A 57,671-nucleotide genomic window follows, 5' to 3' on the forward strand; every position below is an offset into this window, starting at 1 on the left:
CTTCTGCGCCGATCACGCCGCGCGCCAAGTCGCGATCCACTTCTTTCAACTGATCGCGATAAACCCGCAGATCGAAAGCTGCTGGAGGCTCGCCTCCGGTACGGCCGCGCAACAGCGCCCAAGCCAGAATACCCGAAACGGCTAGCGCGATCGCGGCGATGATAATCCAAAACAGCATGTGGCCTCCTGCAAGTCGCCAAACATGTATATCCGACGGGCGTTTGGAAAAAGGGCAAACTGACGCATTGGTCCGTCATGTCGCAACTAGACGCAATTGTGACGCATAGAAACGGGGCGGATTCGCCTTCACGGTCCAGTAAGGAACAGGAAAATCGCAGACCGGATTCGGGGCATCAGAGACGCACATGAGACGCTATTCCGCCTTCGCCATCGCCCGGGAAGCCGCACGTTATCATTCTGGATGGGAACGCGCCTGGGCTTCACCGCAGCCGAAGAAGAAATACGACGTGATCATCGTCGGTGCCGGTGGACACGGTTTGGCCACCGCCTATTACCTGGGTAAAAATTTCGGCATCACCAATGTGGCGGTGTTGGAAAAGGGTTGGCTGGGCGGCGGAAATACCGGGCGCAACACTACGATTATCCGCTCGAACTACCTGCAGGATGCCTCGGCCGCGATATATGAAAAGGCCCGCTCATTGTACGAAACGATGAGCCAGGACCTGAATTACAACGTCATGTTCAGCCCCCGCGGCGTGATCATGCTGGCGCAGACTGAACATGAGGTGCGCGGCTATCAACGCACCGCGCATGCCAATGCGTTGCAGGGCGTGAAGACAGAATTCATCACTCCGCAAAAGGTCAAGGAGCTGGTGCCGATCATCAACATCGCGGGCCCCCGCTACCCGGTTCTGGGTGGGCTGTGGCAGGAACGCGGCGGTACCGCCCGGCATGATGCGGTGGCCTGGGGCTATGCCCGCGCCTGTTCCGATATGGGCATGGACATCATCCAGCAATGCGAAGTCACCGGGGTGCGCCGCGACGGCGGTAAGGTTGTGGGCGTCGACACCACCAAGGGCGTGATCGATTGCGACAAGCTCGGGCTGGTGGTGGCGGGCCATTCCGGCGTTCTGGCCGACATGGCCGGGTTCCGGCTGCCGATTGAATCGCTGGCTTTGCAGGCGCTGGTTTCCGAGCCGATCAAGCCCTGCATGGACGTGGTGGTGATGGCAAACACCGTGCACGGCTACATGTCGCAATCCGACAAGGGCGAAATGGTGATCGGCGGCGGCACCGACGGGTATAACAACTACACCCAGCGGGGCAGCTTTCACCATATCGAGGAAACCGTGCGGGCGCTGGTGGAAACCTTCCCGATGATTTCCCGGCTGAAGATGTTGCGGCAATGGGGCGGCATCGTCGACATGACCGGCGACCGGTCCCCGATCCTGTCGAAAACCCCGGTCGAAGGCGTGTTCGTCAATTGCGGCTGGGGCACCGGCGGGTTCAAGGCGATCCCCGGTTCCGGCTGGGCGATGGCGGAACTGATGGCCAAGGGGCATTCGCCGCTGACCGAGGAGTTCGGGTTGAACCGCTTCGCCGAGGGCCGGTTCATTGATGAGAGCGTGGCAGCGGGGGTGGCGCATTGATGACTGAAAAATCCATGCAATCGACGCTGTCGACCCTTCATATAGAGTTGCTTCAGTCCGAAAGGACGCCATTCACCGCTGTGAAAAAAGCATTGGAAACAGGGCGTCGTGAAGGGACCGACACCAGCTATCAAAGCAATACGCTGGGTTTCGAATATCACGCCGATGAAGATGCCGTTTCGGTTTATGCGACTTTCAGCGACGGCGCTGACGAAGTCACTTTGTCCTTTGAAGATTTCATTTCGGAACTCGGAAAATACCGGATGGGAGGTCTGCAATGCTGATCCTTCACTGCCCCTATTGCGGCGTCGATGCCGAGGAAACCGAACTGCATGCAGGTGGCGAGGCGCATCTGAAACGTTTCGGCCCCGGCTCCTCGGACGCCGAATTTGAAACCTATCTCTTCGCCCGCGAAAACCCCAAGGGGGTGCATTTCGAACGCTGGCGCCACGCCAATGGCTGCGGCAAGTGGTTCCACGCCGCCCGCTGCACCATGACGCTCGAGGTCTTCGGCACCTACAGCGCGCAGGTTTCCGAACCGCCGCAGGAAATCCGCGACGCGATCACCGCCAAACGCCCCGGCTGGAAGTGGAGAGACATCCAATGACGTTTCTTCTTGGCAAAAATACTCAAAATCCTACCCCCAACACGGCCAAGGAGGTCTGACAGATGAGCACCCGTCTGGCCACGCAAGGCCGCCTCACGAACACCGCCAAGCAGATTCGCTTCACCTTCAACGGCAAGCAGATGACCGGCTATGAGGGCGACACGCTCGCCTCTGCGCTGCTGGCCAATGGCCAGATGATGGTGGGGCGGTCGTTCAAATATCACCGTCCGCGTGGGGTCATCGCCAGCGGAGCGGAGGAACCCAATGCTCTGGTCGGTCTGGGGACCGGTGCACGGTTCGAACCGAACCAGCGCGCCACCACGACGGAACTGTTCGATGGGCTGAGCGCCACGTCGCAGAACCATTGGCCCAGCCTGGAATTCGACGTTGGCGCGGTGAACAACAGGTTGGCGCGGTTTTTACCGGCGGGGTTCTATTACAAGACCTTCATGGCGCCGCGCGCGGCGTGGAAATCCGTGTTCGAACCCATCGTCCGGCAATCGGCAGGTTTGGGCAAAGTTCCCAAGGACCGCGATTCTGACCGCTATGAACATTTCTATGCCTTCGTGGACGTGGTCGTTGTGGGCGGCGGCGTCGCCGGATTGCAGGCCGCTAAGGCGGCGGCGTCTTCCGGTGCGAAAGTGCTGTTGCTGGAACAAACCGCCCATTGGGGCGGCCGTGCGCCGGTCGATGGTGGGGTGGTGGACGGCCAGCCTGTGGATAAGTTCGTGGAGCAATTGGTGTCCGAGTTGGAAACCATGCCCAACGTCACCCTGCGGCTGCGCAGCATGGCGGCAGGCGTTTACGATCACGGTTACCTGCTGGGCTATGAACGGCTTACTGACCATGCGCCAGAAGCTGCGGGCCCGCGTCACCGGTTGTGGCGTATCCGTGCCAAACAGATCATCACGGCCACCGGGGCCATCGAACGACCGCTCAGCTTTGCCGGCAACGATGTGCCGGGTGTGATGCTGGCCTCTGCGATGCGCGATTACGCGGTGGATTACGGCGTGTCAGTTGGCGACCGTACCGTCGTTGTGACCAATAACGACGATGCGTACCGCACTGCAATCGCTTTGAAAAATCTTGGTCTCGAGGTGCCTGCGGTGATCGACGCGCGGGCCTCGGGCGGTGGCGCGCTGGCCGAAGACGCCCAGGCGCTTGGCATCCGGGTTGAGACCGGCAAGGGCATCGCCAAGGTGCTGGGCGGCAAGCACGTCAGCGGTGTCGCGCTTTGCTCTCAGGCGGGTGAAGGTGCTGTGATCGAGGAAATCCCCTGCGACGCCGTGGCGATGTCTGGCGGCTGGTCGCCGGTGGTGCACCTGTGGTCCCATTGCGGCGGTAAATTGATCTGGGATGACGCATTGGCAATGTTCCGCCCGGATGTGGACAAAGCGCCGACAGGTGCTGATGGGCAAAGCTTTGTTATCGCTGCTGGCAGCGCTAACGGCGTGCTGCAACTGCAAAATATCCTGACCGACGCACAGGCCGCTGGCGAGGCGGCGGCGATTGCGGTGGGGGGCAAGCCGAAACGCGCTACGGTGCCTGAGGCGGAGGCAAGCGATGAGGCTTTGATAGAGCCCGTGTGGCTGATGCCGCAGGGGGCGGGGCCGAAGCTGCGAATGAAGGCGTGGCTCGATTTCCAGAACGATGTGAAGGTGTCCGACGTGATGCTGGCGGCGCAGGAAGGCTATGAGAGCGTCGAACATACCAAGCGCTACACCACGCTGGGCATGGCGACCGATCAGGGCAAGCTCAGCAATATCAACGGGCTGGCGACGCTGGCGCGGTCGCTTAATGCCGACATTCCGGCGGTGGGTACCACCACCTTCAGGCCGCCCTATACGCCGATTTCCATGGGCGCCATCGCGGGCGAGGCGCGCGGCGATATTTTCCAGCCTCTGCGCAAGACCCCGATGCAGGACTGGCACGAAGAAAACGGCGCACACTGGGAACCAGTCGGCCATTGGCGGCGGCCCTATTGCTATCCGCGTCAGGGCGAAAGTCATCGCGACGCGGTGGCGCGCGAAATCAACCAGACGCGCAACTCAGTGGGGGTGCTCGACGCCTCGACTCTGGGTAAGATCATCGTCAAGGGGCCGGATGCGGGGAAATTCCTCGACATGCTCTACACCAATATGATGAGCACGCTGAAGCCGGGAAAATGCCGCTACGGTCTGATATGCAGCGAAAACGGGTTCCTGATCGACGATGGCGTGGTGGCACGGATCGACGACGACACCTTCCTGTGCCACACCACCACCGGCGGCGCCGACCGCATTCACGGGCATATGGAAGAGTGGCTGCAGACCGAATGGTGGGACTGGCAGGTCTATACCGCCAACGTGACCGAGCAATATGCGCAAATCGCGGTCGTCGGCCCCAATGCCCGCGCGGTACTGGAAAAGCTCGGCGGAATGGATGTTAGCAAAGACGCGCTCGCTTTCATGGAATGGAAAGACGGTGAATTGGCAGACATCCAGGCGCGGATTTACCGGATTTCCTTCTCGGGTGAACTTTCCTACGAAATCGCGGTGCCGGCCAGCCAGGGGCAGGCATTGTGGGACAAAATCATCGAAGCAGGGGCCGAGTTCGGCGTCATGCCCTACGGCACCGAGGCGCTGCACGTGATGCGGGCCGAAAAGGGGTTCATCATGATCGGCGACGAAAGCGACGGCACGGTGATCCCGCAGGACCTTGGCCTCAATTGGGCGATTTCCAAGAAGAAAGAGGACTATCTGGGCAAGCGGGCGCAGGCGCGCAGCCACATGACCGATCCGAAACGTTGGAAACTGGTAGGGTTGGAAACACTGGACGGTAGCGTATTGCCCGATGGGGCCTATGCTGTGGCGGCCGGTGTAAACGCCAACGGCCAGCGCAACATGCAGGGCCGGGTGACCTCGACTTACCATTCGCCGACCTTGGGTAAAGGGATTGCCATGGGGTTGGTTCTGAATGGACCTGATCGGATGGGCGAGGTGATCGAAATCCCGGGCACCGATGATACAGTCTACAAGGCGCGGATCTGCGATCCGGTCTTCTATGACAAGGACGGGGAGAAGCAGAATGTCTGAAGCCGTCAGCGCGTTGAACGGAGCGATCTTTCAAGGCTTCGTCACTGTCGAAGAGGTCGGATTGCAGGGGATGATTACCCTGCGCGGCGATTTTGGATCTGCCAGACTGTCGAGCGCGGTAAAGGCGGCGACGGGTCTGTTGCCCCCCTCTCAACGCAAGATTAACGCGCAGGACGATAAGGCCGTCGCCTGGATGTCGCCTGACGAATTGTTGATCCTGTCGCCTTATGATGAAGCAGGGTCAATTGCCGCGAAGCTGGCGCAGGCGCTGAGCGCGGAGCATTGCTTGGTGCAGAACGTTTCGGATGCGCGGGCCATGTTTCGCCTGACCGGCGCGCCCGGGACCGTGCGCGAAGTACTCGCCAAGATGGCCCCGGTGGATCTGTCGCCTCAAGCCTTTGTTCCGGGTGAGTTTCGCCGCACCCGTCTGGCTCAGGTGGCCGGGGCGATATGGTTCGAAGATACGACCACTGCACAGGTTATCTGTTTCCGCTCGGTGGCTGAATACGTTTTCAAACTGCTTTGCGCCTCCGCAGAAGAAGGCGGCGAGGTCGGTTTTTTCACCTGATCAACAGACCGTCCTTTGATCATGTTTTACAGAAGAGCGTTCCTGAGGGGCGCTCTTTCCAATTTTGTGACAATTGTGACTCTTTGTTGTGATGTGCATTTAGGGTTGATATTCACGTTTTCGTAAACAACCTAGGTAATTTGATCATGAATAAACTGTTTGCCGTTGCGACGGCGCTTGTCCTGTCCGCGCATTCCGCTTCTGCTTTCATTTACGACTGCGATATCACCCGCCCATCACCGGATGGCTGGATGGGAGACCGAATAGTATTCAGCGTCGACGAAGAGGTAGAAACCGTTGCCGTGGTTGATGCGATGATCATGGCGATCCAAAAAGCTCCGATCCTCACCAAGCTTGAAACCCAATATGGTCGGCACGTGATACGTTGGAAACTGAAGGGAGTAAAAGCGACCGTTGATGGTGGCCCACCCTCAAACATCGGTACCGCGGATTATAAAGCGTCAGTTTTTCCTAACAACAAACTGGTGCTGACTGTGCATTTAACAGGCTTCGACAACGTCCCGCGCGGCGAAGGTGTCTGCACAAAGAAGAAAAAACAATAGTGGACAGGGCAGGGCGCGGCTGCCCTGCGCCCTTTGCTTTTTATCTGGTTGCTCATACTGTTCTGATGCGACGCGGCTGTCCGAATTATTGCCTGATCCGGCATCGGTGGACGCGGACCGACAAATATTGGCGACAGGGCTTGACCTTCCTGCCTAAACCCTACCATTTTCCGCAGGAAAGAAACGCCCGAACCTGAGAGGATTTCACAATGGCTTTTGAACTTCCCGATCTTCCCTATGCCCATGACGCGCTGGCCGGCCTTGGCATGTCGAAGGAAACGCTGGAATACCACCATGATCTGCACCACAAAGCCTATGTCGATAACGGTAACAAGCTGATCGCCGGGACCGAATGGGAAAACAAGTCGCTCGAAGAGATCATCACCGGCACCTACCAAGCCGGTTCGGTCGCGCAGAATGGTATTTTTAACAATGCATCACAGCACTGGAACCACGCGCAGTTCTGGGAAATGATGGGCCCGGGTGAAACCGCGATGCCGGGCGAGCTGGAGAAGGCACTGGTTGAAAGCTTTGGTTCGGTTGATGAATTTAAATCTCAGTTTGCCGCCGCCGGTGCCGGGCAGTTTGGGTCTGGCTGGGCTTGGCTGGTCAAGGATGCCGATGGCAGCCTGAAGGTCACCAAGACCGAAAACGGGGTTAACCCGCTTTGCTTCGGTCAAACCGCGCTGCTGGGCTGCGACGTGTGGGAACATTCCTATTACATCGATTTCCGCAACAAGCGTCCGGTTTACTTAAGCAACTTCCTCGACAAGCTGGTGAACTGGGAAAACGTCGCATCGCGGATGTGATCGTTCCAAAAAAAGAAACGGATGGCCGCCCTTTGGGGCGGCTTTCTTGTTTTTACCGTTCGATACATTGCGCCGGCAGGCGCTTCATTGAACCGCGAAAGATGTGGGTAGGGACGGGGATCTAGGATTGCGATCCTGTCCTGTCGCAAGACCGTGCCGCAGCACATCTGATGCGATCCTGTTTCGTTAGTGACGGGGGAGCCTGTCAATAATGCCAGTTTGCGATACATTTTTTGCTTAGAATTTGATCAGAACTCACCTAGTCTTGTCGTTGATACAGGTGACGGCCAGACAGTTCTTGGTCGAGGTGATGATCTGACTGCGATGAATTCGCCTTATTTGTAAGGACAAAGTTGCGTATATGAAGCATTCGACCAAGGTCAATACTGTCATTGGCAGATCGTGGGTTTGGATCATGGCTTGCGTGTTTACTAGTAGTTTGGCGGTTGCTACGGCCCTCTTGGCGATACAAGCATTGAACGGTTCAACGGCCACTTGGGGTCAAATCGGATTGGTTTCCCTCATTGCCGGGCTGCTGATCGCGACTTTGGGGGCGGCAGCGCAGATGGCGCGCCGAAATCGAAGAGATTTAGTGCAACAGTTGGCGGCCCAAGACCATCTGATTACCGATCTGCGTGAAAAGGAAGAGCGCTTCAGCCTAGCGCTGAAAGGGGCCAATGACGGGTTGTGGGAATGGAACATCGTCACCAATCACCTTGTTTATTCCGACCGCTGGGCGGAAATTTTGGGCTATAGAGTCGACGAATTGGAACCCACGGCGCGGTCCTGGACCAGGATGTTACGTTCTGAGGACAAAAGGAAAGTCCGTAGCGATATGGACGCCCAGTTCGCCCAGCAGAAAGAAATTGTCGAAGGCGAATATGATATGCAGCGCAAAGATGGGCGCTGGATTAGGGTGCTCAGCCGGGGGTTTGTTGTCTATCGCGACGGTAAACCGGTGCGTATGGTGGGTACGCTTCTTGATATTTCGGGGCGGTTGGCGTTGTTGCGGCAAAAGGAAGAGGCGGTAGCGCAAAGCAAAGCAAAATCCGTATTTCTGGCCCATATGAGCCATGAAATCCGAACCCCAATGAACGGGGTTGTCGGCATGGTCGATCTGCTGACGCGCACGGATCTGGACGAAAACCAGCGACAGATGCTTGAGACGATTCAGAATTCATCAATTTCGCTGTTGCGGATTATTGATGATATCCTCGACTTTTCCAAGATCGAGGCAGGCAAGATGTCTGTGACTATGGAACGGGCGGACCTGCTTAATGTGGTCGAAAATGTAGTGGAAACCCTGGGTGCGACGGCGCAGCAAAGCGGTGTACGGTTAATCCTGAACGTCGATTGTGGCCTGCCACGGTTTGTTGCCACCGATGCTGGCCGGTTGCGGCAAGTGCTATTGAACCTGCTTGGCAATGCGGTGAAATTCAGCGCTCAGAAAAAAGGTGGTGAACCGCCTCTGGTGGAACTGTCGGCCCAACCGATACCGGGCGGCAAAGTCAAATTTCAAGTCATTGACAATGGTATGGGCATTCCAGCCGAGACGCAGGCCTTGTTGTTCCAACCTTTCTATCAAGCCTATGAGACGGATTCCCACCAGATTGGCGGAACAGGCCTTGGCCTCGCCATCAGCTATGACCTGATCAGGATCATGGGTGGACAGATAGATGTGCAAAGCGCTCCGGGGGAAGGCGCCACGTTTTCGGTTGTCCTGCCGCTGTCGGACGGTTTCGATACCGACCGGACCTGTGTCGATAAGATCGAAGGACTTGATCGTTATGCGTTGGTTTCATTTGTCGAGGATGACTTGTGCCGTGAACGGTTCCGACATTTCACTGACTATTGGAACCGACCGCTGACCGATTTCAATGCTGAAACGCCGATGCGGGATTGGGCGCAAAGCCAAAAACAAACGCCTATGTTCCTGGTGTCGCTCAACGATAGTAATCGTGCTTTGGAATTTGTGGAAAAGATGCACGACATCATCCCAAAGGCGAAATTTTTGATGTTAACCAGCGACCCGAGCGCCCGGCTTGGCCGACATAACCACCATCTCTATCTGGTGCGCCGATCGCCTGTGTTACCGTCGCGGATGATTGCAGGTATTACTGCGCTGATTGAGGAACAGAAGGACTGCGATGCCGAAAACTACGTTGAGCAGGCCCCGGTGAGCCAAGGCAGCATTTTGCTGGTCGAAGACAATCGGATCAATCTGGATGTGTTGATGCGGCAATTGGCATTGCTGGGATATGGGGCGGAGGTCGCCGAGAACGGCAAAGAGGGGCTGGAGCTTTGGCGCAATGGGGCGGCGGGGTTCGGTTTGATCCTGACAGATTGCCAGATGCCGGTCATGGACGGGTTGGAAATGGTTCAGAATATCCGACTGGTCGAACGCACGAACAATTTGGAACCTATCCCGATCGTTGGTATTTCCGCCAATGCGCTGAAAGGCGAAAAGGAACGCTGCATCGCCGCGGGTATGAATGATTTCCTCACCAAACCAGCCAAATTGGATGAGTTGCGAGATGTCCTTGGAGAATGGTTTTCCAAGGATGCCGATTAACCGAGATCGGGCTGAACGCGGCAGTTAGAGTGGACTGCTCCAATATCTAAACAAGTTTTTTTCGGTGACATTGACCCGTGTCATGTTGTGCGCGTCCTTTTTTTGTTTCGCTCGTTACACCAAGGAATAGGAGAATAGTCATGATCAAGATGCCAAAAGGCCTGTGGGTTGTCGTCGCGGACGGTGCCAAGGCGCTGTTTGTGCAGAATGTCAGCAATGCCATTGAACCGGATTTGCGGGTCATGCGGGTTGACGAAATCGACAACCCACAGACTGCGGACCAAGGGACCTCTCGGCCCGGACGCCGGGATGGGCCGATGGGCGCGGGACGATCCGCCATTGAGCCGACGGATTGGCATCAGATGGCCAAAGAAGAATTCGCCACTACGGTTGCGGCACTTCTGAACAAATGGGCGCAGGCGGGCGGGATTGATGATCTTGTCATCGTTGCCCCGCCACAGACCTTGGGCGAATTGCGAGCGGCTCTCAATCCAAAGGTGATCGGGATTATCCGTGCCGAAATGGCAAAGGATCTGACCAACCACCCATTGCCCGATATTGCCAAGCTGGTGATGCAGGAATTGGCCGACCTCTGATTGCGTCGGGCGGTGCCTTAGTTGCCCGCGCGCATAGTCACGCGGTCCCTATGGCCGGGACCGCGTGGTGATATCGGACTAACGCGGGTTCTCAGGGGATTTCTAACTCAGCGCCGACCGCAACGCCGCGCCCAGTTCGACTGCTGTGGCCACCGGCCGGATCAGTTCGCGCAAGGATTTGTCCGCGAAACCCTGATCGATCACATGATCGATCAGGGACAGCAGCGGGTCCCAGAACCCGGACGTGTTTAACAGGAATATCGGTTTCTGGTGCAGCAGCAGCTGGCGCCAGGTCAGTACTTCGAAAAATTCGTCCAAAGATCCCGCGCCGCCGGGAAGAACCACGATGGCATCGGAATTCATGAACATTACCTTTTTCCGTTCATGCATGTTTTCGGTGACCACGAAAGTCGACAAATCTGTTTTGCCCACTTCGGCACGCATCAAATGGGTTGGGATGACTCCGAAGGTTTCGCCGCCCGCATCCTGCGTGGCCCGCGCCACTATTCCCATCAACCCGACATCACCAGCGCCATAGACAAGCCGCCACTTATTGTCTGCCAACAACTTGCCCAGACTTTCCGCTTCGGAGCTATAGATCGGGTCATTGCCGGGCCGCGACCCGCAAAAGACGCAGACAGAGCGGGTAATCATCTTGATTTTCCTCGATCAAAAGTGCTTTTGACCCCTGATACCCTTGTTGCTATTGTCGCTCAACCGCCAAAGGGGATGTGGGCGGGTTGAAAGGAATGACATGACGAAAGAAACCGGACTGGCGTCCAGCCAGACCCTGATTGTGGGCGCAGCAGTTGCCGTTTTGGCCGCATTGGCCGCCGCCTATGGGCTAGGGGTGTTCGAAAAAAGCAGTCAGACCGAACCGGTGCAGGCCGTTATGTCTCAACCAGCCCCTGCCGCAGCCCCCAAGGCCGACGCGGAACCAACGCCTGAGGTTAAGCAGGAGCTTGTCACTGAATCAGAGACCGCGCCGGCTGAAACGTCATCGAAACCCACAGAACCGGAAACAGAGATCGCTGCAGTTGCAAAACCGGAAAACGTTTCTGAAGATGCGACAGCGGGTAAGCCAGTCGCCGAACCTGTGGTACAGCCGCTGACCGGTACACAGGCAGAAGCCACACTGGATGATACCTCCCACCCAGCTGCGGGGCTGCCCACACCGCCCAGCTTTGACGTGGTGCGGGTCGAAAGCGATGGGACTGCGTTGGTCGCCGGTATTGCCTTGGACGGCGATCAGGTCGAGGTTCTTGTCGATCGCGTTGCCATTGCCAAGGTGGAACCCGGTTCGGACGGCAAATTCGTGGCGTTCCTGACGCTGCCACCTTCGGACAAGCCGCGAATGATGACGCTGCTGATGCGGGCCGGTGATGCGCAAATTCCCTCCGAGGATCAGGTGATCATTGCGCCAGTGAAAGCCGTCGTTTCGGATAGCCCCGCCGACGAAACCAACACCGTTGTTGCGGCGGATACTGCACAGGCGGAAGAAACTGGTATTACAGCCGAAGCAGGCAAAGAGACGGTCGAACCACAGGTCGCGGCATCCGAACCTGCTGGCGCGCAATCGAGCGCCCCTGAATCGGTTCAAAACGAAACGGTCGAAACGGGGCAGAAAGTTGGAGAAACAGAAACCGGAATAGCGGCCAGCTCAATGCAGCCTGATACCGCCGAGCCGGGGAGGAGCGAAAGCCAGGACACTAAACTGGCAATGGCAGACCCAGCCCCTGCCGAAGTGCAATCCGCACCGACACCGACATCGGCCCCATCCGCCGCGCCCGCGGTTCTTATTGCAGGCAAGGATGGAGTCAGCGTTGTTCAACCGGCACAACCCGGAACCAACTTGACCGATCTGGTGCTGGACGCGATCAGCTATAGCGATACCGGCGCGGTCGATTTGACTGGACGCGGCGCTGCGTCGATGGGCGTCCGCGCCTATCTGAACAACACGGCACAAGCCAGCGCCGAGATTGGGTCGGACAGTGCTTGGAAAATTCGCCTCAGCGACGTCGCTCCGGGTGTGTACACCCTGCGCATTGATCAGGTGGATGCTTCGGGCAAGGTTACGTCGCGGGTGGAAACCCCCTTCAAACGCGAGGCGGAAGAAAAGATTGCCGCAGCTTCGGCCAATGCTGCCCGGCAACAGGCCAATACCGCCGATCCCGAAGCGGCCCGGACAGCCCCGCCGATCCGCGTTATCACGGTGCAACCCGGCCATACGCTTTGGGCAATCGCCAAGGATAATTACGGCGAGGGCACGCTTTATGTCCGCCTGTTCGAAGCCAACCGTAATCTGATCCGCGACCCGGATCTGATCTATCCCGGTCAGGTTTTCGACATTCCGCGTGACTGATCCCCGCTCAAAGGGACGGAACGTTACAAATTTTACCCCTGCCCGTGGCGACGCGGGCAGGGGTATTCTGTTTCCCGGGAACCGGAGGAAATACGGATATGGTGCAAAACGTACTGGTCGATCAGACCAAGATCACCGAAGCGGAGCTGGCTGATGCCGCGCCGATGAAACTGCGGGACGGGCAAGTCCGGCTGAAGCTGGAAAGTTTTGCCATCACCACCAACAATGTGACTTATGCCGCTATAGGCTTTGTCATCGGTTACTGGAAATTTTTTCCCAGCGGGGTTGAAGGCAAAGGGATCGTGCCGGTTTGGGGCGTGGCCCGCGTAGCAGAAAGCCGGTGTGAGGATTTGCCCAAGGGCACGCGGCTTTATGGGTTTTATCCGATGGGCGAAGAGTTGATCCTTGCCCCGGAACAAAGTGCCCCCGGCGTTTTTGTCGATTCCAGTGCGCATCGTTCCGATCTTGCGCTGGTCTACAACACTTATGTCTGTGTGCGTGACGGCGCTGTGGAAGAAGATTACAAGCGCGCCTTGCTACAGCCTTTGCTGGCGACCTCTTATTTGCTGTTCGATTGGTTATCGGACAATGACTGGTTCGGGGCCGAACAGATCATCATCGGCAGTGCGTCGTCGAAAACCGGTTTGGGCCTGTGCAAATTCCTCGCCGAACCCGAAACGCGACCCTATCGGATCGTCGGGCTGACTTCGGAGATCAACAGAGGTTTTGTTGAAAGCTCGGGCGCCTGCGATCAGGTGCTGAGCTATGACGAGATCGAAAAACTGGCGTTGGTGCCCTCGGTCTATGTCGATATGGCGGGGAATGCGGCGGTGAAAATGCGACTGCATACGCATCTGGCCAGCGAATTGCGCCACAGTGCTGCCGTGGGAACCAGCCACTGGGATAAATTCGCTCAGCCGGGATCTGACCTGCCGGGGCCGAAGCCACGATTTTTCTTTGCCCCCGAACAGATACGCAAACGGCGCGAAGACTGGGGCCCGGGTGTGATAGAGGCGCAGATCACCGCCGGATGGAAACGTATCGCGGCCGATGCCGGAGAATGGATGGACGTGGTGGTGCATGATGGGCTGGAAAGCGCGCCCGAGGTTTATCGGGCGATTGCAGAAGGCCGCGCCAACCCGCGTGAAGGTCATGTGATCAGGCTTTGACGTGAAGCCGTGAATAATCCGCTTTGGCGCTGGCATTCCATGGGGTTGCAACTTATCTCTAGGGGCCAAAGCTGATAAAGGATCCTGTCATGCGGCGCGCTGGCCCTTATACCGACGCCAATCTTAAGAATGAACGGTTGTCAGGTTGGCGCACGATCCGCCGTGTCATGCCTTATCTCTGGCCCGCCGACCCGGATCAGGCTTGGGTCAAGCGCCGGGTGGTTTTCGCCATGCTGGCGTTGCTGACGGCCAAACTTGTCGCGGTCTCGACGCCGCTTTTGTATAAGCAGGCGGTCGATACGTTGGCAGGCGATGGCGTGTCGCCCTTGGCGCTTGGCGCGGTGGGGCTGACGGTGGCTTATGGGCTGGCGCGGCTGATGTCGAACGGGTTTCAGCAGCTGCGCGATGCGATTTTCGCTGCGGTGGGGCAACGGGCGTTGCGGATGCTGGCGCTGGAAACCTTTACCCATATCCATCGTTTGTCGATGCGCTATCACATCACCCGTAAAACCGGCGGACTGTCCCGGGTCATAGAACGCGGGGTCAAGGGCGTTGAATTCCTGCTGCGGTTCTTGCTGTTTTCCATTGGGCCGCTGGTTCTGGAACTGCTTCTGATCGCCGGGGTTTTGTTTTTCCTGTTCGATGTTTGGTACCTGGCCGTGGTGGCGCTGACCATTGCGCTATATGTCTGGTTCACCTTCACGGTGACCGAATGGCGGGTAAAGCTGCGCAAGGAAATGAACGATCAGGATACCGATGCCAACCAGAAGGCGATCGACAGCCTGCTGAATTTCGAAACGGTGAAATATTTCGGAGCCGAAGCCCGCGAGGCAAAGCGCTATGATCGCGCGATGGAGCTTTATGCCCGCGCTGCGCTGAAAACGTCATATTCGTTGGCCTTTCTGAATTTTGGGCAGTCCTTTCTGATCACTGGCGGGCTGGCTGCGGTGATGGTGATGGCGGCAATGGGGGTGCAGCGTGGCGACCTGACGGTGGGCGATTTCGTCATGGTTAACGCTTACATGATCCAGATCACCATGCCGCTGAATTTCCTTGGCACCGTTTATCGTGAAATCCGTCAGGCGCTGGTCGATATGGGCGAGATGTTTGACCTGTTGGAACAACCCGCCGAAGTGACCGACAAACCCGGGGCGGCCGCGCTGAAGGTGTCAGGCGGTCAGGTGGAACTGGACGAGGTCGTGTTTGGATATGATGCTGCCCGCCCGATTTTGCAGGGGGTCAGCCTGACGGTGGAACCGGGTAAAACGGTAGCGATCGTGGGATCGTCGGGATCGGGTAAATCGACCATCGGCCGATTGTTGTTCCGGTTCTACGACGTTGTGGGCGGGTCGGTCAAAATTGATGGTCAGGATGTGCGCGACGTGACGCAGGTCAGTTTGCACGACATGATCGGCGTGGTGCCGCAGGATACCGTTCTGTTCAACGATAGTATCCGCTATAACATCGCCTATGGCCGCGATGGGGCGACCCAGGAAGACATCGAAGCGGCCGCCAAGGCCGCCCAGATCCACGATTTCATTGAGTCTCTGCCGCAGGGCTATGACACCACGGTAGGCGAACGCGGCCTGAAACTGTCAGGCGGCGAAAAGCAGCGGGTGGGCATCGCGCGCACGCTGTTGAAGAACCCGCCGATCCTGCTGCTGGACGAAGCAACATCGGCTTTGGACACTGAAACCGAACAGGAAATCCAGGGCGCGCTGGCGCGGGCCGGGCAGGGACGTACGGTGATCACCATCGCGCACCGGTTATCCACCATCGCCGATGCCGACCGCATCGTGGTGCTGGAAAAAGGCGTGATCGTGGAAACCGGCACCCATGCCGAACTGTTGGAGCGGCAAGGCCGCTATGCCCAGCTGTGGCAGCGGCAGGCAAGCGAGCAGGACGAGGCGGCGTGATAACCGTTAGAACCGATATACTCTGAAATCTATCGTCCAGATATCATCGTTACTATCTTCTCTGTCTGTGGTAATTTCGCCGTCAAAGATATCCCACAAGACAAGGTCGCCAATGAGTGGAAGCAATGCCAATAAAAGCACGAAATGTCCCCATAAGTCTTCGGAGACAATACATTGAAACAATGTGAAAAATTCGAGCAAAATTGTAGTGTGTGCGGGTTTGTAGCGTTAGTGGCGACTGCGCTTCTCTAAAAACAACTTTGTTTCAAATTCTGAGACAATCAACGGGCAGGGGGCGTATACTGGCGCATTCGGTCAGTAGAAGAGCGTAATGCCTAACCCTCGATCACCCGTACCGTCAGGTTCTGCGGCGTCATCTGGTCAAAGCTGACCCCTTGCAGGTGCAGGAAATCAATCCCCTCAGCCGTAAGAACGATGCCGCCGTCGGGGGCCTCCACCGCAGTGATTTCGTCGAAGCCGAATTCCAATCCGCCGATCAGGGTAATGCGCACGCTCTCGGTGTCGGGGTCGAAATCGGTGATGGTGACGGTTTTGGCATCGCTGCTGTCCTGCACGATGCGCGGGTCCTGGTTGACGCAGATGCAGAAGCGGTCTGTGCCGTCGCCACCGGTCACGATATCGCCGTCATCGGCGCGGATGAAATCGTCGCCCGCCCCGCCGTTGAGCGTGTCGGGGGCGTCGGGCAGGGGATTGCGGTCGTCATCGAATTGCAGGTCGCGTGCAACGATCCGGTCGTCGCCTTCGCCGCCATTCACCTGATCCCTGCCCTGGTAGGAGGTCAGTAAATCATGCTCTGCCCCACCTGACACCGTATCATTGTCGGTCGCGGCCAGATCGTGGTCTAACAGGTTGTCCAGCCATCGGTCTTCACCATCGCCCAGATCAATCAGATCATTGCCGCCGCCAGATGTGACGGTATCTGAACCGCCATCGGTCGAAATCGTATCATTGCCATCCCCTGATTTGATGCGGTCATCTCCCGGTCCGCTGTCGATGAAATTGTCCCCGCCTGTGGCCTGCAGCAGATCGTTTCCGGCGTCGCCGCTGAGGGTGTCATTGCCATAATAGGAATTGATGTCGTCATTTCCTGCGCCGCCGTCGATGACATCGTCACCGGACCCGGTATCCACGGAATCGTTGCCTGCTGCAGCCAATATTGAATTGTTGCCATCGCCGGTGCGGACAATGTCATCGCCCGCATTTGTGTGAATGACAAGATTGTTGTCATTTGACAGCTCAATGAAACGGTCATCGTCTTCCGTGCCTGTGAAGCTTTCGGTGTCGTGGCTGTCGTCGGACGCCCCGCCAAGGTCCAGACCTTCCACCAACAGAACCCCAATCATCAGGGGCATCAAAATCAGGGTTAACATAATGAAGCACTCTCTTATTCCAATAATTAGATGTAAAACCGGGAATAAAGAGACTTTCTTAAAAGCGTGTAAATTTAGAACAAAAAGGGAATCTTTGCCAGTGCAGCGCTATTTCCTGCATCCTGCGCAGAAAGCGCGGGGCGAAGTGATCCGAGCTGCAAGACAGGTATCCTGTACCGTTGATCGTAAATGATCCAGCGAATGCAAAGGCCAGGTTGTCCCCGGCCTTTGTGCTTATTCTGCGGCTTTCAGTTTTTGCGCCTTGGCAGGGCTGCCGCCCTCGGGCAGATCGAATAAGTCCGGGGTTTCGTCTTCCCAGATGATCTCTGGTGCTTTCAGCTTGCGTGCCGCGCGTTGCAGCGCCAGATCGCGGGCGGCGCGGCTGGCACGGCCCAATGAAAGGGCGGCCAGCGCTCGCGCGATCCAGCGCAGATAGGTGGTGAACCAGATACGTATCGCCAGCATTGCGGGGGTAAAGATCAGCGTCAGAACCGTCGCGATCCCCAGACCGAATACCACCGCCGTGGCCAGTTGCTTCCACCACAGCGCGGTCGGGCTGTCGATGCTATAGCCGCCCTGGATGAAATCCAGCGACAGGCCGAACATCATCGGGGCCAGACCCGCCATCGTGGTCACGGTGGTCAAAAGCACCGGGCGGATACGATCCTCCGCGGTTCTGATGATCGCTTCGATCCGCGGCATATAGGCAGAATATTCCTGATAGGTGTCGATCAGAACGATGTTGTTGTTCACCACGATCCCGGCAAGGGCCACAATGCCGGTGCCGGTCATGATGACCGAAAAACTCTGGTCCATCACCAGCATGCCGATCAGAACCCCGGTTGTGGACAGCACCACCGCCAACAGAACCAGCGCCGAATTGTAGAAGCTGTTGAACTGTGCCAGCAGGATGATGAACATCAAGGCCAGCGCCGCGCCAAAGGCCTGCCCGAGGAAGGCCTGACTTTCTGCCTGATCGTCCTGATCGCCGGTCCATTCCCATTCAACGCCTGCGGGCAGGGGGGTGGTCTGAAGCCATTTGGTCAGCTCTTCGATCCGTTCATTCGCCGTGATCGGGGTGACGATCTCTTTGCCATCCTCTTGCAGGATTGTTTTGGTCTGGCCACTGGTGATACCGGCTTTGACGTCGAAATAACGTTTCTGATCGACCCGGCTGATGGTGGCCAGTTTCGGCACCGGCTGGCGGGAAATGAAATTGGCCAGCGGCACCAATCCATCCGCCGTGCGTACCTTCAGTGTATCCAGTGTGGACAGCACGCGGTCGCTTTCGGGCAGCCGGACGCGGATTTCAATTTCCTCATCGGAACTATCGACCCGCATCGTATCGAGCAAGATACCCCGGGTCACCAGTTGAACCATTGCGCCCACTGTTGCCACGTTGGCGCCATAGCGGCCCGCCTTTTCCACATCGACGTTGATCTGCCAGTCAATGCCGGGCAAAGGCAGGGTGTCTTCGATCAGTTCCAGCCCTTCGGTGGCCTCGAATTTGGTGCGGGCGATGTTGGTCGCGGCGATCAGATCGTCCCAGTTGTCGCCCATCAACCGCAGATGCACAGGCTTGGCCGAGGCGGGACCGCGCGCCTGCGCCAAAATTTCCACCTTTATGCCGGGGATCTGTTCCAGCTGTTTGGTCAGTTCGGCCAGAACGATATCGCCATCCAGGTCCGGACGATCGGAACGGTCTTCCCATGGAATGGTTTCAAGCTGGATCTGCCCGATCGTGTCCACCGGCGGTCGAGCCCCGCCGGTATTACTGTTCAGGCCACCTTCTCCGGCAAAGCTGAAGGCGTTCAAAACACCGGGGTGGGCCAAAACGATCTCTTCGGCCTGCTGCACCAGATGGTCTTTTTCAGTCACCGACAGGTTGCCGCGGGCCCGAACATAGACGATGGCCTGTTCGGGTTCGGAGTCGACGAAAAATTCGGTCCCCTTGTTGTGTTCGCCGAAATAGCTGAACACCGACATCACAAGGAACCCCACGACGGCGACCGCAATCAGAGGCATGACAGGGTTGCCGACGATGGCCTTGATGGCCCAGCCAAACAGCGTACGGCGACGGCCCGCTTTGACCTTGCGTCGGCGCCACTGGATTTCAGCAGCTTGCAAAGTGACCGAGGCGGCGAAGGCCCCGAGGATGAAAATCGCACCGCCAACGGCCAGCGACGTGCGCCCTGCATCACCAAGTTGGAACAGGTAATTGGGGTTCAGAACCTGCATCGCGCCGACAAACATCATCAACATCGAGGGCGGTACCAAAGCGGCCCGCGCGATCCACCAGGGCAGAAGACGCTTGAGAAACTCCGATATGTTGTGGAATTGACGGCTGAGCCGCCCCGACACGCCGCCCATCACCGGCAGGTAAATCAGCGCCACAACCAGCGAAGCGCTGAGAACGAAAATGAGGGTCACCGGCAACATGCCCATGAATTCGCCCGGTACACCGGGCCAGAACAGCATCGGCAGGAAGGCGCACAGCGTGGTTGCGGTGGAACTGACCACCGGCCAGAACATCCGTTTGGCAGCCTCGACATAGGCGTGCATGGGACCGACGCCTTCGTTGATCCGCTTATCGGCATATTCCACGACGACGATGGCACCATCGACAAGCATCCCGACAGCGAGGATCAGGCCGAACATCACGATATTGGAAATCGTCACGCCCATCGCTGCCAGCAATAGGAAACACAATAGGAAAGATGTCGGGATCGCAAAGCCCACCAGCAGCGCCGCGCGGCTACCCAACGAGGCCAGAACCACGATCATCACCAGTGCGATCGCGGTCAAAACAGACCCTTCCAGTTGGCTGACCATAGAACCGACAACGCGCCCCTGGTCGTTCGAGGTGCCAAGCCGTACTGCCGACTTCAGGTCATCGGGCCAGTTTTCGCGCGCCGTGTCCAATTCGTCCTTCACCGCCTCGATGGTGTCCAGAAGGTTGAAGCCTTTGCGTTTCACGATCTGCAGCGCGACGGTGGGCACACCATTGAATTGTGCAGTGCCTTTACGGTCTTCGAATGTCAGACGGATCTCGGCCAGATCGCCCAGCGTAACGACCCGCTGACCATTGATCTTGACCGGTAGCGAATAAATATCGCGGGGTTCATCAAAGGAAGACGGAATCTTGACCGAAAACGTCCCCTGATCGGTTTCCACCTCACCGGCGGCGACCAGCATGTTGTTGTTGGTCACCACGCTGATCAGTTCCTGAGCGGTGACATTGTAGGATTCCAACCGCAACGGATCGATAACGACTTCGACCATTTCATCGCGATTTCCTGCGATTCCCGCTTCCAGCACCGCATCGAGCGATTCCAGTTGATCCTGCAGCTCTTTGGCGACGCGGTACATCGTGCGTTCAGGCACGTCGCCGGTCAGGTTCACGATCAGGATCGGAAATTCCGAAAAATTGATTTCGTTGACCGAATAGCTGTCGAAACCGCTGGGAAACTGGCCTTCGGCGGTCGACATCGCATCGCGCACGTCGGCCATGACCTTAGTTTTGTCCCAGCCGAATTCAAACTCCAGCGCAACCCCGGCATAGCCTTCCGATGCGGTCGAGGACATCGTTTTCAAACCATCCAGCCCGGCCAGTTCGGTTTCCATCGGTTTGACCAGCAGGGTTTCCGAATCCTCGGCCGAAATGCCGGGGAAGGGGACGGAAACGAAAAGAGCCGGAATTTCGATATCCGGCTCGCCCTCTTTCGGCAGGCTGAAATAGGCAAATCCACCTGCCAGCAACGACAAGAGGATGAACGCCATCACCATGCGGGCGCGCTGTGCGGCCCAATCGACGATACCTGTCATTGCGACACCTCGCGGTAAGTGGGCAGGACTTTGACACCATCAACCACGTATTCCTGGCCGACGACGATCACATCCACGGTTTCCGGCAATCCGGTGATCCAGACGCCTTCGGCGGTATCGCGGACCAGAGTGATCGGTTTGAAGGCAACGGTATCGCCATTCTCCACGATCCGCACCCCGAGACGGCCGCCGTCATCAAGTGTCAGTGCCGATTGCGGCAACAAGTGGGCCCGGGTTCCGGACGATGCGATCAGGATCTCAGCGGTTTGGCCGTCGCGGATACCCATATCTTCGTTGGCCACCTCGATATCGACGCGGAAGGTTCGGGTTTGCGGATCGGCCGAGCGTGACAGGAAGGTTACCCGCCCGCGTACTTCGCGCCCGTCGCTTAACCGGGCCCCTGCCAGGCTGCCCAATGACACCCGGTTCACCTGAGTTTCAGGCACATAGCCGACGACTTTGATCGGGTCGAGCTGGATCACCGTGGCACAGACGCCGCCTGCCGCCAGCAAACTGCCCAGCTCTGCAGTGTCGCTTTCCAGCAGTCCGGCGAATGGGGCGGTGATGGTCAGCCGCTGGATTTCCGTTTCCGCGACTTCGACATTTGCTTCGGCAGACCGGATCCCGGCCTGCGCGGTTTCCACCCCGGACCGTGCCGATTCAATCGCTGCTTCTGCCGATTTTACACCCGCTTGCGTCGAGGCCACGCGGGTATTGGACGCATAGCCATCTTTTGACAGTTCCGACGCAACGGTGTCGTTGATCTGGGCCTCTTCAAGCCGCGCCAGCGCTTCTTTCACACGGGATTCGGCCTGCGGAACCTGTGCGATGGCATTGGCCAGTTGTGCTTTGGCATTAGCCAGAGCGGCCGGCCGCGTTCCTGGATCGAGTTCACACAATACCTGGCCCTCTTGCACAAAACTGCCTTTGCGCAGCGGCTCGGAAATCGTCCGCGCGGTGGTTTCCGAACGCACCTTAACCTGCCGCGCTGCTTCGGTTTCGCCGCGCAGGATCACCGCGCTGTCGATTTCACGGCTTTGCGATGTCTGAACCACCACTCGCATAACCGAGGCCTGTTTGCCGCCGGGTGCGGTGGGTTGTTCTGCCTCGACTTCAGGCGTTTCCTGAGCCGATCCGACAGCAAAGGCGATCAGAGCCTCGCGTTGCATCACCAGAATGAACAGAGCGGCAGTCACCAGCACGGCGGTGATGATCGGAACAATACGCATTTGGGGTCCTAATTTTATTCGGCGTTCTTGGGGCAGTAATTGGCTTCAAAATACAAAAAAACAAGCCTGTGAACCAATAACTGAACAGATCGGTTCAAAATACGCTGCGACTATACCATGCGCAAGCAGTTAGGGCTGGCAAAATATGCACATGTGGCTGTGTGGTCGCGCATACCCTTGGCAGCCTCGGTGCTTCGCGTTAAGAGGGGGCAAATCATGGGGGCACGGGTTGTGAGCGACAGCGACAGTTTCATTGAAGAAGTCACCGAAGAAGTGCGCCGCGACCGGCTGTTTGCGATGATCCGTCGCTATGGCTGGATTGCCGTTTTGGCGGTTCTGACATTGGTCGGCGGGGCCGCGTGGAATGAATGGCGCAAAGCGCAGGATGTTGCTGCAGCACAGACGCTTGGCGACGGAATCGTCGCCGCGCTGGAAGCCGACGCAGCACAGGATCGCGCCGACGCTCTGGCGCGCGTCACGTCAGAAACCGAACAGGGCGATTTGGTCGTCAGCCTGTTGCGGGCGGCGCAACTGGAAGAGGCGGGCGATACTGACGGCGCGCTTCAGTTGCTTGATACGCTGGCCGCCGATGGCGATGCGCCTGCGATCTATCGGCAGATTGCCGGTTTCAAATCGCTGCTGTTGCAGGCTGACACGCTGCCTGCCGACCAGCGCCGTCTGCGGCTGGACGGTTTGATTCAGACCGGATCGACTTTGCGGCTTCTGGCCGAGGAACAGCTGGCGCTGATAGATATTTCTGAAGATAAGCCGCAGGCCGCGATCGAACGGCTGCAGAGGATCATAGCGGATGCAGAGGCCACGACAGGCTTGCGTCGCCGCGCATCTCAGTTGATTGTGGCCCTCGGCGGCGCTCCCGTCGCAGAGACGAATACGAACTGAGACCCTCGTGACCGATGGTTTCAGCGCAATAAGACAGAGGGCAGGATTGGTGAAACGCAGTTCCTTCGTTCTTGGCCTGCTGGCGGTTTCGCTGCTGGCAGCCTGCACCGAAAAAGAAGTCATCCTGCCGGGTAAGCGCGAAGATATTCGTTCTATCCTGAGTGAACAGGATGTTGTCGCGGCATCGCCAAACGCGGCGAGCAGAAAACTGATACTGCCCAAGGTCAGTACCAATTCCAGCTGGACGCATCGCATCGGGACGCCAAAGTACCGACCCACTCATCCTGCGCTCAGTGCAGCGCCCTCGCTGGTGTGGAGCGCCGATATCGGCGCGGGAGACAGCAAACGCAACCGCATCACCGCCGATCCGGTGGTGGATCAGGGCCGCATTTTCACTCTGGATTCCGAAGCGCTGGTTACCGCCACCTCGACGGCTGGGGCAACGCTGTGGCAAACCGACCTGACGCCGGCCCGCGATCGCCAGGACGAAGCCACCGGTGGCGGTCTCGCGCTCGGCGCGGGTAAGCTGTTCATCGCCTCGGGATTCGGAACGCTGACCGCGGTCGATCCGGCAACGGGCGATATCGTCTGGCAGCAAGATCTGGAAACGACCGGATCGGGCACCCCCACGGTTTACGGCGATTTGGTCTATCTGGTCAGCGGCGACAACACCGCCTGGGCGCTTGAAGTCGATACCGGCCGCGTGCGTTGGCAACTTTCGCAGGCATCGGATGTCGGCAATGTTCTTGGCGCGTCAGCGCCAGCAGTGAACGACAAATTCGTGGTGTTCGCCTATGGTGATGGCGGCCTGCACGGTGCATTCCGCCAAGGCGGGCTGCGGCTGTGGTCCAGCCATGTTTCGGGGCAGCGCCGGTTCAAATCTATGGCCAAGGTCAGCGATATCACCGGTGATCCGGTGATTGATGGAGAAACGGTATATGTCGGGTCCCATTCTGGGCGTCTGGTGGCTCTCGACATCAATACCGGCGACCGGAAATGGACCGCGACCGAAGGCGCGATCAGTCCGGTATGGCCTGCCGGTGGGTCGATCTTTGCTTTGACCGATCAAAACGAACTGGTGCGGCTCAGCGCCAATGATGGCAGCCGCATCTGGGGCACCAAATTACCCAACTTCGTCAAATATCACCCGCGCAAGGCGGCCGAGGTCTATGCCCATTACGGCCCCGTCCTTGCAGGTGGTCAGCTGGTTGTGGCATCGAATGATGGCCTATTGCGCTTTTTCAATCCCGAAACCGGCGCATTGACCCACACGGTCGAAGTTCCGGGCGGCGCGACCACTGCGCCCGTGATTGCGGGTGGCACACTTTATGTTGTCGGCACCAAAGGCCAATTGTACGCTTTCCGTTGATCGCAACTTGGTGTAACAGAGCGGCTTGATCCGTTTCGGAGCGTTAGGTTCATGAGCTTTACCCTCGCCATTGTGGGGCGTCCCAATGTGGGAAAATCCACCCTGTTCAACCGCCTTGTCGGTAAACGTCTGGCTTTGGTCGATGACCAGCCTGGTGTTACCCGCGACCTGCGCGAAGGCGAAGCCAAGCTGGGCGATTTGCGCTTCACGGTGATCGATACAGCCGGCTTGGAAGACGCCACCGATGACAGCCTGCAGGGCCGGATGCGGCGGCTGACCGAACGGGCGGTGGACATGGCCGATATCTGCCTTTTCATGATCGACGCGCGGGTCGGTGTTACGCCAATTGATGAAATGTTTGCCGAAATCCTCCGCAAACGGTCCAAGCATGTGATCCTGGCCGCCAATAAGGGCGAAGGTAAAGCCGCCGATGCAGGGGTCTTGGAAGCCTTCGCATTGGGCTTGGGGGAACCATTGCGTTTGTCGGCTGAACATGGCGAAGGCATGGGCGAGCTGATGCATGTTCTGATGCCGCTGGCTGACGAATTTGCCGATGCCGCCGCAGAACACGTGCCTGAAACCGATGTCGCACTGGATGAGGATGCAGACGAGGAAGGGTTTCGCAAACCGACGTTCGAAAAACCGTTACAAGTCGCCGTCATTGGCCGGCCAAATGCGGGAAAATCGACCCTGATCAACAAGATCCTTGGCGAAGACCGGTTGCTGACCGGCCCCGAGGCCGGGATTACCCGCGATGCGATTTCACTGACCATCGACTGGGGGGGATTGCCGGTACGAATCTGGGACACTGCCGGGATGCGCAAACGCGCCAAGGTGCAGGACAAGGTGGAAAAGCTGTCGGTCTCCGATGGGCTTCGGGCGGTGAAATTCGCCGAAGTGGTGATCCTGCTTCTGGATGCAGAAATCCCCTTTGAACAGCAGGATCTGCGTATCGCCGATCTGGCCGAACGCGAAGGTCGTGCCGTGGTAGTGGCGGTCAATAAATGGGACATCGAAGAGCATAAGCAGGAAAAACTGCGTGAAATGCGCGAAGCTTTTGAGCGTCTGTTGCCACAGTTGCGCGGCGCGCCGCTGGTGACCGTCTCGGCCAAGACCGGGCGGGGGCTGGACCGACTGCAGGCGGCGGTAGAAAAAGCCTATGACGTCTGGAATCGCCGGGTGTCGACGGCGAAGCTGAACCGCTGGCTGATCGCGATGCTGGAACAGCATCCGCCGCCCGCGCCCGGCGGACGCAGGATCAAGCTGCGCTACATGACCCAAGCCAAGACACGGCCCCCTGGATTCGTGGTTATGTGTTCCCAGCCCGACAAAATTCCCAGCAGCTATTCCCGCTATCTCGTCAATGGTTTGCGAGAAGATTTCGACATGCCCGGCACGCCGATCCGGCTGACCATGCGGGGGCAGGGGGACAAGAACCCTTATAAGTCCAAGCGGGAAAAGAAACCGGGAGCCTTGGGCAAACACCTGACCAAAAAACGCGGTCATCCGCGCGGCTAAGTCCTGCTTTGACCGGACTGATTGGGTGACATGTCGCACATGCAGCAGCGTGGGGCGAGGTCGCAGCCATTTTACTACCCCAAGGGCTTGCGAAAAACTGTGCTCTGATTATTTTCTAAGGGAACCGGCGCGTTGGGCGCGGGAATTTTTTGCTATCATGACCGTGAATTTGGTCAATAAACTGTTTCTTGTGTGACTTAGAAAGACGCCTATGTGGCCGCCTTGCGCGAAAACCTACCGGATCGAATGAATTAGCTAGGGGGAATAATGTCTGTCAGGGATTATACCAAAGCTTACACGGATAAAGACAATCGCATCGCGGCGGTCAGTTATTTCGGGACCTTCTTTGTTTATTTCGCGACGCTTAGCGTGGCAATCATCTGGGCTTCAACGTGGTGGGTCGTCATTCCAATGGTGGTCGCCAATGCCTTTTCCGGGGTGCGGCTCTATGTATTACAACACGATTGCGGGCACGCGTCTTTGTTCGTAACCCGGCGGCAAAACGATCTGGCGGGGTACGGTTTATCGGTTTTCACCCTGACTCCCTATTGGGTAATGCGGCATAATCACAACTTGCATCACGCCCATATCGGTAATCTCGATCACCGCGAAGACGGCGAGATTTACACCATGACCCTTGCGGAATGGAACGAAGCGGGATTCTTGCGGCGGCTCTACTACCGGTTTTACCGAAATCCGGTCGTGTTGATGCTGGTCGGTGGCGTTTTCGTCTATTTCCTGCGCTATCGCTGGCCCAAGAACACGGTGCGGGCAGGAATCGCCGGGGTGCTGGCACATAACCTGGCGCTCGCGGCCTGGATTGGCGCGATTTGGGCACTGGCGGGCTGGGCCGGATTGGCGGTCTGGGCGGCGACGGCGATCGTCGCAGGCGCGATCGGGGTCTTCCTGGTCTATCTGCAGCATAATTTCGAAGACACCTATTGGGACCGTCGGCCCGACCTGGATCCCTCCATCGCGGCGCTGAAAGGGTCTTCGGCTCTTGATCTCGGTTGGTGGTGGGATCTGGGGACCGGAAATATCGCCTACCATGATATTCACCATTACGATCCGCGGATCCCATCTTATCGTCTTCGGAAATGTCATCGTGAAATCAGTCCGGTACTGGCGCCACAGACCAATATCGTGAAATGGCCACAAGCGATTGCTTCGTTTCGGCTGAAGCTCTGGGACGAAGAAAAAGGCAAACTGGTGCCATTCCCGTCCGCCCGTCTCGAACATCTCGCTCCGGCATGATCAGAAGGAACGCCCTTCCAGGCCGCGCAATACTAGATTTGCCCTAGGGCAAAGCGGAATGGGGGCTGTGCCCCCAAACCCGTGGGACACTTCTGAAAAGAAGAAGGATTTGAGGCGACAGGTGTTTCTTCTTGGTACAAATACTCTGGGGGATGAATTGGCCGCAGGCCAAGAAGGGGGCAAGGCCCCCCTTGTCGCCCGGCACGGGCTGATACGGACAGCGCGTCAGCGCTGACATCTAGATCAGTTTACCATCCGCACCAAGAATGGTCTTGCCGCCGAGATAGGGATGCAGCGCTTGTGGCAGGGCGACCGACCCGTCTTCTTGCTGGCCGTTTTCCAGTACCGCGATCAGCGCCCGTCCCACTGCCAGCCCCGATCCGTTCAGCGTGTGCACGAATTCCGGCTTGCCGCCGGATTCGGGTTTGAACCGCGCATTCATCCGGCGGGCCTGAAAATCGCCGCAGACCGAGACCGAGCTGATTTCGCGGTACATGTTCTGCCCCGGCAGCCAGACCTCGATATCGTGGGTTTTCTGGGCGCCGAAGCCCATATCGCCGGTGCACAGCACTACAGTACGATAGGGCAGACCCAGCTTTTCCAGGATGCCCTCGGCGCAGCGGGTCATGCGGTCGTGCTCTTCCAGCGATTTTTCCGGATGGGTAATCGACACCATTTCGACCTTCTCGAACTGGTGCTGACGCAGCATCCCCGCGGTATCGCGGCCAGCGCTGCCCGCTTCCGAACGGAAACACTGGGTATGTGCCACATAGCGGCGCGGCAGGTAACTTTCTTCTACCGTCTCGCCGTTGACGATATTGGTCAGGGGCACCTCGGCGGTGGGCACCAACCACCAGCCATTGGTGGTCTGATAACTGTCTTCGCCGAATTTGGGCAATTGTCCGGTGCCCAGCATCATATCTTCACGCACCAGAACCGGGGTCCAAGTTTCAGTTAACCCATTTTCATCGACATGGGTGTTCAGCATGAACTGGGCCAGAGCACGGTGAATACGCGCGACCGCGCCCGACAGGACCACGAAACGCGATCCAGAAAGTTTGGCCGCGGTTTCGAAATCCATTCCGGGTTTGACACCTGCCAGATCGAAATGTTCAACCGGCTGGAAGGTGAACTCGCGTGGCGTGCCCCAGTGCCGGATTTCGACATTGTCATTTTCATCGGCGCCCTCGGGGACATCTTCCAAAGGCGCATTGGGAAGGGTCATCAGCAGATCGTTGAGTTGCTGATCCAGTTCTTTTGCCTCGGCCTGCATGGCGGCGACTTCCGATTTCTTATCGCCGACCAGCGCGCGCAGACGTTCGAATTCGGTCTCATCGCCCTTGGCCTTGGCGGCGCCAACTTCCTTTGCGGCCTTCTTTTGATCCGATTGGGCCGTTTCAGCGGCTTGGATCTTGGCCCGGCGCGCTTCATCCAACGCGAGGATTTCCGATGACATCGGCGCGGCGTTGCGGCGGGCCAGGGCGGCGTCGAAAGCGCCCGGATTTTCGCGGATGGCGCGGATATCATGCATGGCTTTGGTCCTTACACAGAGGAATCGGGATTGCAGAGCGGTTATTGCTCATTTTCTGTCGGTTGGAAACCGATCTCCTGCGGGTATGGGCGTCAAGCGGGTTTTCGGCTCCTGCCCTGCTTGTTCGCCGAAGAAGGTGGGGGACGTGGCCCTGAGGCCGGGAGCCTTCTAATGGAAAACGGGGCCGGAGGGAGGGCCGGCCCCAAGGGGCGCATGACCGCCTGGGAGGAGCGATGCACACCCTGATCTGATCGCTGTAGGTCGATATTGCACGCATTTTTACTATGAAAAAATGGCGGAATTCCTGACCTGACAGCCGGAATTCCGCAGCTCAACCGATCTCGTCATACCGAGGCATCTTGCAAAACCGCCACTCGGCTCATAGGTTCCGGGCAAATTCGCGGGGCAATTCCTGCGTTGCACAGACAAGGACACTCAAGATGGAAGCCTTCGGCCAGTTTGTACCCCTTTTGCTGATCTTCGTGATCATGTATTTTTTACTGATCCGTCCGCAGCAAAAGAAGATGAAAGACCATCAGGCTATGGTGGGTGCGCTGCGCCGGGGCGATCAGATCGTGACCCAGGGCGGGCTGATCGGCAAGGTTTCCAAGGTCAAAGATGAGAACGAGGTAGAGGTCGAGTTGGCCGAAGGTGTCAAGGTGCGTGTGGTCAAATCGACCATCTCTCAGGTCGTGAACAAGACCGAACCGGCCGCCGAATCCTGATTTTACTGCCTTTCGGGGCCAGATGAGCGAAAGCTGCACTTATGCTACAGATTGATCTGTGGAAGCGGGTGGTAATCTGGGGGCTTTGCGCCCTTGGGCTGCTCTTGGCGCTTCCCAATGCCTTTTACACCCGCGTCGAAACCAGCAACGATGCCGTCGCGGCAATGGAAACCGGTGCTTCGGGTGCCGGGTTGGAAGAACAGGCGGCCCTTTGGCCGTCTTTCCTGCCTTCGGGGCTGGTCAATCTGGGGCTCGATCTGCGCGGCGGCGCGCATCTGTTGGCCGAGGTTCAGGTCGAGGATGTCTACGAAGCCCGTTTGCAGGGCATGTGGCCCGAAGTGCGCGATCTGTTGCGCGAAGAACGTGACGACATCGGTACGATCCGGTTGCAGAAATCCAAAGGGCCGATGCTGCGGGTGCGGTTGAACCAAAAACCGGAAATGGCCGAACGTGCCGCTGAACTGGTGCGTGGCCTGGCCCGCCCGGTGGTCAGCCTGACCGGGGCAGGGGCCAGCGATATCGAGGTCGCGGTGGACGGCGCCGACATCGTGATCACGCTGAGCGAGGCAGAGCGCCTTGCGACCGACGAGCGGACCGTCAAGCAGTCGCTGGAAATCATCCGCCGCCGGATCGACGAAGTCGGTACCCGCGAACCCACCATTCAGCGTCAGGGTTCCGACCGGATCCTGATCCAGGTGCCTGGTGTCGGATCGGCCAGTGAACTGAAGGATATCATCGGCACCACCGCGCAACTGACGTTCCAACCGGTGGTCACGCGCACCAACAATGCCGACATGCCTCCGGGGGCTGGCAACGAATTGCTGCCATCGCTGAATGATGAAGGCGTCTATTATGTTTTGGAACAGGTTCCGGTCGTCACCGGTGAGGAACTGGTCGATGCGCAGCCGTCTTTTGATCAGAACGGTGGGCCGGCGGTTTCTTTCCGCTTCAACACCTCAGGCGCCCGGAAATTCGGCGATTACACCGCCGAAAACATTGGCAATCCCTTTGCCATCGTATTGGATGACGAGGTCATCAGTGCGCCGGTCATTCAGGCCCATATCGGGGGCGGTTCGGGTATCATCACCGGCAGCTTTTCGGTCGAGGAAAGCACCAATCTGGCCGTTCTGTTACGCGCGGGCGCATTGCCCGCAGGGCTGAATTTTCTGGAAGAGCGCACCATTGGTCCGGAACTGGGTGCCGACAGTATCGAAGCGGGCAAGATCGCCTGCATCGTGGCATTTGCCGGCGTTTTGGTTTTCATGATGCTGAGTTATGGGTTGTTCGGCGTCTTTGCCAATATTGCCCTTTTGGTCAATGTCGGTTTGATCTTTGGCGCGTTGTCGATGATCGGCGGGACGCTGACGCTGCCGGGGATTGCCGGTATCGTTCTGACCATCGGCATGGCTGTCGATGCCAACGTGCTGGTCTTTGAACGCATCCGGGAAGAGCTGCGCACGGCCAAGGGACCGGCCCGCGCTATCGAGCTGGGTTATGACCGGGCCCTATCGGCCATTATCGACGCCAATATCACAACGTTCATCATCTCGGTGATCCTGTTTACGCTGGGCTCGGGCCCGGTGCGGGGCTTCGCCATCACTCTGGGGTTGGGTATCCTCACCTCGGTCTTCACCGCGATCTTCGTGACGCGGTTGCTGATCGTGATGTGGTTCGAACGCCGCCGTCCCAAAACGATTGAGGTCTGACATGCGCCTGAGATTTTTCCGCGAAGTCCCGAATTTCGATTTCTTCCGTTTGCAATGGGCGACACTTGGGTTTTCCGGCGCCTTGGTGGTGCTGTCATTGGTGGCATGGGCACTGATCGGTCTGAATTTCGGTATCGATTTCCGGGGCGGGACCACGATCCGGACCCAGTCCGAAAGCGCGGTGGATGTGGGAACCTATCGTCAGGCGATGACACCGCTGGAATTGGGGGACGTGACGATCACCGAAGTGTTCGACCCTACCTTCGCTGAAAATCAGCATGTGGCGATGATCCGCATTCAAGCCCAGGACGGGCAGGAAAGCGTTACTCAGGATACTATCGACCGGATCGAGACGGCGCTTCGGGCGGTGGATGACACGATCAGCTTCCCGTTGGTCGAATCGGTTGGGCCGAAAGTGTCGGGTGAATTGATCTGGACCGCTGTTCTGGCGGTTGGGGCGTCGCTGGCGGCGATCCTGTTCTATATCTGGCTTAGATTCGAATGGCAGTTTTCGGTCGGTGCCGTTGCGGCCTTGGCGCATGACGTTATCGTCACCATCGGCATCTTTTCGGTGCTGCAAATTCGGTTCGATCTGGCCACCATCGCGGCGCTGCTGACAATTATCGGGTATTCGATCAACGATACGGTGGTGATCTTCGACCGGTTGCGTGAGAACCTGATCAAGTTCAAGACAACGCCGCTGCGCGACCTGATGAACCTGACCGCCAACGAAACCCTGAGCCGAACCTTGATGACGAGCGGCACGACGCTGCTGGCGTTGATCGCCATGCTGATCCTTGGCGGCGACGTGATCCGTGGGTTCATTTTCGCCATCACTTGGGGCGTGGTTGTGGGCACCTATTCCTCTATTTACGTGGCAAAGAACATCGTTCTGATGCTGGGGGTGAAGCGCGACTGGTCTAAGCCGGATAACAATCAGGGCAATCAGTTCGCAAACGTCGATGCCTGACGGTCTGACCGACCTGCTGGCCTATGATGGGCTGGTTTGGTTGATCGCGACCGTCTTTATTGCAGGGGCGGTGCGGGGGTTTTCGGGCTTCGGTACGGCGCTTGTCTATCTGCCGGTCGCTGGCATGTTCATGCCGCCGGTCTGGGCGCTGACCACGCTGGTGGTGATGGATGTGTTCGGCCCCATTCCGAACCTGCCGCGCGCGCGGCGTGATGGGCGGTTGGCCGATGTCGGGCGGATGTGGCTGGGGACGATTGTGGCACTGCCGATCGGGCTGCTGGTGCTGTATTCTGTCGATCCCGGAATTTTCCGATATGCGGTCTGCGGCATCGCCTTGCTGGTGCCGCTGCTATTGGCTTCGGGGCTGCGGCTGCGTGGGCAGATTACCCCAGCACTGCAAATCAGCACGGGCGGCATAGCGGGATTTCTGGGCGGGGTGGCCGGGATGCCGGGGCCTCCGGTAATCCTGATGCATATGGCATCGACCGAACCGGCACAGCTGATCCGCGCCAACATCATGATGTATCTGTTTGCCTTTGACGCCACGCTGTTGAGCCTTTTGGGGATACAAGGCAAGCTGGAGCTGCTGCCGATCCTGATCGGTCTGGCGCTGGCGGTGCCGAATCTGCTGGGCAATCTGGCCGGGGGCGCTATGTTTCGGCCCGAACGCCAGCGGCTTTACCGGCTAGTAGGATATGGCATCACCATGGCGGCGGCGCTGAGTGGGCTGCCGATCTGGGAGTGAGGAGCGCGTTATGCAATTGACCGAGGTAACATTTAGAGACGCCGTGCCAGTTGATGGCTATGGCCCGGGATTTTTTCGCGTCGGTGGTCAGGTCTTGTACGGGGCGGTGATCGTAACGACCGAGCGGGCCGCGGTCTGGGCCGGACTGGAAGATGCTGAGGCTCTGCTGCGCCTGGCCGATGAAATTGATGTGCTTTTCGTGGGCATGGGGAGCGAGATCGCTTATTTGCCCTCTGATCTGCGTCAGCAATTAGAAGCGGCGGGGCTTGGTGTGGAGGTGATGAATTCGCCTTCGGCCTGCCGGACCTACAATGTTCTGGTGTCCGAGGGACGTCGCGTGGCATTGGCGGCGCTGCCGGTATGATGTGCAGGCAGAGCGGAGGTGCGCCTGCGGCGGGCGGTGCGAAGGGGTGCAGGGCGGAGTGCCACACCCAGCGCATCGCGCTTTTGTCGGGCACATCATTGGGATAGAAAGTGGCATGGAATTGATTGTCTCTGGTCTCTCTGTTGCGCGGGGCGGCATCGCGGTTCTGGAAGGTCTGTCATTCTCGGTGTCCGAGGGCGAAGCGCTGGTGCTGCGCGGACCCAATGGCAGCGGCAAGACCACGCTGCTGCGTACCGTCGCCGGGTTACAGCCGCCGTTGAAAGGTCATATCGGGCTGGAACACGAAGCAATGGCCTATGCCGGGCATTCCGATGGAATCAAATCGGTGCTGACGGTGCAGGAGAACCTGCAATTCTGGGCCGATGTATTCGAAACGGGATGCATTGTCCCCGCGTTACAGGCATTTGATCTGACGTCCTTGGCAAACCGGCCTGCGGGGGGATTGTCGGCAGGACAGAAACGACGGCTGGGACTGGCACGCATGGTTGTCTCTGGTAGGCCTGTCTGGGTGCTGGATGAACCCACAGTGTCGCTGGATGCCGCGTCGGTTGCGATGTTTGCCGAGGCGGTGCGGGCGCATCTGGCGGCGGGGGGGCTGGCGTTGCTGGCGACCCATATCGATCTGGGCCTGTCCGAGGCAAAGATGTTGGACGTGACCCCATTCAAAGCCGTCCCGCCCGAGATCGACGATTTTGATGGAGCGTTCCTGTGATTGCGCTGCTGATCCGAGATTTGCGGCTGGCAGTGCGCGCGGGGGGCGGTTTTGGCCTCGGGCTGGCGTTTTTCCTGATCGTTGTCGTGCTTGTGCCTTTTGGTGTGGGGCCAGAAAGCGGGCTGTTGTCGACCATTGCACCGGGCATCCTGTGGCTGGGGGCGTTGTTGGCCTGTTTGCTGTCACTGGACCGGATTCTGGCGCTGGATTGGGAAGACGGATCGCTGGATCTGCTGGCTACCGCGCCGGTACCGATGGAGGCGATTGTCAGCATCAAGGCGCTGGCCCATTGGATCACGACTGGGTTGCCCCTGGTTTTGGTGGCCCCTGTCCTGGGGCTGCTTCTGAACCTGCCGGGGGCGGGATATGGTCCCTTGGTTCTGTCATTGCTGATCGGCACTCCCGCTTTATCAGTGATCGGGACTTTCGGGGCGGCGCTGACAGTTGGGCTGAAACGTGGCGGCTTGCTGTTGAGCCTGCTGGTGTTACCACTCTATGTGCCGACGCTGATTTTCGGGGCGGAGATGGCGCGGCGGTCGATTGAGGGGATGGACGCCACCCCTCCCTTGCTGATGTTGGCAGGGATCACCTGCGGCACCATCGCGCTGTTGCCTTTTGCATCGGCTGCGGTACTCAGGGTCAATCTGCGCTGACGGGGATGTGATTTGCGCGCAGCGCAGGAGGAGATAGGAAGCGAATATGGGTTCGATCTGGGAATACGCCAATCCGAAGAAGTTCATCGCCACCACGGACAGGTTGCTGCCGTGGGTATCGGGGCTGGCGCTGCTGGCGCTGGTCGGCGGATTGGTCTGGGGGTTCTTCTTCACCCCCGACGATTACAAGCAGGGATCGACGGTCAAGATCATCTACCTGCACGTGCCGAGCGCGCTGATGGCGATCAATGCGTGGATGATGATGCTGGTGGCTTCGCTGATCTGGATCGTGCGGCGGCATCACGTATCTGCGCTTGCCGCCCGCGCGGCCGCCCCGATCGGCGCGACGATGACCCTGATCGCGCTGATCACCGGGGCGATCTGGGGCCAGCCGATGTGGGGCACATGGTGGGAATGGGATCCGCGGCTGACGTCATTCCTGATCCTGTTCCTGTTCTATCTGGGCTATATGGCGCTGTGGTCGGCAATCGAAAATGACGATACAGCGGCGGATTTGACCTCGATCTTGTGTCTGGTGGGTTCGGTTTTTGCGCTCTTGTCGCGTTATGCAGTGAATTTCTGGAATCAAGGCCTGCACCAAGGGGCGTCATTATCAATGGATAAAGAGGAAAACGTCGCTGACGTTTTTTATTATCCGCTTTTACTGAGCATAGCCGGGTTCATTCTGCTGTTTATTGCGCTGGTATTCCTGCGTACCCAGACCGAAATTCGTGCCCGCCGGATGCGGGCGCTGCTGGCCCGCGAAAGGATGAGCTGATGCCGGATCTTGGAAAATATGCCCAGGCGGTTCTGGCGTCCTATGCTGTGTCGATCGCTTTGATCATTGCGCTTCTGGTGGTCAGTATCCTGCGCGCCCGCAAGATGAAGGCGCAACTAAACGAGGTTGAAGGGCGGATCAAATCCAATGGCTAAGGTTAACCCGATGATGGTCGCCCCCCCGCTGATCTTTGCCGCGTTGGCGGTCATGTTCTGGATCGGCATGGGACGCGACAACCCCGATGAATTGCCCACTGCCCTGGCCGGGAAAGAGGCCCCGGCGGTTCAGATCGCACCACTGGGCGATCTGCCGGAGTTCGACGATGCCAGTTTGCGCGACGGCAAGGTGAAGCTGGTCAACTTCTGGGCGTCATGGTGCGCGCCGTGCCGGGTGGAACACCCCAATTTGGAAAAGCTCAAGGAGCAGGGGATCACCATCTACGGGGTGAATTACAAAGACAAGCCAGGCAATGCGCTTGGGTTTCTGGACGAACTGGGCAATCCCTATGCCGCCATCGGGGCTGACAAAGAGGGGCGCATGGGGTTGAACTGGGGCGTTTATGGCGTGCCTGAAACCTATGTCATCGACGGCGCGGGCCGTATCATCATGCGCCATGCCGGGCCGATCACGCAGCGGGCAATCGACGGGGGCTTGGGCGCGGCGATTGCAGAAGCGTCGAACGAATAAAGGTTGCGCCCGGAATTTCCGCTCTACTGCCGTCGGTTATCCCCGATTGGTGTGATCAAATCTCGACGGTTTCCAGACAGGCTTTACAGCCGCCAGAATGTCGGGGTGAACAACACAAAGACGGTCAGGATTTCCAGCCGCCCGGCCAGCATTCCAAAGATCATCAGCCATTTCGCCATTGTCGGGAAAGACGTCAACGCACCCGAACTGCTGACTTCGGGGCCATAGGCAGGGCCGACATTCGCGATCGACGTCCACGCGGCCGTGATGGAGGTCGAGATATGCAAACCTGTCAGATCGAGCCCAACAATAAGCAGCCCCATGGTTACGATGAACAGGGCGAAGAACGCGATCACGGAATTGAACACGTCTTCTTCGATCGGTTTTGCGCCCAGCTTCGGCTTCACTACCGCATGTGGCGCCTGAATGCGGCGAATCTGGGCCTTGATCGCCTCGATCACCACAAGCCAGCGGAAAATCTTGATCGAACATCCGGTTGACGCCGTGCAGCCGCCGATCAGTCCGACGGCCAGGATCACGGTGATCGGAAACGATCCCCAGGACACGACGTCGGCGCTGGCATAGCCGGTACCGGAAAACAAGGTGACCATGTTGAAGGTGGTTTCGCGCAGAACGGTCCAGAACCCGGTGCTTTCATGGATCAGCCGCCAGATAACAACAGCGGCGATGGAATAGCCGGTCCAGCGCAGATAGGTGCGCACCTGCACATCTTGAAACAGCGGCTTGGTGTCGCCATGCGACAGTTGAACAAAGCGGATGAATGGCATTGAGGCCAGCAGCATGAATACCGAAGATACATATTCCAATGGCCCAGAAAATGCCGCGAAAGAGGCGTCGGAATTGGCAAAACCGCCAGTCGACAGCGTCGACATCGACACCACGGTCGCATCCAGCGTGGACATGCCCAGAATACGGTAGCTGAGCCAGCACAACACCGTCAGCAGGATATAGGTGCCAAGCAGCGCGCGGGCAATGTCGGGGGCACGGGGCAGGATTTTTCCGAGCGTATCGAAGCCTTCTGAGCGGAAGAATTGCATGCCGCCCAACCCCAGGACCGGAAGAAAGATCATCGCCACCACGACAATCCCAAGCCCGCCGAGCCATTGCAGGATGCCTCGCCATAATAAAGTGCTCTGAGGTAGGGATTCAATCCGTTCGAACACGGTCGACCCGGTCGTTGTCATGCCCGAAACAGCCTCGAAATAGGCATCGGTCAACCCGACATCGGGTGCGCCGATCATGAAGGGCAGGGCACCCACCAGCGGCAGATAGCTCCAGGTGCAGGTGGTGAGAAGGAAGGCTTCGCGAATCCCCAAATCATGTGATTTGCGGTTGTCGGTGGCCAGGACGACCAGCATCCCAAGTAACACGGCCAAGCCTGACGAAATACCGAAAACCGAAGCGCTTTGCTGCCCTTGTATCATGTCCACAGCCAAACAGGGCAGCATCGCGATACCTATTGCGATGGTCAGATAGCCATTGATCCGGATAACGTCGCTGTAATGCATTCCCAAGGCCCTATTCTCTGGGGTGAGTTAAAGGACACGAGTGCATAAGGTCCAGCTAAAATCTGCGACTCTGGTTTCGTGTTTGAAACAAGGTTCAGAGCGTAAGCAGACCAATCCGTGGGTTCCATCGGAAAGGCTTTCCCCGGAATGGCAATTTTAGGGTGGAGCGGCCGTCCGATTCAAACGGGTGTGCAAGTTAGATACTGATGCCAGACTGGAATGTCTGAAGCTGTATAGTGTTGCGGTCACTTAATGGTTTCGTTGCAACTTGTTGAAAGAAAGTAATTAATTTGATTTTCGCACGTCTCGAGCAAGCTCAAATCCATCACGCTTTCAAATTTCACTGAAAATTTTCATCCTGCCACAATACCGGGGGCGAGATGTAAAAAAGCCCCGGGCGGTGTGGCCCGGGGCTTTGGTTTTTTGCTTTGCCGCGTCTTACGACTTGGCCAAATCCCGCAGCACGTAATGCAGAACGCCACCGTTTTCGATATACTCGATCTCGATTTCGGTATCGATCCGGCATTTCAGTGCGATCTCTTTGGTCGAACCGTCAGCCATGGTGATGACGCAGGGAACTTCCTGCAGCGGCTGAATGCTGTCCAGACCCGAGATAGCAACGGTTTCATCGCCGGTCAGGCCCAGGCTCTTGCGGGTATCGCCGCCGGTGAATTCGAACGGAATGACGCCCATACCCACGAGGTTGGAGCGGTGGATACGTTCGAAGCTTTCCGCAATTACGGCCTTCACGCCCAACAGCGCGGTGCCTTTTGCCGCCCAGTCACGCGACGATCCGGCGCCATACTGTTCGCCGCCGAAGACGACCAGCGGGATGCCCGCTTCCTGATAGGCCATAGAAGCGTCATAAACGCTGGTCTGTTGCCCATCAGGGCCTTTGGTATAACCACCTTCGACCCCGTCCAGCATTTCGTTCTTGATGCGGATATTGGCAAAGGTGCCGCGCATCATGATTTCGTGGTTACCGCGACGCGACCCATAAGAGTTGAATTCACGCGGGGCGACCTGACGTTCGATCAGGTACTGACCTGCCGGGGTGGTGGTGGCAAACGAACCTGCGGGCGAAATGTGGTCGGTGGTGACCATGTCGCCCAGAATCAGCAACGGTTTGGCTCCTTCGATATTGGTGATGGTGCCCGGTTGCATCCCCATGCCTTGGAAATAAGGCGGGTTCTGGATGTAGGTCGAGGTTGCCGGCCAGTCATAGGTTTCACCGCCCGAGACTTCGACCGCCTGCCATTTTTCATCGCCTTTGAAAACGTCGGCATATTTGGACATGAAGGCTTCGCGAGTCACGGTCTTGTCGACCAGATCGGAGATTTCCTTGTTGGTCGGCCAGATATCTTTCAGGAAAATGTCATTGCCATCCTTGTCCTGACCCAGCGGTTCGGTGGTCAGGTCGATGTTCATGTCCCCTGCCAGCGCATAAGCAACGACCAGCGGCGGCGAAGCCAGGTAGTTGGCGCGGACGTCCGGCGAAATCCGGCCTTCGAAGTTGCGGTTGCCCGACAGAACCGCAGTTGCAACCAGATCGCCTTCGGCAATTGCTTCTGACAGCTCGGGCTGAATCGGACCGGAATTGCCGATACAGGTGGTGCAGCCGTAGCCCACGAGGTTGAACCCGATGGCGTCCAGATCTTCCTGCAGGCCTGCGGCCTCCAGATATTCGGTCACCACCTGAGACCCCGGAGCGAGCGAGGTTTTCACCCAAGGTTTACGGTTCAGACCCAGTGCGCGGGCCTTGCGCGCGACCAGACCGGCCCCGATCATCACATAGGGGTTCGACGTGTTGGTGCACGACGTGATCGAGGCAATCACGACCTTGCCCGAAGACATGGTGTAATCTTCGCCTTTTACGGCTACTTCTTTGTCGTTCGGACGCTTGAAGGTTTCGGCCATTTCATTTGCAAAAGCGGCTTTGGCTTCTGTCAGCGCGACGTAATCCTGCGGACGTTTCGGACCCGAAATTGCCGGCACGATGGTTCCCATGTCGAGTTCCAGCGTATCGGTATAGACCGGCGCGTAATCGGCCCCACGCCAGAAACCGTTTTCCTTGGCATAGGCTTCGACCAATGCGATGCGGTCTTCGTCACGGCCAGTTTGGCGCAGATAACGCAGGGTTTCGCCATCAACAGGGAAGAAGCCACAGGTCGCGCCATATTCCGGCGCCATATTGGCGATGGTGGCACGGTCTGGCAGCGGCAGGTGATCCAGACCTTCGCCGTAGAATTCGACGAACTTGCCGACAACGCCCTTTTCGCGCAGCATTTCCACGACCTTCAGAACCAGGTCGGTGGCGGTGGTGCCTTCGACCATTTCCCCGGTCAGCTTGAAACCGACGACTTCGGGGATCAGCATCGAAATCGGCTGACCCAGCATCGCGGCTTCGGCTTCGATGCCGCCAACGCCCCAACCCAGAACGGCCAGGCCGTTGACCATGGTTGTGTGGCTGTCGGTACCGACCAGAGTGTCGGGATAGGCCACTTCGGCACCGGACTGATCTGTGTCGGTCCAAACGGTTTGGGCCAGGTATTCAACGTTTACTTGGTGGCAGATGCCGGTGCCCGGCGGTACGACGCGGAAGTTGTTGAAGGCCGACTGACCCCATTTCAGGAACTGGTAACGTTCCATGTTACGTTCGTATTCGCGGTCCACGTTCATCTGAAACGCGCGCGGGTTGCCGAATTCGTCGATCATCACCGAGTGGTCGATGACCAGATCGACCGGGTTCAGCGGGTTGATCTTCTGGGCGTCGCCGCCGAGGCCGACAATACCGTCACGCATCGCGGCCAGGTCGACCACGGCGGGAACGCCGGTGAAGTCCTGCATCAGCACGCGGGCCGGGCGATAGGCGATTTCACGCGGGTTCTTGCCGCCTTTTGCGCCCCATTCGGCAAACGCCTTGATGTCGTCGACCGAAACGGTGCGGCCGCCATCTTCAAAGCGCAGCATGTTTTCCAGCACGACTTTCAGCGCGGCGGGCAGTTTGGAGAAATCTCCAAGTCCGGCGGCTTCGGCGGCGGGAATGGAATAGTAGGAAACGGACTTGCCGCCAGCAGACAAAGTCTTGCGGGTTTTGGCGGTATCTTGTCCAACGGTGATGGGCATAAGGTGGCCTCCCTCTGAGCAGGAAAAAAAGGGGTATTGCTGGTGCTGCTTCTGCCTGATCGTGGGGCGGCAATCAAGGGGGTGAAATGCGATTTGTATACCAATGTACACAAAAATGCGCTTTCCGACCCTGTTCACCAGCGGCTGACAAAACCTTGATTGGTTATTTCATTCGAAAATGCTTAGAACAAGCGCATACCGAAGAATGGAGAAAAGTTCGCACATGCGCCGTTTCGTCAATTGGTTTACCGCTGCTCTGATTGCGCTTTCATCTCCGGTTTTGGCGGATGATCATCCTGTCGTGGTGGAGCTTTTTACATCGCAGGGCTGTTCATCATGTCCGGCGGCGGATGCGTATTTGGCAACTTTGGCCGAACGCGAAGACGTCATAGCGCTGGCTTTGCACGTGGACTACTGGGACTATATCGGCTGGAAGGATGCCTTTGCCGACCCGCGCTTCACCAAGCGCCAGAAAGCCTATGCGATCGCGGCAAATCGTCATTCCGTCTATACACCGCAAATGATTGTCAACGGTGTCGAACATGTTGTCGGCAACCATCCCGTAGATGTTGCCGCGCTGATTTCGAAACACGCCAAGGTCCGCAATCCGATTTCGATCGGGTTGAAACAACAGGGCAACGTTCTGTCTATTTCGGCCAGTTCCGATCGGGCGATGCCAATGCCGGTCATTGTTCAGCTCGTGCGCTACCTGCCCGAGCGTGAAGTTGACATTCGCGCCGGAGAAAACGCCGGTCGGAAAATGATTTACAATAACATCGTAACGGAATGGCGTCGTTTGGGCGATTGGGATACCAGTGCGCCATTCAATTTGCAGACGCAGGTTCAAGGCGATGAACCGGTCGTCGTGATCATGCAGGCACCTGGACCAGGGCCGATCATCGCTTCGGCGCGGCTGCGCTGAAAATCTAGCGGTCTTTCTTCCATCGACGATGCACCCAGAACCATTGTGCGGGATACTGTTGCACCATCGCTTCCAGCCGGTCATTGAAAGTCTGTGTCATTTCTACGGCTGTGCTGTGCGGAATCGGGTCTTGGACAATTGCCTGAAACGTTATTCCGTCGGGATTGCGCAATCCGAAGGCGGGCAGCAGAAGCGCATTGTACTTCATGGCCAATTCTGCAGCCGCCAGCGATGTACGCGCCGAATGACCGAAAAAACGCAGTTGGGCTCCATCCTGAACGTGTTGGTCGATCAATAGCGCGATGATATTGCCCGCGCGCAGAAATTTCACCATTCCCGCCAACCCCCGCCGACCGCGTGGAAACACCGGTGTCGCGATCTCGCAGAGCGCCTTTTCCCAATGACGGTTGAAGTAGATGTTGTCGAGCGGCCGAAACAGCGCGCCAATGGCACCGTATTTCTGCGCCACGATTGTGCGAACGGAATCATGGTTGCCAAAATGACCGGATACCAGAATGACCGGGCGGCCAGTCCGGTGGGCTTCTTCCAGCGCGGGAACGCCGGGGCCGGTTAATTCGGTTCCTTCCATATGCTTCTTGAAGGTCGCGCCGGAATAGATTTCGACCAATGTGCGGCCAAAATTATCAGGGACAGCGCGGGTTAGCCTGGCAGCCTCGGTCGGGGGCAGGTCGGGCCGGACCAATGCGAGGTTATCGCGTATCCGTTTGTCATAACCAAGAAGCGGCGCAATCACGCGGCTGACCAACCAACCCATCAACGGTACGCGATAGCGATAGGGCAGCGCGAGCGCTAAAAACAGTGGTGCACTCATGAAGAGGTTCGCAATGTACTGACCCGTGCGGGTAGCCAGGGACAGATTATTGTCGGACATGATTTGGCTCAGCTCCGCGCGGATGAGGTTTCGCGGTGCCACACATAAATACCCGATAGCACAATCACAAGCGCACCGACCACAGTCCAGAAATCGGGATATTCGTCGAAGAAGATCATCCCCCAGAGAGTGGCGAAGAGCAGGCCAACATAGGCAAACGGTGCCAGCATTCCTGCTTCGCCGATTGACAGGGCGCGGATCAGAAGAAGCTGTGAAATAGTACCAAAGATCGCAAGCATACCCATCAGCAGGGCCGAGGTCAGATCGACGGGCTGCCAGTGAAACGGAATGATGCAGCTGAAGATGATTGCCCCGAACATTGCGGTGTAAAGCAGTGAAGTCCAGGGGTCTTCGTTTAACCCGACATAGCGGGTTACGATATTGTAGGCTGAATAACTGAAGGCTGCGGCCAGCGGAAACAACGCATAGGGCGAAAACACGCCGCTACCGGGTCGGATGATGATAAAGGCCCCGATCAGTGCCGCGGCGATCCCGAAGGCGCGCCGCGGCCCGATCTTTTCGCCCAGAAACAGCGCGGCACCAAGTGTGATGATTACCGGGTTCGTATCCATGATCGCGGTCGCTTCGGCCAGACCGATATTGGCGATTCCGAAGAAGAAAAAACCAGTGCCGAACATCAGGAACACCGATCGCGCAAACTGCAGAAGTGGATAGCGCGTGCGCGCCACGGTGCCGATGCGCGGCAGCACGATCAGCAATACCAGACTGGCCTGACCGGCATAGCGCGCCCAGACCGCCTGCAGCGGACCAACACGCTGGCTAAGTTCTTTCGCTGTCGCATCCATCGCGGCGAAAAAGAAGATCGCTCCGATCATCAGCAGGATCGCACGCGCGGTGTTTGACATCGTCTTCTCCATCATTGGGGGCACCGCGACGCGGGTGCTGATCCCCCCAGGGCGCGGATTTGGCTGCGACCCTAGGCAGAAGCTTGGGGGAAGTCCACCTTGCGCCGGTCAGGGGCGTCTTGCTGCAGCCCTGTCGATTGTCATTAGCTGGTCAATGCCGCGCAGGCGCGGGCGATAACGATTTCTTCATCGGTGGGGATGACCATGACTGTGACCTGCGCAGTGTCAGTACTGATTACCGAAGCATTGGCCGCATTGGCCGCAGCGTCGATTTCGATCCCGATCCAGCTTAGTCCGGCGCAGATGCCATCGCGGATCAGGCTGGAGTTTTCGCCAATGCCTCCGCAGAAAACCACGCCGTCCAGCCCCTCCAGCGCCGCCGCCAAACCGCCCAGTTCGCGCCGGGCGCGGAATGTGAAGTAATCAATGGCCTGCTGCGCCTCTTCGCTGTCCGAAGATTGCAATATGCGCATATCATTGCTGAGGCCGGACAGTCCCAATAGCCCCGATTCTGTGTATAAAAGCCTGGTGATTTCGTCTGCGCTCAAGCCTTCCTGCTGCATCAGGTAGAGAAGAACGCCGGGATCGACCTGCCCACAGCGGGTGCCCATGGGTAACCCGTCCAGCGCCGAAAACCCCATCGAGGACGCCATCGACCGGCCCGCTTTCATGCCGCACATCGAGGCACCATTGCCCAGATGCGCCACAACGACACGCCCGGCATGAAGTTGCGGCGCGATCCGTGCCAACTCGCCCGCGATATAATCATAGCTGAGGCCGTGGAAGCCATAACGCCGCACACCTTTGTCGTAATAGGCGCGAGGGAGGGCGAAAACATCGTTCACGAAGGGATGATTGCGGTGAAACGCGGTGTCGAAGCACCCTACCTGAGCGGCCTGCGGAAATGCGGTCATCGCGGCCCGAACAGCAGCCAGGTTATGTGGTTGATGCAGTGGCGCGAACGGTTCCAGTTCGGCCAGTTTTTCAACGCTTTTCTCATCAAGCAGGGTGGGGCCGGTATAGTCCAGTCCGCCATGCACGATCCGGTGGCCGACCGTAACGATTCGAGCCTTGGGAAAATGGTCGGTCAGTGCCCTGAGCGCGGCTGTCAGGGCTTCATGGTGATCCACCACGCCTTCGGCAGGAATAGGGGACGCGTCAACCAACCGGACTCCGTCCGGATTTTTCAATGTCAGCGTCGCCGCGCCACCGATTCGGTCGGCTTTGCCGTTGGCAATGACCTTGGGCTCTGCCGCAGACAGGTCGAACAGACCGAATTTCAGTGACGACGATCCGGCATTCAGCGTCAGCGCATGAGCCATTCAATTGCCTCCGCTCAGCCGGTGATGATGCAAGGCTGCCACCGCACAGGATGCAAGCCGCGCCATGTCGTCATCGGCGCGACTGTTGAGGATGATCGGCACTCTTGCGCCCAGAACAACACCGGCGGCTTCTGCGTGGCTGATATAAGTCAGCTGTTTGGCCAGCATGTTCCCGGCATCAAGATTGGGGACAACCAGAATATCAGCGCGGCCCGCCACCGGTGACGTGATCCCCTTAATCCGGGCGGCGGCCAGATCGACCGCATTGTCCATTGCCAGAGGTCCATCGACCAGACCTCCGGTGATCTGACCGCGTTCGGCCATTTTTGACAAAAGCGCAGCATCGACGGAAGAGGGCAGGTCGGGGTTCACCGTTTCCACCGCCGACAACACACCTACCTTCGGTTCTTCGATCCCCAGCGAAAGCGCCAGATCAATGGCGTTTTGGCAGATATCCATCTTGGTCTTCAGGTCGGGCGTGATGTTGATCGCCGCATCTGACACCAACAGCAGATGCGCCAGGCCCGGCACATCCATGACAAAAATATGGGTGAAACGGCGCCCCATGCGCAGTCCGGTCTGTTTGTCCAGTGCCGGGCGCAACAGGTCGTCCGTATGCAGATGCCCTTTCATAAGGGCCTGTGCCTTGCCGTCATTGACCATCTGTACGCAAAGCCGGGCAGCATTTCGGGGGGTGGGTTCGTTGATGATTTCGATCCCGTCGAGCGAATAGCCCAGTTCCGCCGCAACCGCGCGAATTTTTTCGTCGTCACCGACCAGAATAGGATCGATCAGTGTGTGTCGATGGGCCAACAGCGCGCCACCCAGCGAATTAACATCATCAGGGCAGGTTACGGCGGTTTTCAGAGCCGCCAGAGGTTCGGCCTGCGCCAATAGTTTTTCAAAATGCCGATGACGCTGCACGATCAATCCGGGCAGATCGTGGCTATCATAATGCAGTTTGTGATCCGGGGCTTCGACGCGAGCGGACCCCGAAACCAATACGTCACCATTCGAAATCCGTTCAACCCGCGTGTCCATCACGACCTGATGGGTGGCAGGGTCGATCGATTTGACTGTCACCTTGGCGCAGAGTTCGTCTCCGGCAATGGCGTGGCCATGAAAATCCAGATCCTGATGGCGATACAAGGTCCCCGCCCCGGGCAGGATATTGCCCAGAACCGCAGAGATCAGCGATGCCAGAAACATCCCCGGCGCCAACGCTTCGTTTTGGCCATCGCCGTCACCATCGTGGTCAAACAGGTGCATCGGATTATGATTGCCCGAGACATTGGCGAAAACGATCAGGTCGTCTTGGGTGACCAGACGTCGGATTTCGGCGCTGTCACCGGGCGAAAGTTCTTCGAATATCTTGTTTTCAATCAGCATAAGATCCGTCTTTCCGGGTTTACCCTTGGATTTGGGCGCTCGCCTGTCTGGACTATCGCAATCCGGTCACGACAATCAAAGCCTGTCTATTTAGCGGCGACAATATCTTCGCTGATCTGGATCATATTTCGTCTCTTGTCTCAAAATCATCCGGGTAATGTCACGTGATCGGATCAGGACCGCAACCCGGTTGCCACTGGGCTGCGCAGTACCGAATAGGCAGGGTAAAGCGCCAAAAAGACGCTGACGCTGACGAAGCCTGCAACAAGATGGATTTCGGCCCATCCCAACGGGGCTGAAATCGCAATCCCGGTTTGACGCGACACGATTTCCGACAGCGCTGCGGCAGCCCCCGCGCCAACGGCAAGCCCTAACATGGCGCCAATCACCAACAGGCTTGTGGCATAGCCCCAGATGACCGCAAAAACAAACCGCCCCGGCGCACCGAGTGCACGCAGCAGGGCCATATGACGCCGCAACTGATTGGTCAGGATGAACAATCCCAGTAAAACGCTGGCTGCGACCAGAATCTGGCTGACCAGTGACAGAATCTCCATCGCTTGGCGCACATCACCGATCACGGAATAGAGCCGCGCCAGAACCTCACCGGGGAAGAATGCCATTGTCTGTTTGTCGCGAGTGAATTGCGAACGCAGGGCATAATTGGCCCAAAGCTGCTCGGACCGCACGATAACCGCCGGGGTGCCGGGGAAAAATTCTGAATCGAAAGGTGGCCCGATCTGGTCACCTGCCGCCAGTGCATGTCCATTGGCCAGACCATGCACTTCCCATATGGTTTCAATCGGCACCAGAATGGCGCGGTCCCAAGGGGTGCCGGTGACGCCCAGACGACCAACCACAGTCAGGTCAATGTCGTGATCCTCATCCTCTTCTTCCGAATGAGGGCCTGTCATGCCGTGAGCGGGGGTAAACCGGTCTTCGATCTGCAGCGGGACAGCCGCGCCGATCACCGCTTCGCTGCTGGTTTGCCACAGCCGGCCTTCGATCCGGTCGCTGCTCAGGTAACGGGCGAAATCGGCAATGGTGCCAACCAGCGGCGCGCCGCGATAACTGTCCCCAAAGGCCAGCGGAGCGGCCAGTGCGACATTCTCATGTCCAGCGAGTTCGGCATAGGTTGCCCCATCCAGCAGCGGCGCATCGGTCGGCTGCAGATAGACCGCAGCCATCATCATGGTCAGTTCGCTGCCCGGGGCGGTCACCACCAAATCGAATTTGTCCGCTGCATGGGCGGTACCATGGCGCAACCCGCGTTCCTGTGCGATCAGGCCGACCCCCAGCCCGACTGACACCGCGATCAGCAGCACAAAAAGCACATTGGCGCTGAAGAACCGACCGATCATCGCACGGATCAGCGGCCCCGGTGCAAATCCGCGGATGACGGCCAGACCGATAAGCGCGGCCGGTGCCAGCAATAGAAGAGCGACAAGCATATCTTGAACTGTCACTGGCAGGCCGTCCCAAAGATCAAACACCCGCTCGCTCCTGTCTGCTGTCATTGGTGATGCGGCCATCTGTCAGGGTCAGGACCCGGTCCATTCGGGACAAAAGGTCGTGATCATGGCTGACAGTAATAAGCGTTTTGTTACCGGCTCTGGCCAATCGCGTCAGGTCGTCGGCGACCCGGTTGGCGGTATCGCGGTCCAGACTGGCGGTGGGTTCGTCCGCCAGCAGGATCGCCGGGTCGTTGGCCAATGCACGGGCAATCGCGACGCGTTGCCGTTCACCGCCGGAAAAGCTTGCCACGGTGCGGGCATCCTGCGGGATGTTCAGCCGCAATAGCTGTTCGTTTGCCCGCTGGCGCAGCCCGCGCCGCTGCTTTGCGGGCAGGAATAACGCAGCTATCGCGGCGTTGGCTGCGGGGCTGAGTTCCTCGAAAAGAAGAAAGTCTTGAAATATCAGTCCGATATTGGATGCCCTGAACGCTGTACGCGCGCTTTGCCCAGCAGTCAGAATATCCACATCACCCCATTTCACCTGACCCTCTGCGCCAGCCAGAATCCCCGCTATTGCCATCAGCAGCGTCGATTTGCCTGCGCCTGATGGTCCGCGGATGCCGATTGCCTGACCTGGTTCGCAGGACAGCGCATCAACGGACAGTAAAATCCGTCCGCGCGGATCGCGCGCGACAAGATCAGTTATGGTTAATGATACAGACATCGCTATGATCAGGAATACCGGGCACCGGTCAGTCGTACACGGCTGACAAATCCGGTTTCAGGGTCGGTGAACGCGCCCAGTTCCAGAACGCCGTTGGTTTGGATTTTGACGTTGAACGGCGTGACCCTGACCGTGCGTTTGGTATAGACCGCAAGAATATCGTCAGGCCATTCCGCTTCGGTTTCGCAAAACGGGCAGACCGCCATCGGTTTGTTGGTCAGCACGAAGAAATTTGCTTCAGCTTTCAACGGGGGGGCCATGAAACCCGTGACTGTGATCCGTTCGCCCACCAGTTGTTGCGCCAGATCGGAAAAACTCAGATCCTTGTTGTACAGGCTACGCATTTTTAAGGCTTGGCCCTGAGCGTACAGGCGCGGACCGGGCAGCAGTGCCGCAGTAAGTGTGGTACCCGACATGGTCAGGAATTGGCGGCGTTTCATAGGCGTTCTCATCTTTGCAATGGGATCAGAAAGACAAGCAAGAGGCCGCCATCGCGGCCCCCTGCAAATGTGTGGCTGCGCTGCGCCTACTTGGCGGTGGCGGCGTATTGCATCACATGGAAAACGATATTCTGTTCCAGCGTACCGTCTACCAGATGCGCCCATGGGCCCTTGGCATAGATCGCAACGTCCTCGCCGGAATGGGTTTCCGACGACATCGGGATCAGCGCCTGCTGCACGTAATCGACGTCCAGAACGTCCTCTTGTGTCAGCATTGGGCGTACACCGGCCCAGTTCATGTCTTCGCGCAGGACCGAAGAAGCACCGTTCAGATAACCCATGGTGGTGTAGGGGCGACCGTCTTTGGCCAGGTTCAATTCACCTGTATGGGCGGTGCCGTTATTGTCGATCTTCATTGACAGGCCCAGAATGTCCGAACCACGACCAGCATAGCCTTGGAAAGCAATCGCGTGTTCATGGTCAGCGGTGACGATGATCAGGGTGTCTTCGTCATCGGTCAGTTCGTCCGCCAGAGCAACGGCTTTGGCGAATGCCACGCCGTCGGTCATGACGCGATAGCCGTTATTGGCATGGTTGGCGTGGTCGACGCGACCGGCTTCGATAGTCAGGAAATAGCCATTTTCCGCGCCTTGCAGCTTCTTGATGGCCATTTCGGTCATCTCGGCCAACGAGGGTTCACCGCTACGGTCTGCTTCATATTTCATATGCGAGCTTTCGAACAGGCCCAGGATCGGCTTGGACAGGTCTGCGGCTGCTGCGGTTTCATCGTTCCAGACATAAGTAATGCCTGCGGCTTTTGCTTCTTCGATCAGGTTGCGGCCATCTTTCCGCTTGCCGGTCTTACCTTCGTTATCGGTGGTTTCTTTGGTGATGAAGTGACGACGACCGCCGCCCAGAGCGAGGTCGACATTCCCGGCCTTCATCTGATCAATCAACTGCGCCGCGATGTCGGGTACAGTGCAGCCTTCGGGCAGGTAGTTATCCGATTCAAAGTTGCGGTCGGCCGAATGGGCATAGGCCGATGCCGGGGTCGCATGGGTCAGACGGGCGGTCGAAATAACGCCGACTTCTTTGCCCATGGCAGAAAAGACTTCGGCAGCATTGGCAACGGTTGCACCCGCAACCTGATCGCAATCGCCGCGGTTCAGAGTTTCATCAACGCCGATAACGCCAGCTTTGGTTTTTACACCGGTGTGCATCGCGGTGCCGGTGCCAGCCGAGTCGGGGGTTTGTGCGTTGGTATTGTAGGTCTTTGCCAAAGCGACATAGGGGAACTTGTCCACCGGCAGCATGTTTTCGTCGCCAAAATTGCCCTTGTTGCGCTGCCCGTCGAACAGGCGGGTCGCATAGTTGGTGCCGACGCCATTACCGTCTGCAATCAACAGGATGATATTTTTGGCTTTGTTGGTATTTGGCTGAACTGCCAGACGCTGCTGCAAGGTTGCCTGCGCGTCAGTGAACCAGACATTGTCGGCCTGAGGCAGGTCTTGTGCGATAGCGGTAGACGCCAACAGAGAAATAGCGACTGCAAGATGGGAGGATTTCATTGGGAACTCCAATAGGGGTTGTTTCGCGCGATACCTAAGGAAGAGGCAAGACAGATTTGTTGCAGAAGTATTTCACTTTTGTGACGAACCGGCGGGGCTGAGCGCGCGGCGTTGCGATCCTCTGATTGCTGGCGGTCAGGGAAATCCGGTAAAAAAGCGTTTTGTCATCCGTTCACCGGTGGGAACGGGCGTAAAAGACAATCAAAATTATTCGTTGGCTAAGTGAGAATAGTCAAAATTCCTGCGTTGATTTGACGCCGGAGACATTGGTCTGACAGACCAATGTCTGAACGACCATGGTGCAATTTCTGAATAACGCCGAGCCTCCTAGGGTACCCAAAGCGTTGAGACACCCATCCTCGGAGAACAATTTCTGTGGGTTTCGGCGTGACTTGAGGAATTGTTGCATCTTGGGAGGAATGTTATGAACATTCAGAATAAAATTGAAGTAAGCGCGGCTCTAGATACGTCGCATCTCGGCGTCGAATTTCCCTTCCGTACCCGCTACGGAAATTTCATTAATGGCACATTCGTTGAACCGAAATCAGGGCAATATTTCGAAAATACCACCCCGATCACCGGCGAAGTGATATGCGAGATCGCGCGCTCCAACGCAGACGACATCGAAGCTGCGCTGGACGCCGCTCATACCGCTTTCCCGGCTTGGGGCAGAACGTCGACCACCGAACGGTCGAACATGATGCTGAAAATCGCCGACATTATGGAAGCCAATTCCAACCTTCTGGCGGCTGCGGAAACGCTCGACAATGGGAAGCCGATCCGGGAATCGATCGCTGCAGACGTGGCGCTTGGTATTGATCACTGGCGCTATTTTGCCGGGTGCATTCGCGCCGAAGAAGGGCATATCTCGGAAATTGACAGCACTACCTATGCCTATCACATTCCTGAACCGCTGGGGGTTGTCGGACAAATTATCCCGTGGAACTTCCCGCTGCTGATGGCGATCTGGAAACTGGCGCCTGCTCTGGCGGCGGGCAACTGCGTTGTACTTAAACCTGCCGAGCAAACCCCGGCGTCGATTATGGTTCTGATGGAACTGATCGCTGATGTTTTGCCTGCTGGTGTTCTGAATGTGGTCAATGGCTTCGGGCTTGAGGCTGGTAAGCCGCTGGCCAGTTCACCGCGTATCGCCAAGATCGCCTTTACCGGGGAAACCACTACCGGGCGTCTGATCATGCAATATGCCTCGCAGAACCTGATCCCGGTCACGCTGGAGCTGGGCGGCAAATCGCCAAACATTTTCTTCGCTGACGTAATGGACGCGGATGACGACTATTTTGACAAGTGCCTCGAAGGCTTCACCATGTTCGCGCTGAATCAGGGGGAGGTTTGCACGTGCCCCAGCCGCGCATTGATCCAGGAATCGATCTATGACGACTTCATCGCCCGCGCAGTTGAGCGTGTGAAAGCGGTCAAACAGGGCAACCCGCTGTCGATGGATACGATGATCGGCGCGCAGGCGTCGGTAGAACAGAAAGAGAAAATCGCCTCTTACCTGCAACTGGGCAAGGATGAAGGTGCCGAATGTTTGACGGGTGGTGAGGTGGCTTCGCTGGCCGGTCTTGAAGGCGGCAACTATATCGAACCGACGGTGTTCAAGGGCAACAACAAGATGCGGATCTTCCAAGAAGAGATCTTTGGCCCGGTTCTCTCGGTCACGACTTTCAAGGACGATGCTGAAGCGTTGGAAATTGCCAATGACACGCTTTATGGTCTGGGCGCTGGCGTGTGGACCCGCAATGGCAGCCGTGCATTCAAATTCGGGCGTGAAATTCAGGCCGGTCGGGTTTGGACCAACTGCTATCATGCCTATCCGGCCCATGCGGCCTTTGGTGGTTACAAACAGTCGGGTATCGGCCGCGAAACCCACAAGATGATGCTGGATCATTACCGTCAGACCAAGAACCTGTTGGTCAGCTACAGCCCCAATGCTTTGGGCTTCTTCTGATCCCGTAAGAGTCAATATTGGCCCCGCTTCTCGGCGGGGCCTTTTGCGTTTCGTGAGGTGAGAATGACCAAAATGACCGTGACCGCGACCAAGGCAGCATTGGCGCTGCTGTACGAACTGAAAGCCAAGTACGGGGCCGCTTTGCTGTTTCACCAATCGGGCGGTTGCTGCGATGGCTCGGCCCCGATGCTATTTCAGCGTGGGGATTATCTTGTCGGTGACAGAGACGTCCAGATCGGGCAGATCGGTGGTGTTCCGTTTTACATGAATGAATTCCAGTACGAAAAATGGCAGCATACGGATCTGGTGATTGATGCCGTTGATGGAATTGGAGGTATGTTTTCGCTCGAAAACGGCACCGGGCGCCGCTTCTTGACCCGATCAGAGGTATGTATCCGGTGATCATTATAGCCGGGGTTACAGACTTTTGGGTGCGCGAGTCCTTCATTGGGATCATTTACGTAGACAAATATTTTGCTTATCCTGATGTTACGTGTGTAAATATTTTTTGTGATTGGCGCTTTGTCCTAGGCCATAATGTCCCGGTACGCGCTGGAACCGATCTGTGGGAGACTAAGCGATTAGTTTTGATTGCGTCTTCTGGAAAGACTCTGATCTGAGTTTCGTCGCCGGGAATGCCGACTTCGCCAAGGTCGCCGGGCTGAAATCGCTTGAGCAGATCAAAGGTTTGACCAACGATCAAATCCCAAGAACAGAGATCGCAGAATTAGAACGTGAAACGGATCGGACAGTCGTCGAAACGGCGCGCCCCATCAAAAATATTGATTTCATTCTGACGATTGCTCCGGGGCTCACGATATCATTCAAGATCAGTAAGACCCCCATTTTCGACTCCGATGGCACGTTCACGGGCGTTATCTGTCAGTACAAAGACGTTTCGACCGAACAGATATATAAACAGAAACATCGCCGTGTGGTGCAAGAACTTGAAATTACTGAAGCTGTCGCTGAAATCGCCAATAGCGCCGAAAGTGCGAGCGAAGCATTTGAAAAATCCATGACAATGATGGCCAAATTCCTAGGTTGGCCGGTCGGTTCGTTTTTGCGGGTCCAGAAAGACCAAGGCGAAATTTTGCTGGTGCCAACCGGGCAGGTCTACATCGCGGATGAAGAAAAATTCGGCTATTTGCGGAAGCTGACTGAAACGCGTGTTTTCCGCCCTGGTGAGGGCGCGCCAGGGGTGACCTATAAGCGCGGTGTGCCGCAATGGTATGAAAATATTTATGAGCAGGATGATTTCACTATTCTGCGTGGCGCAGACAAACGGATCATCTATTCCGCGCTGATGGTTCCGGTCTATGTTGGTGCCAAGATCGTTGCCGTTTTGGAATTCTTCTCTGACGAAATCATTCCCCGCGACGCCCATTTGTTCGAATTGGTGCATCGGCTAGGGGTGCAGCTGGGCAGGGTGGTAGAGCGGGAAAACACGACGAGTGCATTGTTGCAAAAACACACAGCTGAAGCCGCGAACAAGGCGAAGTCGGTGTTTCTGGCCAATATGAGCCATGAGATCCGGACCCCGATGAACGGAATCGTCGGGATGATCGAACTTCTCAGCCGCAGCGTGTTGAACGATCAGCAAATGCGAATGCTGGAAACGATTCAGGATTCGTCGTTCTTCTTGTTAGGGATTATCGACGACATCCTGGATGCAGCCAAGATCGAAGCAGGTCAGCTGAAAATCGAAAAAACTGAATTTGCTCTGCTCGACGCGGTCGAACGTACTGCCGAAATCCTGGCCGTACCGGCGCAGGATCAGAATGTGATTTTCGTGATGGAAATCGATCCCGGCCTGCCAGACTTCGTCCGCAGCGATCCGATCCGGCTGCGCCAGATATTGTTGAACTTGCTTAGCAACGCGATCAAGTTTTCCAAGCCCGAAGATGATCGCCAAGGTCAAGTCGCGCTAAAGGTTTCGCCGGTCGAGGGGGGGAACAAGCTGTGTTTCGAAGTGCGCGACGAAGGCATCGGGATGAGCCAGGACACCATCGAACGGATTTTCAAACCCTTTAGTCAGGGCGAGGAATCCACAACCCGTCGGTTTGGAGGTACGGGATTGGGTTTGGTGATCACACAAAGCCTGGTCAAAATGTTGGGCGGAACGTTGGACGTGCAAAGCGAACTGGGAAAAGGATCTGTTTTTTCGGTGACGCTGCCCATGGATGCGATGCCGAACAAGAAGACGCTCACTCGGGTCGACGGCGTTCATATTGTGGTGATGACCAACAAGCCGATATTTCACAACAGAATCAGAACCTTTTTCGAACAGTACGGGGCGCGGGTCGACGCGTCATTCTCACGTTCCGAAGTCTCGGATTTGGCTGCCAAGACCGGGCCAGACACCGTTATCGTATTGGCCTTGCAGACCTTGGCGGAATGCGAAGTTTACAAACAGGCGATCTGGCAAATAAATCCGGATTGCCGTTTGATCGTCCTCGATCAATCGCGCCAGAACCCAAAGGGATTATTGAACGATAAGCTTTATGTTTCGTACCGGTTTCCGGTGCATTACTCGGATATTTTACGTGGGGCTGCGATTCTGACCGGGCGGGAAGCTGCAGCCAATGTTCATGTTTCGTTGTCGGAAACTTGCGAAAGTTTGGAGCCGATCACACAGGCAAATCCCGATGGTACAGCGCGGATATTGATCGTGGACGATAACGATCTGAACCTGTCCGTTCTTTCGCGCCAGATGGATCTACTGGGATATTCGTCTGAAACGGCTGTTAACGGGGCAGATGGGTTTGAAAAATGGAAACAGCATCGTCACGCGATGGTGTTGACCGATTGTCAGATGCCGGAATCTGACGGGTTCGATTTAACCCGAAATATCCGCCGTTTCGAAACCGAACACGAACTTGTCCCGGTGCCGGTGATTGCCATTTCCGCCAGCGCCCTGATTGACGAAGCTGAGAACTGTTTCAAATCAGGCATGAACGATTATCTGTCCAAACCAGTGCAATTAAAAGCGCTGCAATCGGTGATCGAAAAATGGAAGAACGGCGTCGTCCCGCGCTGAGTATCGGTTGGGTTCGGCATTCTGTGAGATAGGAAAACGCGCACCCGATTGGGTGCGCGTTGTTTGGTTCGCAACTCGGATCAGTCGGCCGATGCCAGCTGTTTCGGCAGCTTGAATGTCCAGACCATGCCGCCCTGGTTCAGGTAGTTGACCTTTTTGGCCACTTCGCCACCCCAAAGAGGAACTGCGCCGCCCCAACCGGATACGATCGTGACATATTGTTCGCCTTCCATTTCCCAAGTGACGGGCTGACCGACAATGCCGGATCCTGTCTGAAACGACCACAGGACTGCGCCGGTTTCGTCATCCAGCGCGAGGAACTTGCCCTCGGGGGTGCCAAAAAACACCAAACCGCCGGCCGTTGTCATCACGCCGCCCCAAAGCGGAGCGTCGTTTTTGTATTCCCATTTCCATTCGCCGGTATCGGGGTCGATCGCTTTCAACGATCCGATATGGTCTTCGTAGTTGGGCTTGATGGTAAATCCCGCGCCCAGATAAGCCGCGCCTTTCTTATAGGTGATCGGCTCGTTCCAGATATCCATGCCCCATTCGTTTGAGGGTACATAAAAATTGCCGGTATGTTGCGAGAACGCCATCGGCATCCAGTTCTTGCCCCCTAGGAAGGACGGCGCGGCAAAGATCACGTCACCCTTCTTGCCATCGGCTGCCGCGGCCGGATTGCCTGGACGGTTGTCTTCGTTAAAGATCGGGCGGCCGGTTTCATCAATGCCCGAGGCCCAGGAAATATCCTTCACGAAAGGGGTGGCCGAAACGAAGGCGCCGTCTTCGCGGTTCAGAACGTAGAAGAAACCGTTCCGATCGGCGGTAGCGAAACGTTTGTTGCCCGAACGGTCGGTATAGGCGACCACTTCGTTGACACCGTCATAATCCCAGCCTTCGCGCGGTGTGGTCTGAAAATGCCACTTGATTTCGCCGTTTTCGGGATTGATGCCAATGCGGCTGGCGGCATAGAGGTTGTCGCCCTTATTGCCTTCGGTTGGGGTGCCTGCATTGCGCAGGTGGCTGTTCCAGGGGGCGGGGTTGCCTGCGCCAAAGACCAGCGTATCGGTTTCCGCGTCATACGACCCGCCCAACCAGGTGGCGCCGCCACCGGTTTTCCACATATCACCCGGCCAGGTTGCGTTCAGCGTTCCGGTCATGGTCGATTCTTCGCCGTTGAATGTGCCCATGTGGCCTTCGATCACCGGACGTGTCCAAACCGTTTCGCCGGTTTCGGCGTCGCGCGCCTGTACTTCGCCGATGATACCGAATTCACCACCCGAATTACCGGTGATGACCAGGCCGTCCACGATCAACGGTGCTGCAGTATAGGAATATCCGGCCTTGTAATCGGCAATCTTTTTGTTCCACTGCACTTTGCCGGTTTTTAGATCCAGCGCCACGATGCGGGCATCCAGAGTGCCGAAATAGATGTTGTCGCCATAGATGGCGCCCCCGCGGTTGATTACGTCACAGCAGGGCAGGATGCCTTCGGGCAGACGCGCGTCATACTGCCAAAGTTCGTCGCCGGTCATCACGTCGATCGCATAGATGCGCGAATAGGACCCGGTGACATACATCACGCCATCGTAAATCAGAGGCTGGGTTTCCTGACCGCGTTGCTTTTCGCCACCAAGGCTGAAAGCCCAGGCGGGAACAAGGTTTTTGACATTGTCTTTGTTCAGAGTGTCGAGCGGGCTGTAACGCTGTAGGTGACGGCCCATGCCATTTGTCACCACCTGATTGGTCATTGTCTGATCATTTTTTAGATCGCCTTCGGTGACGCCGGCATGAGCTGCGCTCACCGCCAAAACCCCTGCGACAACCGTGGATATAAAACGGTTCATCGGATCCTCCCATATGTATCCATTGTTCCGTAGGGTCGAATCGAGCTGCCCCTAGGACAAGAATCAGTATCAATGCGTTGCCACGTGTTTGATATTGCCCAATGGTCGTAAGCAGCGGATCGGCGTTTTTGAACGTGGAACAGGCCTAAACGGTTGGACGCGGATAGTTATTTTAAATGATTTTTATCAAATCATTGTAGGTCATAGTTAATCTATTGCGAAAGCTGGCATACCAGGGTGTCCCGTTCACCTTGAGAGGCCAGCGTTCTTTTTGAATTCTTCCCATCATCGTTCTGGATGATGTTTCGAATAAGGTTGCGCGGCGCCCAATGGACGCCGCGCATTGTGAATGATCACAT

The 57,671-nt window shown here is 57.4% G+C and carries 47 protein-coding genes (1 of these 47 running past the window's edge); 30 read left to right on the forward strand and 17 right to left on the reverse strand.

From position 1 onward, the window contains the following. On the reverse strand, nucleotides 1-178 hold the beginning of the coding sequence (gene ccmI, locus VOI23_RS10335; RefSeq protein WP_323784699.1) for a c-type cytochrome biogenesis protein CcmI. Its footprint begins 1,049 nt before the window's first position; the window shows 178 of its 1,227 coding nt (coding positions 1-178); the start codon lies at nucleotides 176-178; the stop codon falls past the left edge of the window. Between the two features lie 187 nt (nucleotides 179-365). Here ccmI and VOI23_RS10340 point away from each other — a divergent pair, with 187 nt between their 5' ends. The 9 genes from VOI23_RS10340 (at nucleotide 366) to VOI23_RS10380 (ending at nucleotide 10,399) form a co-directional block, all read left to right on the forward strand. After that, the gene (locus VOI23_RS10340) at nucleotides 366-1,610 is read left to right on the forward strand and encodes a sarcosine oxidase subunit beta family protein (RefSeq protein WP_323784700.1); all 1,245 of its coding nucleotides are present in this window, start codon (nucleotides 366-368) and stop codon (nucleotides 1,608-1,610) included. Further along, the gene (locus VOI23_RS10345; RefSeq protein ID WP_323784701.1) at nucleotides 1,610-1,894 is read left to right on the forward strand and encodes a hypothetical protein; all 285 of its coding nucleotides are present in this window, start codon (nucleotides 1,610-1,612) and stop codon (nucleotides 1,892-1,894) included. Before VOI23_RS10340 ends, VOI23_RS10345 begins: the two co-directional genes overlap by 1 nt. Beyond that, nucleotides 1,888-2,217, forward strand: a complete 330-nt coding sequence (locus VOI23_RS10350; protein ID WP_323784702.1) for a sarcosine oxidase subunit delta — start codon at nucleotides 1,888-1,890, stop codon at nucleotides 2,215-2,217. Before VOI23_RS10345 ends, VOI23_RS10350 begins: the two co-directional genes overlap by 7 nt. Before the next feature lie 62 nt (nucleotides 2,218-2,279). Further along, nucleotides 2,280-5,291, forward strand: a complete 3,012-nt coding sequence (locus VOI23_RS10355; protein ID WP_323784703.1) for a sarcosine oxidase subunit alpha family protein — start codon at nucleotides 2,280-2,282, stop codon at nucleotides 5,289-5,291. Continuing rightward, complete coding sequence (locus tag VOI23_RS10360) at nucleotides 5,284-5,859, forward strand: sarcosine oxidase subunit gamma (protein WP_323784704.1); 576 nt, start codon at nucleotides 5,284-5,286, stop codon at nucleotides 5,857-5,859. The genes VOI23_RS10355 and VOI23_RS10360 overlap by 8 nt, the downstream gene beginning before the upstream one ends. Nucleotides 5,860-6,005: 146 nt before the next feature. Next, nucleotides 6,006-6,422 (forward strand): hypothetical protein, encoded by a 417-nt coding sequence (locus tag VOI23_RS10365; protein WP_323784706.1) that lies wholly within the window; start codon nucleotides 6,006-6,008, stop codon nucleotides 6,420-6,422. 209 nt (nucleotides 6,423-6,631) lie between these two features. Continuing rightward, the gene (locus VOI23_RS10370) at nucleotides 6,632-7,231 is read left to right on the forward strand and encodes a superoxide dismutase (RefSeq protein ID WP_323784707.1); all 600 of its coding nucleotides are present in this window, start codon (nucleotides 6,632-6,634) and stop codon (nucleotides 7,229-7,231) included. 592 nt (nucleotides 7,232-7,823) lie between these two features. After that, nucleotides 7,824-9,803 (forward strand): PAS domain-containing hybrid sensor histidine kinase/response regulator, encoded by a 1,980-nt coding sequence (locus VOI23_RS10375; protein ID WP_323784708.1) that lies wholly within the window; start codon nucleotides 7,824-7,826, stop codon nucleotides 9,801-9,803. A 140-nt stretch (nucleotides 9,804-9,943) separates the two neighbouring features. Further along, nucleotides 9,944-10,399: a host attachment family protein gene (locus tag VOI23_RS10380; RefSeq protein WP_323784709.1), complete on the forward strand. Its 456-nt coding sequence runs from the start codon at nucleotides 9,944-9,946 to the stop codon at nucleotides 10,397-10,399. 102 nt (nucleotides 10,400-10,501) lie between these two features. On the opposite strand, the gene VOI23_RS10385 is transcribed toward VOI23_RS10380, so the two are convergent. Next, nucleotides 10,502-11,053, reverse strand: coding sequence for a TIGR00730 family Rossman fold protein (locus VOI23_RS10385; protein ID WP_323784710.1), 552 nt, complete (start codon nucleotides 11,051-11,053; stop codon nucleotides 10,502-10,504). 100 nt (nucleotides 11,054-11,153) lie between these two features. Here VOI23_RS10385 and VOI23_RS10390 point away from each other — a divergent pair, with 100 nt between their 5' ends. From VOI23_RS10390 to VOI23_RS10400, 3 genes are all read left to right on the forward strand, one after another. Beyond that, nucleotides 11,154-12,761: a LysM peptidoglycan-binding domain-containing protein gene (locus tag VOI23_RS10390; protein WP_323784711.1), complete on the forward strand. Its 1,608-nt coding sequence runs from the start codon at nucleotides 11,154-11,156 to the stop codon at nucleotides 12,759-12,761. A gap of 98 nt (nucleotides 12,762-12,859) precedes the next feature. Further along, nucleotides 12,860-13,930: a DUF2855 family protein gene (locus VOI23_RS10395; RefSeq protein WP_323784712.1), complete on the forward strand. Its 1,071-nt coding sequence runs from the start codon at nucleotides 12,860-12,862 to the stop codon at nucleotides 13,928-13,930. An 89-nt stretch (nucleotides 13,931-14,019) separates the two neighbouring features. Next, nucleotides 14,020-15,846, forward strand: a complete 1,827-nt coding sequence (locus VOI23_RS10400) for an ABC transporter ATP-binding protein/permease (RefSeq protein ID WP_323784713.1) — start codon at nucleotides 14,020-14,022, stop codon at nucleotides 15,844-15,846. 335 nt (nucleotides 15,847-16,181) lie between these two features. On the opposite strand, the gene VOI23_RS10405 is transcribed toward VOI23_RS10400, so the two are convergent. The 3 genes from VOI23_RS10405 to VOI23_RS10415 form a co-directional block, all read right to left on the reverse strand. After that, nucleotides 16,182-17,237 (reverse strand): calcium-binding protein, encoded by a 1,056-nt coding sequence (locus tag VOI23_RS10405; protein ID WP_323784714.1) that lies wholly within the window; start codon nucleotides 17,235-17,237, stop codon nucleotides 16,182-16,184. Between the two features lie 234 nt (nucleotides 17,238-17,471). After that, nucleotides 17,472-21,062: an efflux RND transporter permease subunit gene (locus VOI23_RS10410; RefSeq protein WP_323784715.1), complete on the reverse strand. Its 3,591-nt coding sequence runs from the start codon at nucleotides 21,060-21,062 to the stop codon at nucleotides 17,472-17,474. Beyond that, the gene (locus VOI23_RS10415) at nucleotides 21,059-22,291 is read right to left on the reverse strand and encodes an efflux RND transporter periplasmic adaptor subunit (RefSeq protein ID WP_323784716.1); all 1,233 of its coding nucleotides are present in this window, start codon (nucleotides 22,289-22,291) and stop codon (nucleotides 21,059-21,061) included. Before VOI23_RS10415 ends, VOI23_RS10410 begins: the two co-directional genes overlap by 4 nt. A 216-nt stretch (nucleotides 22,292-22,507) precedes the next feature. Here VOI23_RS10415 and VOI23_RS10420 point away from each other — a divergent pair, with 216 nt between their 5' ends. From VOI23_RS10420 to VOI23_RS10435, 4 genes are all read left to right on the forward strand, one after another. Further along, entirely contained in the window at nucleotides 22,508-23,191 is a 684-nt protein-coding gene (locus tag VOI23_RS10420) for a hypothetical protein (RefSeq protein WP_323784717.1), read from the forward strand. Between the two features lie 49 nt (nucleotides 23,192-23,240). After that, nucleotides 23,241-24,560, forward strand: coding sequence for a PQQ-like beta-propeller repeat protein (locus VOI23_RS10425; RefSeq protein WP_323784718.1), 1,320 nt, complete (start codon nucleotides 23,241-23,243; stop codon nucleotides 24,558-24,560). Between the two features lie 51 nt (nucleotides 24,561-24,611). Further along, nucleotides 24,612-26,078 carry a ribosome biogenesis GTPase Der gene (gene der / locus VOI23_RS10430; protein ID WP_323784719.1) on the forward strand — a complete coding sequence of 489 codons (1,467 nt, stop codon included), beginning with the start codon at nucleotides 24,612-24,614 and terminating at the stop codon, nucleotides 26,076-26,078. A gap of 267 nt (nucleotides 26,079-26,345) precedes the next feature. Next, nucleotides 26,346-27,332, forward strand: coding sequence for a fatty acid desaturase (locus tag VOI23_RS10435; RefSeq protein ID WP_323784720.1), 987 nt, complete (start codon nucleotides 26,346-26,348; stop codon nucleotides 27,330-27,332). A gap of 238 nt (nucleotides 27,333-27,570) precedes the next feature. On the opposite strand, the gene serS is transcribed toward VOI23_RS10435, so the two are convergent. After that, nucleotides 27,571-28,863, reverse strand: a complete 1,293-nt coding sequence (serS, locus tag VOI23_RS10440; RefSeq protein WP_323784721.1) for a serine--tRNA ligase — start codon at nucleotides 28,861-28,863, stop codon at nucleotides 27,571-27,573. Between the two features lie 440 nt (nucleotides 28,864-29,303). Here serS and yajC point away from each other — a divergent pair, with 440 nt between their 5' ends. The 10 genes from yajC to VOI23_RS10490 all read left to right on the forward strand — a co-directional run bounded on the left by yajC (nucleotide 29,304) and on the right by VOI23_RS10490 (nucleotide 36,224). Next, a complete protein-coding gene (yajC, locus tag VOI23_RS10445) occupies nucleotides 29,304-29,588 on the forward strand; it encodes a preprotein translocase subunit YajC (RefSeq protein ID WP_323784722.1) in 285 nt (94 codons plus the stop codon). Between the two features lie 41 nt (nucleotides 29,589-29,629). Further along, nucleotides 29,630-31,294: a protein translocase subunit SecD gene (secD, locus tag VOI23_RS10450; protein WP_323784723.1), complete on the forward strand. Its 1,665-nt coding sequence runs from the start codon at nucleotides 29,630-29,632 to the stop codon at nucleotides 31,292-31,294. 1 nt (nucleotide 31,295) lies between these two features. Further along, nucleotides 31,296-32,264: a protein translocase subunit SecF gene (secF, locus tag VOI23_RS10455; RefSeq protein WP_323784724.1), complete on the forward strand. Its 969-nt coding sequence runs from the start codon at nucleotides 31,296-31,298 to the stop codon at nucleotides 32,262-32,264. Continuing rightward, nucleotides 32,257-33,009 carry a sulfite exporter TauE/SafE family protein gene (locus VOI23_RS10460; protein WP_323784725.1) on the forward strand — a complete coding sequence of 251 codons (753 nt, stop codon included), beginning with the start codon at nucleotides 32,257-32,259 and terminating at the stop codon, nucleotides 33,007-33,009. The genes secF and VOI23_RS10460 overlap by 8 nt, the downstream gene beginning before the upstream one ends. A gap of 10 nt (nucleotides 33,010-33,019) precedes the next feature. After that, nucleotides 33,020-33,373, forward strand: a complete 354-nt coding sequence (locus tag VOI23_RS10465; protein WP_323784727.1) for an Mth938-like domain-containing protein — start codon at nucleotides 33,020-33,022, stop codon at nucleotides 33,371-33,373. Nucleotides 33,374-33,488: 115 nt separating this feature from the next. Next, nucleotides 33,489-34,106 (forward strand): heme ABC exporter ATP-binding protein CcmA, encoded by a 618-nt coding sequence (ccmA, locus tag VOI23_RS10470; protein ID WP_323784728.1) that lies wholly within the window; start codon nucleotides 33,489-33,491, stop codon nucleotides 34,104-34,106. Next, nucleotides 34,103-34,759 carry a heme exporter protein CcmB gene (ccmB, locus tag VOI23_RS10475; RefSeq protein WP_323784729.1) on the forward strand — a complete coding sequence of 219 codons (657 nt, stop codon included), beginning with the start codon at nucleotides 34,103-34,105 and terminating at the stop codon, nucleotides 34,757-34,759. The genes ccmA and ccmB overlap by 4 nt, the downstream gene beginning before the upstream one ends. 46 nt (nucleotides 34,760-34,805) lie before the next feature. After that, nucleotides 34,806-35,537 carry a heme ABC transporter permease gene (locus tag VOI23_RS10480; protein ID WP_323784730.1) on the forward strand — a complete coding sequence of 244 codons (732 nt, stop codon included), beginning with the start codon at nucleotides 34,806-34,808 and terminating at the stop codon, nucleotides 35,535-35,537. Beyond that, complete coding sequence (ccmD, locus tag VOI23_RS10485) at nucleotides 35,537-35,692, forward strand: heme exporter protein CcmD (RefSeq protein ID WP_323784731.1); 156 nt, start codon at nucleotides 35,537-35,539, stop codon at nucleotides 35,690-35,692. The genes VOI23_RS10480 and ccmD overlap by 1 nt, the downstream gene beginning before the upstream one ends. Continuing rightward, nucleotides 35,685-36,224, forward strand: a complete 540-nt coding sequence (locus tag VOI23_RS10490) for a DsbE family thiol:disulfide interchange protein (protein WP_323784732.1) — start codon at nucleotides 35,685-35,687, stop codon at nucleotides 36,222-36,224. The genes ccmD and VOI23_RS10490 overlap by 8 nt, the downstream gene beginning before the upstream one ends. 83 nt (nucleotides 36,225-36,307) lie before the next feature. Here VOI23_RS10490 and VOI23_RS10495 read toward each other — a convergent pair whose 3' ends face one another. Together VOI23_RS10495 and acnA are read right to left on the reverse strand one after the other, a co-directional pair. Further along, nucleotides 36,308-37,753 (reverse strand): TrkH family potassium uptake protein, encoded by a 1,446-nt coding sequence (locus tag VOI23_RS10495; protein WP_323784733.1) that lies wholly within the window; start codon nucleotides 37,751-37,753, stop codon nucleotides 36,308-36,310. Nucleotides 37,754-38,191: 438 nt separating this feature from the next. Continuing rightward, nucleotides 38,192-40,879 (reverse strand): aconitate hydratase AcnA, encoded by a 2,688-nt coding sequence (gene acnA, locus VOI23_RS10500; protein WP_323784734.1) that lies wholly within the window; start codon nucleotides 40,877-40,879, stop codon nucleotides 38,192-38,194. 223 nt (nucleotides 40,880-41,102) lie between these two features. Here acnA and VOI23_RS10505 point away from each other — a divergent pair, with 223 nt between their 5' ends. Next, on the forward strand, nucleotides 41,103-41,801 hold the full coding sequence (locus VOI23_RS10505; RefSeq protein WP_323784735.1) for a DUF1223 domain-containing protein: 699 nt from the start codon (nucleotides 41,103-41,105) through the stop codon (nucleotides 41,799-41,801). Nucleotides 41,802-41,805: 4 nt separating this feature from the next. Here VOI23_RS10505 and VOI23_RS10510 read toward each other — a convergent pair whose 3' ends face one another. From VOI23_RS10510 to VOI23_RS10545, 8 genes are all read right to left on the reverse strand, one after another. Continuing rightward, nucleotides 41,806-42,693, reverse strand: coding sequence for a lysophospholipid acyltransferase family protein (locus tag VOI23_RS10510; RefSeq protein WP_323784736.1), 888 nt, complete (start codon nucleotides 42,691-42,693; stop codon nucleotides 41,806-41,808). A gap of 8 nt (nucleotides 42,694-42,701) precedes the next feature. Next, nucleotides 42,702-43,559 carry a DMT family transporter gene (locus VOI23_RS10515; RefSeq protein ID WP_323784737.1) on the reverse strand — a complete coding sequence of 286 codons (858 nt, stop codon included), beginning with the start codon at nucleotides 43,557-43,559 and terminating at the stop codon, nucleotides 42,702-42,704. A gap of 143 nt (nucleotides 43,560-43,702) precedes the next feature. Beyond that, nucleotides 43,703-44,881 carry an acetate/propionate family kinase gene (locus VOI23_RS10520; RefSeq protein ID WP_323784738.1) on the reverse strand — a complete coding sequence of 393 codons (1,179 nt, stop codon included), beginning with the start codon at nucleotides 44,879-44,881 and terminating at the stop codon, nucleotides 43,703-43,705. Continuing rightward, complete coding sequence (locus VOI23_RS10525; protein WP_323784739.1) at nucleotides 44,882-46,270, reverse strand: bifunctional enoyl-CoA hydratase/phosphate acetyltransferase; 1,389 nt, start codon at nucleotides 46,268-46,270, stop codon at nucleotides 44,882-44,884. It lies immediately after the preceding gene. 173 nt (nucleotides 46,271-46,443) lie between these two features. After that, nucleotides 46,444-47,763, reverse strand: a complete 1,320-nt coding sequence (locus VOI23_RS10530) for an FtsX-like permease family protein (RefSeq protein ID WP_323784740.1) — start codon at nucleotides 47,761-47,763, stop codon at nucleotides 46,444-46,446. After that, nucleotides 47,756-48,448 (reverse strand): ABC transporter ATP-binding protein, encoded by a 693-nt coding sequence (locus VOI23_RS10535; RefSeq protein WP_323784741.1) that lies wholly within the window; start codon nucleotides 48,446-48,448, stop codon nucleotides 47,756-47,758. Before VOI23_RS10535 ends, VOI23_RS10530 begins: the two co-directional genes overlap by 8 nt. Nucleotides 48,449-48,456: 8 nt before the next feature. Next, on the reverse strand, nucleotides 48,457-48,888 hold the full coding sequence (locus VOI23_RS10540) for a hypothetical protein (RefSeq protein ID WP_323784742.1): 432 nt from the start codon (nucleotides 48,886-48,888) through the stop codon (nucleotides 48,457-48,459). An 86-nt stretch (nucleotides 48,889-48,974) separates the two neighbouring features. After that, nucleotides 48,975-50,456, reverse strand: coding sequence for an alkaline phosphatase (locus VOI23_RS10545; protein ID WP_323784743.1), 1,482 nt, complete (start codon nucleotides 50,454-50,456; stop codon nucleotides 48,975-48,977). Nucleotides 50,457-50,880: 424 nt separating this feature from the next. Between VOI23_RS10545 and adh the strand changes: the two genes are divergently transcribed. The 3 genes from adh to VOI23_RS10560 all read left to right on the forward strand — a co-directional run bounded on the left by adh (nucleotide 50,881) and on the right by VOI23_RS10560 (nucleotide 55,465). Next, nucleotides 50,881-52,425, forward strand: a complete 1,545-nt coding sequence (gene adh, locus VOI23_RS10550; RefSeq protein WP_323784744.1) for an aldehyde dehydrogenase — start codon at nucleotides 50,881-50,883, stop codon at nucleotides 52,423-52,425. Nucleotides 52,426-52,488: 63 nt separating this feature from the next. Then, nucleotides 52,489-52,827: a DUF779 domain-containing protein gene (locus VOI23_RS10555; RefSeq protein ID WP_323784745.1), complete on the forward strand. Its 339-nt coding sequence runs from the start codon at nucleotides 52,489-52,491 to the stop codon at nucleotides 52,825-52,827. 178 nt (nucleotides 52,828-53,005) lie between these two features. Beyond that, nucleotides 53,006-55,465 carry an ATP-binding protein gene (locus VOI23_RS10560; protein WP_416376522.1) on the forward strand — a complete coding sequence of 820 codons (2,460 nt, stop codon included), beginning with the start codon at nucleotides 53,006-53,008 and terminating at the stop codon, nucleotides 55,463-55,465. Between the two features lie 80 nt (nucleotides 55,466-55,545). Here VOI23_RS10560 and VOI23_RS10565 read toward each other — a convergent pair whose 3' ends face one another. Further along, a complete protein-coding gene (locus VOI23_RS10565) occupies nucleotides 55,546-57,312 on the reverse strand; it encodes a PQQ-dependent methanol/ethanol family dehydrogenase (RefSeq protein ID WP_323784747.1) in 1,767 nt (588 codons plus the stop codon). Nucleotides 57,313-57,671: the final 359 nt, after the last annotated feature.

Source organism: Thalassovita sp. (assembly GCF_034670005.1).
Classification (GTDB): domain Bacteria; phylum Pseudomonadota; class Alphaproteobacteria; order Rhodobacterales; family Rhodobacteraceae; genus Thalassobius.

What these genes read in the sequence shown, in the direction of transcription:
- yajC (WP_323784722.1), top strand. Translation starts at nt 29,304, where the DNA reads ATGGAAGCCTTCGGCCAGTTTGTACCCCTTTTGCTGATCTTCGTGATC.
- VOI23_RS10460 (WP_323784725.1), top strand. Translation starts at nt 32,257, where the DNA reads ATGCCTGACGGTCTGACCGACCTGCTGGCCTATGATGGGCTGGTTTGG.
- VOI23_RS10480 (WP_323784730.1), top strand. Translation starts at nt 34,806, where the DNA reads ATGGGTTCGATCTGGGAATACGCCAATCCGAAGAAGTTCATCGCCACC.
- VOI23_RS10435 (WP_323784720.1), top strand. Translation starts at nt 26,346, where the DNA reads ATGTCTGTCAGGGATTATACCAAAGCTTACACGGATAAAGACAATCGC.
- ccmA (WP_323784728.1), top strand. Translation starts at nt 33,489, where the DNA reads ATGGAATTGATTGTCTCTGGTCTCTCTGTTGCGCGGGGCGGCATCGCG.
- VOI23_RS10520 (WP_323784738.1), bottom strand. Translation starts at nt 44,881, where the DNA reads ATGGCTCATGCGCTGACGCTGAATGCCGGATCGTCGTCACTGAAATTC.
- serS (WP_323784721.1), bottom strand. Translation starts at nt 28,863, where the DNA reads ATGCATGATATCCGCGCCATCCGCGAAAATCCGGGCGCTTTCGACGCC.
- VOI23_RS10465 (WP_323784727.1), top strand. Translation starts at nt 33,020, where the DNA reads ATGCAATTGACCGAGGTAACATTTAGAGACGCCGTGCCAGTTGATGGC.
- VOI23_RS10420 (WP_323784717.1), top strand. Translation starts at nt 22,508, where the DNA reads ATGGGGGCACGGGTTGTGAGCGACAGCGACAGTTTCATTGAAGAAGTC.
- VOI23_RS10370 (WP_323784707.1), top strand. Translation starts at nt 6,632, where the DNA reads ATGGCTTTTGAACTTCCCGATCTTCCCTATGCCCATGACGCGCTGGCC.
- VOI23_RS10545 (WP_323784743.1), bottom strand. Translation starts at nt 50,456, where the DNA reads ATGAAATCCTCCCATCTTGCAGTCGCTATTTCTCTGTTGGCGTCTACC.
- ccmD (WP_323784731.1), top strand. Translation starts at nt 35,537, where the DNA reads ATGCCGGATCTTGGAAAATATGCCCAGGCGGTTCTGGCGTCCTATGCT.
- VOI23_RS10565 (WP_323784747.1), bottom strand. Translation starts at nt 57,312, where the DNA reads ATGAACCGTTTTATATCCACGGTTGTCGCAGGGGTTTTGGCGGTGAGC.
- VOI23_RS10555 (WP_323784745.1), top strand. Translation starts at nt 52,489, where the DNA reads ATGACCAAAATGACCGTGACCGCGACCAAGGCAGCATTGGCGCTGCTG.
- adh (WP_323784744.1), top strand. Translation starts at nt 50,881, where the DNA reads ATGAACATTCAGAATAAAATTGAAGTAAGCGCGGCTCTAGATACGTCG.
- VOI23_RS10355 (WP_323784703.1), top strand. Translation starts at nt 2,280, where the DNA reads ATGAGCACCCGTCTGGCCACGCAAGGCCGCCTCACGAACACCGCCAAG.
- VOI23_RS10390 (WP_323784711.1), top strand. Translation starts at nt 11,154, where the DNA reads ATGACGAAAGAAACCGGACTGGCGTCCAGCCAGACCCTGATTGTGGGC.
- VOI23_RS10405 (WP_323784714.1), bottom strand. Translation starts at nt 17,237, where the DNA reads ATGTTAACCCTGATTTTGATGCCCCTGATGATTGGGGTTCTGTTGGTG.
- VOI23_RS10515 (WP_323784737.1), bottom strand. Translation starts at nt 43,559, where the DNA reads ATGTCAAACACCGCGCGTGCGATCCTGCTGATGATCGGAGCGATCTTC.
- VOI23_RS10410 (WP_323784715.1), bottom strand. Translation starts at nt 21,062, where the DNA reads ATGACAGGTATCGTCGATTGGGCCGCACAGCGCGCCCGCATGGTGATG.
- secF (WP_323784724.1), top strand. Translation starts at nt 31,296, where the DNA reads ATGCGCCTGAGATTTTTCCGCGAAGTCCCGAATTTCGATTTCTTCCGT.
- VOI23_RS10345 (WP_323784701.1), top strand. Translation starts at nt 1,610, where the DNA reads ATGACTGAAAAATCCATGCAATCGACGCTGTCGACCCTTCATATAGAG.
- VOI23_RS10505 (WP_323784735.1), top strand. Translation starts at nt 41,103, where the DNA reads ATGCGCCGTTTCGTCAATTGGTTTACCGCTGCTCTGATTGCGCTTTCA.
- VOI23_RS10525 (WP_323784739.1), bottom strand. Translation starts at nt 46,270, where the DNA reads ATGCTGATTGAAAACAAGATATTCGAAGAACTTTCGCCCGGTGACAGC.
- VOI23_RS10395 (WP_323784712.1), top strand. Translation starts at nt 12,860, where the DNA reads ATGGTGCAAAACGTACTGGTCGATCAGACCAAGATCACCGAAGCGGAG.
- VOI23_RS10415 (WP_323784716.1), bottom strand. Translation starts at nt 22,291, where the DNA reads ATGCGTATTGTTCCGATCATCACCGCCGTGCTGGTGACTGCCGCTCTG.
- VOI23_RS10535 (WP_323784741.1), bottom strand. Translation starts at nt 48,448, where the DNA reads ATGTCTGTATCATTAACCATAACTGATCTTGTCGCGCGCGATCCGCGC.
- secD (WP_323784723.1), top strand. Translation starts at nt 29,630, where the DNA reads ATGCTACAGATTGATCTGTGGAAGCGGGTGGTAATCTGGGGGCTTTGC.
- VOI23_RS10360 (WP_323784704.1), top strand. Translation starts at nt 5,284, where the DNA reads ATGTCTGAAGCCGTCAGCGCGTTGAACGGAGCGATCTTTCAAGGCTTC.
- VOI23_RS10385 (WP_323784710.1), bottom strand. Translation starts at nt 11,053, where the DNA reads ATGATTACCCGCTCTGTCTGCGTCTTTTGCGGGTCGCGGCCCGGCAAT.
- acnA (WP_323784734.1), bottom strand. Translation starts at nt 40,879, where the DNA reads ATGCCCATCACCGTTGGACAAGATACCGCCAAAACCCGCAAGACTTTG.
- VOI23_RS10495 (WP_323784733.1), bottom strand. Translation starts at nt 37,753, where the DNA reads ATGCATTACAGCGACGTTATCCGGATCAATGGCTATCTGACCATCGCA.
- VOI23_RS10365 (WP_323784706.1), top strand. Translation starts at nt 6,006, where the DNA reads ATGAATAAACTGTTTGCCGTTGCGACGGCGCTTGTCCTGTCCGCGCAT.
- VOI23_RS10540 (WP_323784742.1), bottom strand. Translation starts at nt 48,888, where the DNA reads ATGAAACGCCGCCAATTCCTGACCATGTCGGGTACCACACTTACTGCG.
- der (WP_323784719.1), top strand. Translation starts at nt 24,612, where the DNA reads ATGAGCTTTACCCTCGCCATTGTGGGGCGTCCCAATGTGGGAAAATCC.
- VOI23_RS10400 (WP_323784713.1), top strand. Translation starts at nt 14,020, where the DNA reads ATGCGGCGCGCTGGCCCTTATACCGACGCCAATCTTAAGAATGAACGG.
- VOI23_RS10510 (WP_323784736.1), bottom strand. Translation starts at nt 42,693, where the DNA reads ATGTCCGACAATAATCTGTCCCTGGCTACCCGCACGGGTCAGTACATT.
- VOI23_RS10490 (WP_323784732.1), top strand. Translation starts at nt 35,685, where the DNA reads ATGGCTAAGGTTAACCCGATGATGGTCGCCCCCCCGCTGATCTTTGCC.
- VOI23_RS10350 (WP_323784702.1), top strand. Translation starts at nt 1,888, where the DNA reads ATGCTGATCCTTCACTGCCCCTATTGCGGCGTCGATGCCGAGGAAACC.
- VOI23_RS10380 (WP_323784709.1), top strand. Translation starts at nt 9,944, where the DNA reads ATGATCAAGATGCCAAAAGGCCTGTGGGTTGTCGTCGCGGACGGTGCC.
- VOI23_RS10340 (WP_323784700.1), top strand. Translation starts at nt 366, where the DNA reads ATGAGACGCTATTCCGCCTTCGCCATCGCCCGGGAAGCCGCACGTTAT.